This is a genomic window from Candidatus Methylopumilus planktonicus (genome assembly GCF_006364715.1).
Lineage (GTDB): Bacteria > Pseudomonadota > Gammaproteobacteria > Burkholderiales > Methylophilaceae > Methylopumilus > Methylopumilus planktonicus_A.
The window spans coordinates 1,153,433-1,211,103 of the sequence record NZ_CP040984.1; the positions used below are offsets into that span (position 1 = coordinate 1,153,433).

A 57,671-nucleotide genomic window follows, 5' to 3' on the forward strand; every position below is an offset into this window, starting at 1 on the left:
AATGGTTTCCCGCTCTTCACCAATCGCTGCAGCTAAATTATCAATACCTACGGGACCACCATTAAATTTTTCTAGAATCGCTTGGAGGAGTTTTCGGTCCATGACGTCTAGCCCTAATAAATCCACATCCAACATTTTTAGTGCGTCATCTGCAATTGACGCGGTAATTTTTCCATTTGATTTTACTTGTGCGTAATCACGTACACGTCTTAATAAACGGTTTGCAATGCGAGGCGTGCCTCGTGAACGTTTTGCAATTTCTAATGAGCCTGAAGGATCAATATCAGCTTCTAAAAGACTGGATGATCGATCCACAATTTTTGCTAATTCGATTTCGCTATAAAATTCTAATCGGGAGACAATGCCAAAACGATCACGGAGTGGATTGGTGAGCATACCTGCTCGTGTGGTAGCACCCACTAATGTAAAAGGTGGCAAATCAAGTCGTACTGATCTAGCCGATGGACCTTCACCAATCATAATATCAAGACGGTAATCTTCCATCGCGGGATATAAGATTTCTTCGATGACAGGTGATAATCGATGAATCTCGTCAATAAATAAAACGTCATTAGGTTCTAAATTAGTAAGAAGTGCTGCGAGGTCACCTGCTTTTTCTAAAACAGGGCCTGATGTTTGGCGAAGATTGACGCCCATCTCTTTTGCAATGATGTGAGCTAAAGTCGTTTTGCCTAAACCAGGTGGGCCAAAAAGTAATACATGGTCTAAGGCTTCGTTTCTATTTTTAGCCGCTGAAATAAAAATCTCTAATTGGCTTCTGACTTTTTCTTGACCGACATATTCTTGAAGTTCTTTGGGGCGAAGTGCGCGTTCAATAGATTCCTCAACAGGCTCATTCACGGTACTTGCTACAAAACGATCAGATTCAATCATGCGTTTTCATTAGCCTTTGGATAAATATTTTAAAGCTTGTTTAATACCATCATTCACAGTGAGATTTATATCTAAACTTTTTATAGCATTTAAGGATTCGCGTTCATTGTAGCCTAATGCAATGAGGGCATTGAGTACATCTTGGCTGATCGATGTGATACCAGAACCCTTAATGCTTAAGGCTGAATCAAGCGTGAATTTATCTTTAAGTTCTAGAAGCAATCGTTCGGCTGTTTTTTTGCCGATACCGGGTACACGGGTTAAGAGTCCTGCTTCTTGCAATGACACTGCTTGAATCAATTCATCAATCGATAAGCCGCTTAAAATCGCGAGTGCGGACTTAGCTCCAATACCGTTTACTTTCAAAAGCTGTCGAAACATTAAACGTTCGGGGTTAGTGCCAAAACCAAATAGAAGCTGTACATCTTCACGCACCACAAAGTGCGTGAGCAAAGTGACTTTATCTCCCACCTGAGGAAGTAAATAAAAAGTACTCATAGGGACTTCGCATTCATAGCCCACTCCATTGCAATCAATTAAAGCCAAGGGTGGCGTTTTATCTAAAAGAATGCCGGAAATTTTTCCTATCATACAAGCCTACCTTTTTTCATACGGTAACTTAAAGCATCCATGCTTTGTAATTGGTTATAAGCATGCGCGTGACACATCGCACATGCAAGCGCATCTGCAGAATCGGCTTGCGGTAATTCGGGTAATTTTAAAAAACGTTTGATCATTTCTTGCACCTGCTCTTTTTTGGCATGGCCTGAACCTACCACTGATTTTTTAACTTGTAAGGCTGTATATTCATACACAGGTAATTTTTTGATTACAGCAGCGCTGATGGCAGCTCCTCTTGCTTGACCTAATAAAAGAGTGGATTGTGGATTCACATTCACAAAGACTTTCTCAATAGCAACTTGTTTTGGCTTATATTGATCGATCACTTCAAAGAGTCCTTCTAAAATAATTTGAATGCGCTCAGGCAAACTATCACGCGCCTCTTGTTTAGCGCTGACAGTTTTTATTACGCCACTTCCAAGATAAAGAATCTTATCACCACTTTTTTCCACGATACCGAACCCAGTCATTCTTAAACCAGGATCAATACCAAGGATGATAATAGGATCACTCAATGATGAATTTAATCTTCAATCACTGCGGTGGTATAAACTTCCTGAACATCATCTAGGTCATCAAGCGTATCTAGAATTTTTTGCATTCTAATACCATCATCTCCACTCAAAGCATTTTCTAATATAGGACGCATCGCGACTTCTGCTAATTCTATTTTTAAACCTGCATTTAAAAGCGCTTCTTTAATTTGAATAAATTCTTGAGCGGGGGTGATCACTTCAATACTGCCATCTTCGTCATTGATGATATCTTCAGCACCTGCCTCTAAAGCCAGTTCCATCACTTTATTTTCATCTGTGCCGGGAGCAAAAAAGATGCGTCCACAATGTTTAAATAAAAAAGCGACGGATCCATCGGTACCTAAATTGCCGCCATTTTTAGTGAGCGCATGCCTTACGTCAGCGACAGCTCTTTGTTTATTATCCGTTAAGCAATCAATAATAATGGCAGCCCCACCAATGCCGTAACCTTCATATCTAACTTCCTCGTAACTCACACCCTCTAATTCTCCCGTACCTTTTTTAATTGCACGCGTGATATTGTCTTGTGGCATATTTTCTTCTTTTGCCAGCGCCACAGCAGCTCTCAATCTCGGATTGAAGTTGACTTCTCCGCCACCGAGTCTTGCTGAAACCGTAATTTCTTTAATGATTTTTGTGAATACTTTTCCGCGCTTAGCGTCTTGGCGACCTTTGCGGTGTTGGATATTTGCCCATTTGGAATGTCCTGCCATGCTTAGCCCTTTCTAGACTTTCATTTTATCATGGGTTCTTTTCTAAGCCACGGCTGGACAAGCTCTTCTTTGTGTTTTTTAATGCGGTCGTAAGAAATCATCAGGAGAGAGATTCCAATGAAAGACATACCTACAAATTCAAAAGGTTTAATTAGCTCATGAAGTTCAATCGACGATGCAATGACTGCTATCACAGGACAAACCGTTGTGGTCATGGTAGCTATGCCTGCCGATAAATGTCTTAATGCATAAAGCCATAATAGCCATGCAATGGCATTCCCAAAGACTGCGTTATAAATGAGCGCTCCTATAAAATAACTATCCCACTCAATTGAGGCCGTATGTGTCATGAAAGCCAAAACCACAATAGGTATTGAGCCAAAAAGCATTTGCCATGCGGTTAAGGAAATCAAATCAAGATTAGGTGAACGAGCTTGAAGTTTTTTAGCTAAAATCACAGCCAACGCCCATGAAATGCCAGACACAATGGCTAATATCATGCTGAATACATCGGTGCCCAAATGAAGGGGATCCAAAATAAATAAAATGCCCATCAATGAAAAAAAAGCTGCGGGCCATTGCCATCCGCGCAATTTTTCCCCTAAAAGTGGCCAAGCCAAAAGCATGGTCCAAAAAGGCATGGTGTAGGTAAGTACCGCTGTTTTACCAGCACCACCTTCAACCAAGGCCCATACTAAAAGCCCTGTAAAGCCAGAAGTTTGAAGAAGACCTAAAGCGATCAGACTTGGAATTTCTTTGATGCTAAAAGGTTTTTTTAAGATAAGCATCACAATGAATAAACAAAGTGTCCCTAAGACGGTTCTAAGGGCTGCAAAATCAAAAGGACCTGAGAAATGAAGGGCATTTTTCATAACGACCCAGTTGTAACCCCAAATCAGACATAAAAGCATAAGGGCTAAAAAAGCCATCAGGCTTTGATTTTTTTTAAGGAGCATTTTTATACTTGTTTAATGTAGAGTCATTATTATAAAGTGTATATTTAGATTCTAAGATTTCAAAAAAGGTACCTTATGAAAACAGCTGCTCAACTTATTGCTGATAAAAAGCATAAAGAAGTAATTACTATTGCCCCAAACCGTCCCGTGATTGATGCGCTCATTATCTTAGCCGAATATAAAATTGGCGCGCTCATTGTGATGGACAAAGACAAAATGGTCGGTATTTTTTCTGAGCGCGATTACGCGCGTGAAGTTGTTCTAAAAGGTAAGTCATCTAAAGTCACTTTAATTGAGGAAGTGATGACTAAAAATGTACTAGTGGGCCACGGTAAAGATACTTTTGAAAAAGCAATGACGCTTATGACCGAAAAACATATTCGTCACTTACCCATTATTGATGGCACCAAAGTCATTGGTATGTTGTCTTTAGGTGATGTGGCTAAAGAAATGATTGTGTATCAAAGAAACCTAATCAAAGAGCTAGAAGCTTACGTTAAGCAATAACTGCCAAATTAATGATTGTAATGACGGTTACTCCTAAAAAACAAAGTCACGCAGCGCCTGATTCAAAAAAAAATTATTTTTCAATTTTTAATTCTTTAACTTTTCGGGTTAAAGTATTTCTTCCTAATCCCAACATCTCAGCTGCCTCAATTCGCCTTCCTTTAGTAAACTGAAGTGCTTCCTCAATTAAAATCTTTTCAAATGTTTGATTGAGATCGGTCAAAATATCTTTTTGATTTTTGTTCAATGCTAATTGCACTTCTTGCTTTAATCCATCTTTCCAATTGGCTGATACTTCTTTATGCATATCATGATTTTTCAATTCAGGTGGTAAATCTTTAATGTCGATATTTTGACCTGGTGCCATGACGGTTAACCAATGACACACATTTTCAAGTTGGCGCACATTGCCACTCCAATTAAGGTGCGATAAATAACTTAAGGTATCTTCAGATAGAATTTTTGTTTCAACACCTAATTGCTGTGCACTTTGTTGCAAGAAGTAGCGTGCTAAATCTGGAACATCCTCTGCACGCTCTCTTAAGGCTGGTAAGCGCAAACGAATGACATTTAAACGATGAAATAAATCTTCACGGAAGAGTCCTGATTTAACTCGCTCTTCTATGTCTTGGTGAGTCGCTGCAATGACTCGTACATTTACTTTAATAGGGTTATGGCCACCGACGCGATAGAACTGACCGTCACTTAAGACACGTAAAAGTCTTGTTTGAAGATCCGCTGGCATGTCACCAATCTCATCTAAAAAAAGTGTGCCACCATCCGCTTGTTCGAAACGACCTTTTCGCAGAGCTTGCGCTCCAGTAAAAGCACCTCGCTCATGACCAAAGAGTTCGGACTCCAATAAATCTTTTGGAATCGCGGCAGTATTTATTGCAATAAAAGGTTTATCTGCGCGAGGTGAATGTTTATGAAGCGCACTTGCAACCAACTCTTTACCACTGCCCGATTCACCATTAATAAGAACCGTGGCATGAGAGCGGCTAAGACGTCCGATGGCACGAAAGACTTCTTGCATGGAAGGTGCATGACCAATCATCTCGGTCGAATTTTCAAAAGAAACTTCTTGATTGTTTTGTTTCAATGACTCATCAATAGCACGATGAATAATTTCAATCGCTTGATCCACATCGAAGGGTTTTGCCAAGTATTCAAAAGCCCCTCCTTGGAATGCAGCGACTGCACTTTCTAAATCAGAATAAGCCGTCATGATGATGACAGGAATATGTGCATATTTTTCTTTGATGACTTGAAGGAGTTCTAAGCCTGAACCTTGCGGCATTCTAATGTCACTCACAATCACTTGTGGCTCTTCATCTTTGATCGCTGCAAATGCATCTTTAATCGAACTAAACGTTTTAAAATTTAAGTCAGTTCGTGTAAGTGCTTTTTCAAATACCCATCGAATAGATTTGTCATCATCGATAATCCAAATTGCTTTCATAGTGAAGATCCTTGTGATTCTTTATTGGGAGTAGAAATTTCTTTTGTATCTAAAACTTTAATAGGCAATAGAATTGTGAATGTGGTATGCCCTGGCTCACTCTTACATTCAATCATGCCCTGATGTTGACTTATATAGGTTTGCGCTAAAGATAAGCCTAGCCCTGAGCCACCTTCACGGCCTGAGACCAGCGGATAAAATATTTTGTCGCGAATGCCTGGAGGGATGCCAGGTCCATTATCAATGATGTCGAGTTTGATACCCACACGGTAACGTTTTTTAGCGAGCATGATTTGTCGTTCAGCTCTCGTTTTAAAAATGATTAAACCTTGTTGTTGTTTTTCATGCATCGCTTGAACGGCATTACGCGCAATATTAAGTACCGCTTGAATCAGTTTTTCCCGATCGCCAATAATATCAGGCAGGCTTGTATCGTAATCGCGTTGAATTTTTATTTCATCAGGCGATTCGGCAAGCAATAAACTTCGAACGCGCTCCAACACTTCATGAATATTGGTTGGTTCATATTTAGGTTTTTGGTGGGGGACAAGTAATCGATCCATGAGCGATTGCAGGCGATCTGCTTCTTTAATAATGACTTGTGTATATTCTTTTAATGAAACGTCAGGCAATTCATGCTCTAAAAGTTGCGCAGCCCCTCTTAAGCCTCCTAATGGGTTTCTAATTTCATGTGCTAAATTTCGAATCAATTCTGAGTTCGCTTGTTGCTGGATCAACATACGCTCTTCTTTTGCGATTCGTAATTGCTGATCCATTTGCTGGAACTCAAGAATATATCGAATCATTTTGCTTTGAATGGGTGTGATGGTGCATGTCACAGAATAGGACTGATGTTTTAAAGTGGTAATTAAAAACTCATGCTCACGATAAGGTGTATCGCTATTTAAAGCTTGGCTGATGGCTATTTTTAAAATGTCAGAATGAGGAAATGCTTCATCCAAGGTCATCATGTAAATATGTTTAGCACTGAGCCCAAATAAAATTTCCGCCGATGGATTCATATACAAAATATGGCCTTCAATATCGCATAGCAATACTGCACTTGCTAAGTGTTCAATCCCTTTAAGTTCTGGACTTAAGGATGGTATAGTGTTTTTATTCATGAATTTTCCATTTTCATTTATATAGCAAGCAAAACTTGAGCCAACTTTGACAGATGGTCTTAAGGCCTATTTATTAGGATGTGTTGGGATATTGTAAGGAATATTAAGCGGTAATGCACTAAAATAGTGCATATATGGATTTAGCCCAAAATGAAGGCATAAAAAAGACGGCTATCAAAGCCGTCTTTTTAATTTTTTCAAAAGAATTAGCAGCTGTAATACATGCCGAATTCGATTGGATGCGGCGTCATACGCATCTTAGTGACTTCTTCCATCTTAAGATCGATATAACTATTGATCCAGTCATCGGTAAATACACCACCGCGTGTTAAGAACTCGCGATCTTTATCTAAATACTCAAGCGCTTGTTCGAGAGATGAACATACCGTTGGTACTTGTGCATCCTCTTCAGGTGTTAAATGGTACAAGTCTTTTGTAGCGGGTTCACCTGGGTGAATCTTATTTTGAATACCATCTAAACCTGCCATCATCAATGCGCTGAATGCAAGATATGGGTTCGCTATCGGGTCTGGGAATCGCGCTTCGATACGACGCGCTTTGTCCCCTTCGACGAATGGAATACGAATCGACGCTGAGCGGTTCTTCGCAGAGTAGGCTAATTTCACTGGAGCCTCATAGCCTGGCACTAAACGTTTATATGAGTTTGTACCCGGATTAGTAATCGCATTGAGTGCGCGTGCGTGTTTAATCACACCACCAATGTAGAACAACGCGAGTTCACTTAAACCAGCGTAGCCAGAACCAGCAAATAAATTTTTACCATCTTTCCAAATAGATTGATGCACATGCATACCTGAGCCATTATCACCTAGGATTGGTTTTGGCATGAATGTCGCTGTTTTGCCATAGTTATGCGCGGTGTTTAAAACCACGTATTTAAGAAGTTGTGTCCAATCAGCGCGCTGTGTGAGCGTACTAAATTTAGTACCGATTTCACATTGACCTGCAGTGGCGACTTCATGGTGATGCACTTCAACAGGCACCCCCATCGCTTCTAATGTAATCGACATTGCTGAACGCACATCTTGAAGTGAGTCAACGGGTGGCACTGGAAAGTAACCGCCCTTAACCCCTGGACGGTGTCCCGTATTGCCACCTTCGTGTTGTGTTGCAGAATCCCACGCACCTTCTTCTGAATTAATTTTAACGTGACATCCATCCATACCCTGAGACCAAGTGATGGAATCAAAAATAAAGAATTCTGGCTCTGGGCCAAAGTAAGCTGTGTCACCTATGCCTGTTGATTTTAAATAAGCCTCTGCACGGCGCGCTAAGCTTCGTGGACAACGCTCATAACCCTTCCCGTCTGTTGGGTCTACGACATCGCATGTCAGAATAAGAGTTGGCTCTTCCATGAATGGATCGATATTAGCTGTATCTGGATCTGGCATTAGCAACATGTCGGATGCTTGAATGCCTTTCCAACCTGCAATCGATGAACCATCGAATGCGTGACCTTGTTTAAATTTATCTTCATCAAAAGCTGAGACAGGCACGCTGACGTGCTGTTCTTTGCCTCGCGTATCCGTGAATCTAAAGTCCACGAACTTAACGTTGTTATCCTTAATCTTTTTCATTACATCAGCGATTGCCATTTCATTCTCCTAAAAGCGTCAATTGTGATTCAATCTGTTGTTCATTAATGCATTTCAACATATTAATAGTAAGCACAAATTGTGCCAATCGAATAATGCTATAAGGCTCTGTTATTGCTTGAGATTTAAAAGGGAAATGCCAAAAAATGCACCAAAAAAATGCATATATGAGTTTTATGCACTTTATAAGTGCATAAATGAGTTTGATGGCAGTTTTTACAAAAACACTTATACTCGAAACCTTAATCAAATCGATGTGATAGCGCACCATGACTGAACTTAAAAAACATTTTGCCGTGATTGGTAATCCAATTCATCACAGCCTATCTCCTCAAATTCATAGTGCATTTGCTAAAGAAGCTGGACTCCATATTGATTACAAAGCTTTGCTCTCGCCTCTCGATGAATTTAAAAATACAATTCATCAACTCATCGCACAAAAATTAAGCGGGGCTAATGTCACCTTACCTTTTAAAAAAGAGGCTTATGAATTAGCGAGCCAGCATTCCAGTCACTCTAGAATCGCTGAGGCTGTGAACACGCTCGAATTTAAAGGTGATCAAATCATTGGGCACAATACAGACGGCATAGGGTTAGTAAGAGACCTCGAACAAAACTTAAATGTAGATTTAAAGCGTAAGAAAATTTTACTCATCGGTGCGGGCGGTGCTGCCGAAGGCGTGATTTATTCCATCTTAGAAAAAGAACCATCTGAATTAACACTCACCAATCGCACGATTGAAAAATCACACGTGATTCGAAATAAAATGGATGTGCATGCAAAAAGTTTTAATGTGAATTTAAATGTGATTGAAATGGCAAAATTGCCAGATCAATATTTTGACATCATTATCAATGCAACCTCAGCCGGTTTAAATAATGCTGAATTTGATTTGAATCATAAAGTTTTTCATGAAGGATCTTTAGCTTATGACATGATGTATGGCAAAGAAACATCCTTTATTAGAGAAGCTCAATCACAAGGGTCTAAAACATCAGATGGTCTGGGCATGTTAGTTGAACAAGCCGCAGAAGCTTTTTTTATTTGGCATCACATTAAACCAAAAACAAAATCTGTGATCGAATCATTAAGAGCGCTTTAATTGCAAGCACGATTAAAAAATCTATTTTGGAATAATCGATCCTTCAAAGGAAAAGTTTTATCTGTTTCGTTTCTTTTTTTCTTTTTCTATCAGCTCTGGATTTTACTTCACATTATTTTATGGACGGTTGTCAATCCAGGTGAAAGTGCTTTCATGGAAACGAGACTCGAGCACCTTCAAGAAAAAGATGAAAAAGCAACGCTGCGTCATCAATGGGTCAATTACAACCAAATCTCGATCAATATTAAACAAGCCGTCATTGCAGCCGAGGATGCCAAGTTTATTGACCATGAAGGTTTTGACTGGGAGGGCATTGAAAAAGCTTATGAAAAAAATAAGCGACGTAAAAAAATTGTAGCGGGAGGGTCCACTATTAGCCAGCAGCTTGCTAAAAATTTGTTCTTATCCAATCAAAGAACGCCTTGGCGAAAAGCAGAAGAAACCATTATCACCCTAATGCTTGAAACAATTTTAAGTAAACAAAGAATCTTAGAAATTTATTTGAATGTAATCGAGTGGGGAAATAATGTCTATGGGATTGAAGCTGCATCCCTTCGTTATTTTTCATTCCATGCAAGAGATTTAAATAGTTTTCAGTCGGCTAAGTTAGCCTCCATGATTCCTAACCCTAAATATTATGAGCACCATCAAGATGCTTCAGGATTGATTGAGCGAAGTGGAATCATCCTATCTCGAATGAATTCGGCTCAAGTGCCATAATTTATTTGAGGTAAGTTTTTAGATATTTCCCCGTGTAACTCTTCTTGTTGTTGGCCACTTCTTCAGGTGTGCCTTCTGCAATAATTTCACCACCACCATCACCACCTTCAGGGCCTAAATCAATCACCCAATCTGCCGTTTTAATCACATCTAAATTGTGTTCAATGATAACAATGGTATTTCCTGCATCACGAAGCTTATGGATGACGTCGAGTAATAGTTGAATATCTGCAAAATGAAGTCCAGTGGTTGGTTCATCTAAAATATAAAGTGTTGTACCTGTATCACGTTTTGAAAGCTCTAACGCTAATTTAACGCGCTGCGCTTCACCACCTGAAAGTGTCGTCGCATTTTGACCTAAAGTGATATAACCTAAACCCACTTCAATGAGCGTACGTAATTTTTTTTCAACTGCAGGAATAGCATTAAAAAATTGATGGGCTTGTTCAACCGTCATCGATAAAACTTCATGAATATTTTTACCCTTAAATTGAATCTCTAAAGTTTCACGGTTATAACGTTTCCCTTGGCAAATATCACAAGGGACATAGACGTCAGGTAAGAAATGCATTTCAACTTTTATCACACCATCTCCCTCACAAGCTTCGCATCGGCCGCCTTTGACGTTAAATGAGAAACGGCCTGGGCCATAACCTCGATTTCGGCTTTCATTAAGTTGTGCAAAAAGTTCTCGTGTGGGTGTAAAGAGTCCTGTATATGTTGCAGGATTGGATCGAGGTGTTCTTCCAATTGGGCTTTGGTCCACGTCAACAACCTTATCAAAAAAATCTAAGCCTTTAATTGATACATGCTCAGCAGGTTCGGCATGGCTTCCATATAAATGATGTGCGACGGCACGATAAAGGGTGTCGTTAATAAGGGATGACTTACCACTGCCTGACACACCTGTGACACAAGTGAGGAGCCCAATCGGTAATTTAAGATGCACATCTTTTAAATTGTTTCCCTTAGCACCTTTCAACTCTAACCATTTCAAAGTGCGTGGCAATACTCGCTTATTTTTATATTTGATTTCTTTAAGGCCGCTGATGTATTGACCCGTGAGTGATTTCGGATGTTTGGCAATCATTTTAGGTGTGCCTTCAGCAACGATATAACCACCATGCTCACCCGCACCTGGACCAATATCGACCACATGATCAGCTGAAAGAATCGCATCTTGATCGTGCTCAACAACGATCACGGTATTCCCCAGATCGCGCAACCTTTTTAAGGTTTCAAGTAAACGGTCATTGTCACGTTGATGAAGACCAATGGATGGTTCATCGAGCACATACATGACGCCTGTTAAGCCACTACCAATTTGTGAAGCTAGACGAATGCGTTGTGCCTCACCACCTGATAAGGTTTCGGCTGAACGAGAGAGGGATAAATAATCTAACCCGACATTGACTAAAAATTTTAAGCGGCTCGTAATTTCATAAATGATTTTCTCAGCGATGGTTTTTTTAGCGCCCTTAAGTTTTAGCGACTCAAAAAAATGTACGGTTTCTTTTAAAGGGGTATTGCATATTTCATGGATATTTTTTTTACCTACTTTGACATGTCTAGCTTCACTCCTTAAGCGAGCACCCTCACATGAAGGACAGGTTTGCATATTCAAATATTTTGCGAGTTCATCTCGCACAGTCCCTGAATCGGTCTCGTGATAACGACGTTTTAAATTATTTAAGATACCTTCAAAGCTATGCATCTTTTTATTAATTTGACCGCGTTCATTCATATATGAAAAACTAATCTGCTCACTCCCGCTGCCATTCAAAATCACATTTTGAATTTTTTCAGGGATGTCTTCAAACACAGTTTCTAAATCAAATTTGTAATGCTCACTCAATGATTGAAGAAGTTGGAAATAAAATTGATTGCGCTTGTCCCAGCCTTTAATAGCACCTGATGCAAGAGATAAATGTGGAAAAGCCACCACGCGTTTTGGGTCGAAGAAATTTATATTACCAAGTCCATCGCACTCAGGGCAGGCTCCCATTGGATTATTAAATGAGAAAATACGCGGCTCTAATTCTTCCAAAGAATAATCGCAAAGTGGACATGCAAATTTTGCTGAGAAAAGATGGGATTTATTGATATCCATTTCGATCGCAATCATCTTGCCATCGGCCAGCCTTAATGCAGTTTCGGTCGACTCTGTAATACGCTGTTTAATTTCTGGGTTAATTTTAATGCGATCGACCACCACATCCACCTGATGCTTTTTAGTTTTGGTGAGTTTTGGTAGAGCATCAATTTCATAAATCTCACCATCAATGCGCAAACGAATAAAGCCTTGCGCTTTTAAATCTTCAAATAAATCTTGTTGCTCACCCTTTCTGCTATTAACAATGGGAGCTAACAACATAATTTTTGTGTCAATAGGGAGGGCTAATAATGTATCCACCATTTCGGATACTGTTTGAGATTCTAACGTGTGAGCGTGCGTGGGGCATTCAGGCTCACCCGCTCTTGCATAAAGAAGTCTTAAGTAATCATGGATTTCAGTGACCGTGCCGACTGTGGAGCGAGGATTATGTGAAGTCGATTTTTGTTCAATCGAAATCGCAGGGGATAAGCCTTCGATTAAATCGACATCCGGTTTATTCATACGCTCTAAAAATTGACGTGCATAAGCCGATAAAGACTCCACATATCGACGCTGTCCTTCAGCATATAGCGTATCAAAAGCCAAGGATGATTTGCCGGAACCGGATAGGCCTGTAATCACAATCAATTTATTACGTGGTAAATCGAGTGAAATATTTTTTAAATTATGGGTTCTAGCCCCGCGAATCTTAATCGTATCCATGCAACTTAAGCTTTTTAAAGGTAACCTGCTAATATACGAAATTATTCGAAAATAAGAAATATCTAATTCAAGTTTATGAAGATAGAACAAGGCATGACCCCGCTCGAAATTCGATCCAGCTTAAGTTTGGCATCGATCTACGGCTTAAGAATGTTAGGCATGTTTTTAATCCTGCCTATTTTTGCTATTTACGCGGAAGGTTTGCCCGGAAGCCCCTCGGCTTTTCAAGTGGGACTTGCATTAGGGGCTTACGGCCTCACTCAGGCTTTATTTCAATTGCCTTTTGGCATGCTCTCCGACCGTTATGGACGCAAAAAGATTATCTATATTGGCCTTCTTTTATTTGCCCTAGGCTCATTTGTTTCAGGGTACTCAGACGATATTAATATCATTATTTTGGGCCGTGCCATACAAGGGGCGGGGGCGATTTCGGCCGCGATCACAGCGCTTGTAGCAGATTTAACAAGGGATGAGCATCGTACCAAAGCAATGGCTATGATTGGAGCCACGATTGGCATTACTTTTGCCTTGTCTTTGATGGGCGCTCCGCTATTAAATCGCCTCATAGGCGTGCCTGGTATTTTTATGCTGACAGGTTTTTTATCATTGTCAGCTATTTTAGTCGTGCGTTTTGTGGTGCCCACCCCCTTAAATATAAATACTTCTAAAACATTAAAAGAACCAGCACCTTCCTTTCAATCTATTCTAAAAAATAAAGAGCTCTCGCGTTTGAATTTTGGGATTTTTGCGCTTCATGCGGCTCAAATGGCCATGTTTATTGTGGTCCCCATAGCGCTTGCTACTTCAGGTGGTATGGATGTGAACCAACATTGGAAAGTTTATCTGCCTGTGCTCCTAAGTTCTTTTGTCTTTATGGTACCTATCATCATCATCAGCGAAAAATTTAATAAATCTAAATTCGTATTTATTAGCTCTATTTTTCTAATGCTCATTGCTCAACTAATGTTTGGTATTTTAATTAATATTTTTTGGGGTCTAGTGGCATCCCTTTTTGTCTACTTTGTAGCTTTCAATGTTTTAGAGGCAAGTCTGCCCAGTTTGATAAGCAAAATTGCCCCGCCAAGCGCTAAAGGTACGGCGATTGGGGTGTATAATACCTGTCAGTCATTAGGTGTCTTTTTTGGTAGTTTGTTAGGTGGTTTTTTAGCGGATTTTGGTGGCAGTTTTTCAGTATTTTCGTTTTGTGCCATTTTGATGACGTTGTGGGTAGGCTTTGCATTTTCAATGAAAGCACCACCCGCAATTAAAACCTTAATGTTTATGATTCAAAATAAATCATTACTCAAAAGCCCGAAACAATTAGCATCAGTGCAACAACAATTAAAAAAAATAAAAGGCGTGCGTGACGTCATGATCTTGCTTGAAGAAGGCAAGGTGATGCTCAAAGTCAATAAACACGAAACGATTCATGAAGCATCAATTATTAGGTTACTAGGAGGTAAACATGGCGTCAGTTAATAAAGTGATTTTGATGGGTAATTTAGGCAAAGATCCTGAAGTGCGATTTATGCCGAACGGAGACGCGGTATGCAATTTTAGTATTGCAACGACAGACAACTGGAAAGATAAGAACGGTGAAAAGCAAGAGCGCACCGAATGGCATAACATTGTCATGTATCGAAAGTTAGCTGAGATCGCAGGCGAATATTTAAAAAAAGGTCGTCCTGTATTTATTGAGGGCAGACTTCAAACACGCAAATGGCAAACGAAAGAAGGACAAGATCGCTACACTACGGAAATCATCGCAGATAGTATGCAAATGTTAGGCGGTCGGGATAGTGGCGGAGGAAGCTCTTCAAGTGCCTCATCCAGCGCACCAAGTCAAACAGCATCACAAGGTAATGATGAGTTTAATCAAGCCCCTCAAAGAACAAGTGGCGCACCTCAGGCAGCAGCTGCGACAAACTTTGATGATTTTGAAGACGACATTCCTTTTTAATATATGCCTATTTTTGATTTCACATGTGAAGCTTGCGGATGCTCGAAAGAATTGCTCCGTAAAATTTCAGATCCGATTTTGATGGAATGTCCTGAGTGTAAGAAAGGGACTTTTAAAAAACAAGTCTCGGCACCAAGCTTTCAACTGACAGGCTCTGGATGGTATGTCACAGATTTTAAAAATAAAACAAAAGAGAGTTCAGCAAAAGCTGATACAAAAACTGAAACCAAAAAAGATGCGAGCGCATCTCCAACCTCGAGTTAATTTTACATATGTTTAAACGTTATTTTTTAACAGGCTTACTTGTTCTTGTACCCCTAGCGATTACGATATGGGTGCTTACTTCACTTATTCATTTCCTAGACCAAACACTTATTTGGTTACCCTACGATTACCAACCAAAAAATCTTTTTGGATTTGATATTCCAGGCTTAGGTGTTCTTTTAACAGTCGGTGTGATTCTAGGAATCGGACTATTGGCGTCTAATTTATTTGGCCGTCAATTTTTAAAGCTATGGGAATTATTGTTATCAAGACTTCCATTTGTGAATTCTATTTACTCAAGTATCAAGCAAGTATCCGATACTTTATTTTCAGAATCAGGTCGTGCATTTAACAAAGCGGTGCTCATTTATTATCCTAATCGTGATACTCGGACGATTGCATTTTTAACAGGTGAGCCTAGTCCTGATATTGCAAAACATTTAAAAGGCAAACATGTGAGTGTGTATGTGCCTACTACACCCAATCCCACCTCAGGATTTTTCCTGATGGTCGCTAAAAAAGATATTGTGGAACTTGATATCAGTGTGGATCAAGCATTGAAATATGTCATTTCCATGGGCGTTGTTCCTCCTAAGCAAAAAAACAAAAAAATTAATTAACAATTTACTAAAGAGACTTTAAGAATGATGCGCACGCATTACTGTGGTGATTTAAATAAAACACATATTGGAGAGATCGTCACCGTATGTGGCTGGGCTCATCGTCGACGTGATCATGGAGGAGTCATTTTTATTGATCTTCGCGACCGTGAAGGAATTGCACAAATTGTGATCGATCCTGATACAAAAGAAACATTTGCCACTGCAGAGTCAATTCGTAATGAATTCGTATTAAAAGTCATATGTAAAGTAAGAGCTCGCCCAGAAGGCACGGTTAATTTAAATATCCCAACAGGTGAAGTTGAATTGCTAGCTTCCAATATTGAAATTTTAAATCCTTCATTAACGCCTCCATTTATGCTCGATGACGACTCCATTTCAGAAATGATACGTCTTGAGTATCGCTTTATGGATTTACGTCGTCCAATGATGCAAAATAATTTACGTCTTCGTTATAGGGTCACTAAAGTATTGCGGGACTTCTTAGATGAAAATGGATTTATGGAAATTGAAACACCAATGTTGACTCGCAGCACACCTGAGGGCGCTCGTGATTATTTAGTCCCTTCCCGTGTTCATGCAGGTGAATTTTTTGCCCTCCCTCAGTCTCCTCAGCTGTTTAAACAACTTCTTATGGTGTCAGGTTTTGATCGCTATTTCCAAATCACCAAATGTTTTCGCGATGAGGATTTAAGAGCAGATCGTCAACCAGAATTCACGCAAGTTGATATTGAAACTTCATTCATGAATGAAGAAGACATCATGACGATTGTAGAAACGATGATTCGTGAGATGTATAAAAAAGTTGCATCGATCGATTTGCCATCAAAATTTCAACGTATGACTTATCAAGAAGCGATGCATAAATATGGCTCCGATAAACCTGATATGCGAGTGGCACTAGAAATTACTGAATTGACTGACGTCATGCAGGATGTTGATTTTAAAGTCTTCTCATCAGCAGCTACTATGAAAGGTGGCCGTGTCGCAGCATTAAGAGTGCCCAATGGTTCCGCGATTACACGTTCTGAAATTGATGCTTATACCGAGTTTGTCAAAATCTATGGCGCTAAAGGTTTGGCGTATATTAAGATCAATGATGTTAATGAATTGAATGAGACAGGCCTTCAAAGCCCTATTGTTAAAAATATTCATGCAAATGCATTAAAAGCGATGATTGAAAAAACGAGAGCTACAAATGGCGACATTGTTTTCTTTGGTGCTGATAAAGAAAAAGTTGTAAATGAAGCACTTGGTGCATTACGTCTCAAAATTGGTCACGAAAAAAATCATGTCGACGGCAGAGCATGGGCACCTTTATGGATAGTTGATTTCCCTATGTTTGAGCACGATGAAGAAACAGATCGTTGGGTTGCCATTCATCACCCCTTTACGGCTCCTAAAGAAGGTCATGAAGAATTATTAGGAGCAGATCCTGGGAAGTGCTTATCTAAAGCTTACGATATGGTGATTAATGGCTGGGAAGTTGGCGGTGGATCAATTCGTATTCATGAAGAAAAAGTTCAGTCCAAAGTATTCGACGCATTAAAAATTTCAAAAGAAGAGGCTAAAGAAAAATTTGGATTCCTTCTTGATGCGCTTCAATATGGAGCACCTCCTCATGGAGGCCTAGCCTTTGGCCTTGATCGATTGGTCACTCTGTTAGCAGGGGCTGAATCGATTCGCGATGTGATTGCTTTTCCAAAGACACAACGCGCGCAATGTTTACTCACTAAAGCACCTAATGCAGTTGACGAAAAACAATTGCGTGAGCTTCATATTCGTTTACGCACACCTCAACCCACAACTTAAAAAACAAGTACATGATTTTATCCATCAATCACATTCAGCTTGTTGCAGAAAAAGATATGGTGTTGAAATTAAGAGATTTTTATTGTGATGTGGTAGGCCTAAGCGAAGGTTTTAGGCCAGCGTTCGAACGCTTTGGATTTTGGTTATATATAGGAGATAAAGATGTCCTCCATATCATCACACCCAAAGAAGGTGACGGTCGCTCACGGCAAAAATCATCTTTTGATCACGTTGCATTTAAAACCGCTAACTACCAGGCTGTTTTAAAAAAACTTGAATCACTCAATATCACTTTCGAAGAAAAGCCTATTCCAGGAATGACTGCCCATCAAATCTTTTTACGTGATCCAGCAGGAAACCGCGTTGAACTAAATTTTGATGGTGATTAATATTAATTAAATTTTGTAAGGATATCTTCATATGAAAAACTATCGTAAAGAACTTTGGTTTAATGCACCAGCTAGAATGCATTTTACAAACATCACACCTGATGTTAGAGAATGCTTAGCAGAAAGCGGCATTAAAGAGGGTCTTGTATTGGTCAATGCCATGCATATTACAGCCAGTGTATTTATTAACGATGACGAATCAGGCTTACATCATGACTACAAGGAATGGCTAGAGGCTATTGCACCTCATGAGCCTGTGAGTAGCTATCGCCATAACGATACAGGTGAAAATAATGCAGATGCTCATATAAAGCGTCAGATTATGGGTCGCGAAGTAGTTGTGGCCGTGACTTCCGGGAAGCTTGATTTTGGTCCTTGGGAACAAATTTTTTATGGTGAATTTGATGGGCGCCGCAAAAAAAGAGTGCTCGTCAAGATTATTGGGGAATGAAGTTAACGATCAATCTTCCTCAAAGAAAAAATAATAATCCCATCGTCATATTTCATTTTATCGTCCTCATCCAAAAAAGATTCTATCTGCTCAATTTCAAGCCCCAATTTTTTAAAATTTAAATGAAATAATTTAATTGCCCCCTCAAAGCCATCGCAAATAGATTTACCATACCTCTGATTTCCTTTGAAAAATGCATTTTGAATTATTACCTTAGGATAACTGTTTGAAGGATGAAATAAATTAATGATATTTTTTGAAATAGTCTCGATATCTTCTAATATATACCACAAAATATTAGATAAAATTACGGCGGACGGAGTTGCAAAAGATTTTTTTTCTATAGAAATATCATGGACAATAAACTGATTATTAGGGAAAAGAGATTTTGCTTTTTCGATTGCTGTCTCAGAAATATCTAATCCAATAACATTTATATCGAGATTGGTTGAGATTAAATTAACTACATAGCCTAAGCCACATCCTATTTCTATCATAGGCTGGGCTTTGTTAATGATAGGTTTAATTAATTTTAATCTTTTCAGCAAATTAGATCTTGATCTAATATAAAATTCATCCATTTGTTTATCATCGGATAAACTCGATTGACCCCAGGGGTCACCAACTGATTTATAAAAACCTTCGAAATCGCCTATAAATTTAAATTCGCCATCGATCTCATCAAAAATAAATTTGTCACTCATTTTTGGAGAATTACGACCATATTTCCAGCTTCCCTTTGGCCAATTAAATAAGATGCAATTGAATCAAATATTAAAGGGTTTTCAAGAAGTGCCTGCTGATAATTAATAAAATTACTTAACTGCTCATTTATCTGATTTTTACTTACTATTAAATCGATCTCTTTCTTCACATAAGTTAAATCCAGGGATGCATTTAAAGTTAACACATCTAGAACATTAAATTTATGTCTCGTTGCGAGCAGTTTAATATTATCTTTGTTGTATAAATTTACATGGCCTGGCGGTAATAATTGAATATGTTCTTTATTCATTATATTCCACTCATAACTTGCGGTATTGGGAGTGCTAAAAATAAAAAAACCATTAGGCTTTAGTAAATTTAAAATCTTTTCTAAAAGCTCTTTTGGAGAAACTATATGTTCAAATGTATCCCATAAAGTAATAATTTCAAATTTTTTTGTTTCTTCTATTTTAAGGACGTCGCTATGAATAACTTTAATATCTTTATATTTTTGTTTTAATTTTTCACAAGACTCTATATTTAAATCACACGCTGTTATTTCTAGCTTTGTATGATTTCTCTTAAGCCCCTCTATGAATATGCCAATAGACGAGCCAACATCAAGAATAGCGCCTTCACCTAATAGCTTATTTATGATTTCTATTCTTTTCGTAAAAATAGGTATTCTTTTTTCGAAAGAATCCTCAAAGAATTTATTTTCAAATTTCTTCAAATCGCTATTGTAATAAAAATTTAGCGCATCTTCAGATGGAAATGGATTTGTAAAAATGTGATTACAATCATTACATCTGTCCATATTAAAGCCAAATTTGTTAACATAAAAATTGATCTTTTTTGATAAACAAACTGGGCAAGTATGAACTTTTTCTGGCAGGCTGTATTTTTTATGAATAAGCTCAGCTACCTCATTCATTTTAACCTTTAGTAATTCCTGCTTTTCCTTTGTGTGCACCTGGTCATAGGTAATATCTTTATTCATTTATTTGATACTCATCCATTTTTCTACATGATTAAAACCATGAAACGTACCGTCTGTATTGCAATCCTTGCATGGGGAATCTGATCGATCGCCTTGAATTAATTTGTTTCTCAGCTTAGTAATTCTTGGGCTTTCCCAGACATCCAACAAGTTGTCTTGGCTTGCATTACCTAATTTAATTTTTTTTTGCCAGTCTTGAACGCAAAGAACCATGTCTCCATTCCAATCGATTGCTAATGAATATGCGAGGTAAAAACATGGCTTCTTAACACCGGTAATAACTTTTTCACCAAAATTAATTGTACCCCCTCTATTGGTAAGCTTTAATCCAAACTGATCTTCCTCTGTATGCCAACGATCTCTTAAAATATACTGATCATTATTTAAGCCAGCGCCATTCATCATGTCAGTAAAGTATTTAACCTGATGAGGTCCATCATACATACTGACGCATAAGAAGCTTAAGCCCCTATCAAATAAATCGAGAATTAGATCTACCGAAAGCTTGTCACCATTTGTAACTATCTCTGTCCGTATCTCATTTCCAAAGATACTAATTATCTCTTTAATTTGTGGGTGAAGAAGCGGCTCTCCATAACCACAAAATACAACTCCACCCCGATACTTTAAATTCACCAATTCTTCATTAATTTTATCTAGCAGTCCTAAGCTCATATGTAAATTCTGGTTTGGATACACATTTGAATCGATTCGCGGACAGAAAACGCATAATCGATTACATAGCTCCGTTAGACTAATATCAATCCAGCTAAAAAGTGGCGTACCTTTATTCGTAATTTGAACATCATCAACAAAATCAGATTTTCTGATAATATTCATTTTGGTTTGTTCAGTAATTTTCACGGAGTCTATTTTTGTTTTTTCAATTTTCATTTTAAACAATCTCGAATATTAAATATCGATGGAAATATTAACCCATTCCTATTAATAAAAATTTTATTTTTTATTAATAATTCTGGGGCAGTAACATCTACTTTATTCCTGAAGCCTCTTGAGGTTAAATCCTCATTTGTTGAGGGCTTCACATAATAAATTCTTGCAAATCCACTGTTAGCTTTTATTTCACTTTCGCTATCAATCAGAATATCTCGCAAATACGCTACAAGATCAGTTAAATTTTCCTTAATCTTAGAGTAGTCAAGGCTCTTCAGTCTTATAAGATTTAATTTTAAAGCATTTAATTGAATCGGTGATGCAGCAAACGTTCCTCCCCAGAAAAAATCTTTTTCAGAGAGCCTTTGTTCAATTTCTTCGTTAAATGCCACTACGCCACAAGGAAATCCTCCGGCAATGACCTTTCCGAAAACTATAATATCTGGAATAATTTCTCTAGAAGGCAAAGATGCTCCATATTGAGATCTAAATCCTGTAATGACTTCATCTGCAATTAATATTATATTTTTTTCTTTTAATTGAGACCTTAATTCGCTTGTGACTTTAATGGTTTGTATTGAAGGATCTGACCCTTGGTAAGGCTCAAATATTAAAGCTGCAAATTCCGAATGAGATTGACTTAAAAAATCATCTATTGAATTAAACCAAACTATTTCAGCTTGAGATGATAAAGGAATACCTAAAGATATTTGCTTTTTTTCAGGCCCACTAAATAGGAAGCTATCGTCTGATCCATGCCAAAAATGAGAAAAAACAGCAATCTTTTTTTTCTTTGTAATTGCTCTTGCTATCCTACAAGCTCTATGAATTGCGGCAGAGCCACTTGTTTGAAAGCCAAATCCGCCTGGATTAAAAGGACATGCCTCAGATAATAAATTGATTATCTCCTCTAAATGTTGAGGGCCTTCTGGAAGCAAGGTTGTGTGATGAGGAGATAGATTTAAGGGTTCATGTCCGAAAATTAATGTGCCAGAACCTAACCAGCAATCAAAAAATTGATTCTCTTTTACGTCTATGAGCCAAGGACCATTGGCATCTTTAAATGTTGGATTTAATGAAAGATTTGAATTAAGTAACTTCATAAAATTTTTCTAGCCTCTCACAATCCTAAAGCCAGATATATATAATATATCTAACGTTGTATTAACTAAAAAATTAAGTGCATCTAGTGCGCTCTCAACAATGGGCTCTCCTGGTCCATTGAATGAAGTATTCAATACAATAGGCACCCCTGTTAATTTATCAAAAGTTTTTAATAAATTATAAAAGTCTCCGCAAGACTCATTTACACTTTGAATGCGGGCTGAGCCATCAATATGTGTGATAGCAGGCACTTCTTGCGAAGTGACATGTCCAGTAAATAACATATAAGGGGAGGTTTGAGGGCAGCCTAGAAACCATTTATGTAATTCTGATTCCAAGCATGCTGGGGCAAAAGGGCGCCAATGTTCTCTTTTTTTTACATCATTCACTTTTTTCCAGTTATCTTTTTGTCTTGCATCGGCCAATATAGATCGATGTCCTAATGCTCGAGGTCCCGCTTCACTTCTTCCTTCAAACCATCCAATAATTTTATTATTCGCTAAATCTGTTGCAGCACTCTCGCTTGCGTTATAAATTTTTTTATATTTAATATTATGAGTTTGACTAAATTTATTAATGACTCCTTCGATACTTTCTTTTGAATACTTTGCCCCATAATAAGGCTTCACAAGTTTTCCTTGAGGCGACTCTACTAAGGGATTATCTAAAATATTATGATAGAGATAAAAAGCAGCTCCAACTGCAAGTCCTGAATCATCACAATTAGGCTCTATCACAATCTTCTCAAAAGGACTTTCTCTGTGTAATCTTGAGTTTGCTGGGCAATTTAAAGCTACACCGCCTGCAAAACATAAATTTTTTGTATTCACTCCAACGCCAAACATTAGTCGGTGAAGACTTTGAGAGGCAAGCACTATGGTCTCTTCAAATACTTTTTGAGTGCTTGCTGCAATGTCGGCATTTATGGGATCGGTAATTTTATCCAATTGGCTCAAAGATGAGAAATTATAGTTCATCATTTTAGCCATCTGGAGACAGTGATCAATCCATGCTTGAGCTGTTGAATCGCCTAAATTATTTTTTAAAAGATTGTACGAGTTACCTACAAATTTTTTATCAAAAAATCTAGGCTTGCCGTAGGGTGCCAATCCCATCAATTTGCCAGCAGCTCCAAAGAGGTCAAACCCTAAAAAACTTCCAACTTGATCATAAAAATCACCCACAGCTAAGTGGTGGGGTGTAATTGGATAAATTTTATGATGGTCGCCATAAAAGTACATCCCATTATTATGACCAAATCTATAAAAAGCCCCATCGTGCGTCATGATAGCTGCATTATTTAATTCAGATAAATAATAAACAGAAGCAGCATGACACGCATGATGCTGAATCATAAAACCTGCAATTTTATGGTCTCTAAAATTTAAAGTTATTGGATAGTGAAATCCATGGCGAGCCTGTTCATTGTTTTTAAAGAATTCATAATTAGTTTGACCCATTTCCTCTAAAGTTTTACGGACTCCCCAAATACCAGGAAAATCTATATAGTCTGAAAGATATGGGAGAGAATTAAAATCATTTATTTTTTTGCCTTGAGATTCTGGAAATAGTTTTCTATGATAGTCAGATTCACTATTAAATACAGCACTTAAGAAAGAGGATCCATTGCATAATTTTTCTATTGTCTCATTATTTTTTTCCAAAAGATCTCTTAAGCTACAGGGTATGTTTGTGACTGATTTATTCCCATACGCAACCGAAAAACTACTAGGCTCATTAGTAATAATTTCATAGCATTGGGTTGAAGTAATAGCTGCATAATCAATATTATTAATTTCTAATCCTGCTTCATTTAGAGCTTGATCTACTAAATTTATATCTAATGTTGCAGCATGCTTAACTCTATTATGACGCTCTCTATATAAATTAATTAACAATTGTCCATCTTGAATAATTGAGACACTTGCATCGTGACCAAAATGAAGTCCTAGTATTATCATACTAATTCTCTAACCTGACTGTAAAATTTTTAAGACGCTTATTTAAATAAATTATCACCTCTTTCCAGTCATTAATTTTTTTACTTCTAATTAATTCTATAGATGGATAAAGAGAATTAAACTTATGTTTCATTCCCCATCTAAAATCGGCAACTTTTGGAAGTAAAATAAAAGATCTCTTATTAATCGCGCCGGCCAAATGAGCGGTAATATTATCTATTGTTACGACATAATCGCATACATGCATCAATGATATTAATTTATCAATTTCATGAAACTTATCAATTTCACTAAAATCTAAAAAAGTAATATTATTAAATTTGGTAAGAGTGAATATTTCATCTTTTGTTAATTCACCATACTGTAAATTTATTATCGTTACATTTATACCCTCAAATATTTCTAAAAAATTTTCAAGTTTAAGGCTCGATCTTTCACCCATCGTAATACTTTTACTTCTCCAGGAAATTCCAATTACAGGTGAAGATTTAAATGGTTGACTAATTACAATCTCATCACTCACAATTAAATTCGTAGGTTTAATTTCATTTAAATTAATCTCATTTTTAAGATTAATTTTTGCTAATGAAGCCAGAGGAATAAAATAATCAAACTCATTATCTATATGATCCGGATTTGAATTTATAAATTCAATTTTTTTATCTTTATATGTTCTTTTAAAGATTGGAATCAATCTTTCATCTATGCAAATAGTCAATTTTGATGCAATTTTTAAAATATAATCTATATATCTACTATAATAAATCTGATCTGCAATGCCCTGCTCTTTCAATATCTTAATTGATGAGTTTGGTTTAATATTTATCCAACTATTTGGATCTAAATTATAAATATTTAGTATGCTGGTTTTTATGTTTAATCTGGATTCATAAAAATCAAAGCCTTGCAGATAATTTCCTTTTCTTATTAAGCTTGATGCTAACGCAAGGCGATGGTTGTTTTTATCCTCAGATTTATACCTAGTGTTTTTTTCTTGATTTAAGTTTAATTTATCAATGTTTATAGCCCTCCAAAAATGAGTTGTTGCTTTTTCAAAATGGCCTTGCGCGTCATACATAATACCCAACATATAAATTGGATTCGAGTAGAATTGATTTAATTTATTGCTCAAGTGGAAATATTTTTTTGCCTCTTCGAATTTACCTAAATGGTAATATGCTCTGCCAAATGAACATTGTACTGCAGGCAAATTTGGAGTCAGATCGTTAATCTCATTTAAGAGAATTATTGATTCAAAATACTTGCCTTCATTAAGATAAAGATTAGCTAAATTCAGATAAGCACTCTCATGACTTTTATCTAAATCTATAATTTTTTTATAAATCTCTTTTTGTTCATTTTTTTTATTCTGAAACTCGTATATGTTTGCTAAATGTTCATAAGCCTCAAGATATTCAGGATTAATTTTTATTGCTTCCTTGCAATGAAAAATTGCATCTTCAAGCTGATCTAGTTCAGCTAAGGCAATTGCGCATCGATAATGTATAAGATAGTTTTCGGGATCTTGCAGAAGTAACTTTTTTAAAAATACAACGGACTCAGATTTTTTATTTTGTGCAAACAATATTGTTGCAATATTACTTAATGCATCAGGATGATTAGGATAATTGTCTAAAATAGATTTTAATATTTTTTCCGATCCGTCAAAATCCCCTACAGAAAAGAAATTCTCTGCTTCTTTAAATAATAGGTCTAAATTTATTTGATTCAATTTTAAATCACTCACATTAAAAAAAACGGCATCTTTAAAAGATGCCGTTTTAGTTATTTAAACTACTAGGAAATTAATCTTAGAAGAATAAAATCGCACCTAAAGAACCAGTGTAAGACTTGTTCTCAGCACCAGCATGGCTTTCAGATGTGATGTGGTTATACTCAGCTACTAAATTTAAATGTTTAGTGAGTGGGTGATAAGCACCAAGTGTCACTCTGTCATTAGTTTTTAGGAGAGTATTAACATCATTACCTGCCATGTCAAGTCTAGAGGTACCATATGCAAGTCCCAACTTCGTTTTAACTGGGAGTACATACGTTACCTGAGCATAGCCACCATTTGAGTCTCTTCTTGCACCGTCAGCACTGATTGCGGCTGCGCCGACAAGAGTTGTACCTACGCCTCGACCATCATAGTAGTAACCTGTTAAGCCAAATCCTGCAACATTCAAGTTAGCACCAATATCAAATACACTTGCTGTGTATTCATATGCAGGAACTGCAGCTACACCAGCACGAACTTCAGTAGTGATAGCTGAACCGGTACCTAATGCTGCATAGAGTGTTTCAACCGCATCAACTGCATTAGTGTTAACTTTATTTGAAAGACCTGAAACCCAGATCTTACCTGTCATATCGTTTGCTGCAAATGAGTAAGAAGCCTTACCTTCAAAGCCAAAACGATCTTGGCTAGTAGTTAAACCGCCCATATTTGGGTTAGTTAAACCAACTGTTGCTTGGAAACCATTCATATTTGGCGTTGTGTAAGCAACTTGACCTTTCCATGCAGCGTAAAGGTAACCGGTACCGATACCACCGTTAGTTGTGTTTGCTGACGAGCCTGAAAGACCAGCACCAGAACCCACACCTAATAATGTCATATCATTCAAGATTGCGTCTTGAGCAAAAATACCAATATCTTTACCTAGCTTGAAAGAACCCCATGACTTATCACCAAATGATACGTATGTTTGACGATTAAGCATTTTAGAGCCGTTTGATGCTGTTGTGCCATCAACGAAAGCACCGTCACCAGAGATATCGTTTGCTGAAACACCTGGTTGCAAGCTGATTGTAAATTCAACATCTAAATCGTTTTGACGTGTTTTACCAGTAAAACCAATCCATGCTGGTAATAGACCTGTGTTAATGCCTTTTACTGTGCTGCTTCCAGTTGCTTCTTCTGTTCGTGCAAGGGCAACACCTCCAGTTATGTCATTATTATCTTTACCTTTAGTAAAGTTCATGAAAGCGTTCACGTTACCGTTGATGTCCAATGTCCATTCACCTGCTGGAATGATAATACCAGCATTAGCTGCTGTTGCTGACATTGCTAAAACAGCACCAGCCACTGCTAATTTAATATTCTTGTTCATATATTTCTCCTATTGTTTTTAAAACCTCATCAATTGCTTGATGAGAAAGTTCGCGAACTTTCCCAATGAATAAAAGCTTCATCAAGAAGGTAGATGAAGTATGAACCATCAAATGAGTGCGTCGCAAGTATTTTTAGTGTTTTTTACGACATTTGTGAAGTTTTGTAGGCTTTTGTTGCAAATTTACAACAAAATTATTTTAAGTTATTGATTTATAATAACTTTTCATACTCACGAATTGCATAGCGATCCGTCATACCCGCAATATAGTCCGCAATAACCCGCGGTTTTTCCTCTTTGCCGATAGATTGGTAATCAGAAGGGATTAAGTTTAAGTCGTCCATATATACCTTAAATAAACCCTCAATGGTCTTTACTGCCTTGTCCGTCATCTCGGTCACTTTAGGGTGAAGGTATAAAGACTTTCTTAGGAACTGTTTTAGCTCAAGCTGTTTTTCTGCCATATCGGTCGAAAAATCGATCATGGGACCATTGAGCCTTACCTCGTCCACAGTTTTGGGTTTTGATACCTTTATATATGAGAGGCTGGTTCGACATAAATCATCGACTAAATGATGGATCATGCGTCGAATGGTTTCATGGACAAGTCTTTTTTGAGATAAATCGGGATAAAGTGCTTTTACTTTTAAGGCGTGCTCTTTAAAAAGAGAAACCTCAATCAATTGATCGATCGTTAAAAGTCCTGAACGGATGCCATCATCAATATCGTGATTGTTGTAAGCAATCTCATCCGCAAAATTTGCAATCTGCCCCTCAAGCGTCGTTTCTGTTTTATCTAAAAACCTTTGACCTACATCGCCTAATTTTTCAGCATTTTTAATAGAACAGTGTTTTAGGATGCCTTCCCTTGTTTCAAAGGTAAGATTTAGTCCATCAAATTCTGCATATCGCTGTTCTAAAAGATCAACGACACGAAGTGACTGAAGATTGTGTTCGAAGCCACCATATTCTTTCATGCAACGATTTAAGGCATCTTGTCCTGCATGTCCAAAAGGTGTGTGACCTAAATCGTGCGCTAAGGCTATGGCTTCTGCTAAGTCTTCATGAAGATTTAAGGTTCTGGCAATACTTCTAGCAATTTGGGCGACTTCTAAGCTATGCGTTAAGCGCGTTCTAAATAAATCACCTTCATGATTGACAAACACTTGAGTTTTATATTCAAGCCGCCTAAAGGCAGTCGAGTGGATGACGCGGTCTCGATCGCGCTGGAAATCATTTCTTATAGTTGAGATTTCTTCTTTAAAACGCCGGCCGCGAGATTGTTCTGGATGCGCGGCGTATGCTGCCAACTTCATCATGCTGAAAAATTTGACGTTTGAAGTGTGGTCTTTAAATGTTTCGTATCGTAATCACTTGTGATCACAGCGTCGCCAATACCTTTTTGTAACACCAATCTAATTTTTCCATCCACGACTTTCTTATCCATACTCATGAGTTCCATATATTGATCCTCACTTATCTTTGGGGGATCAGTTGGAAGCTTGGCTTCTTTTAAAAGTTTAATGATGCGAGTAAATTCTTCACCCTTTACCCATCCCATGAGTTTTGATAAATGAGCTGCCATCACAATACCGGTTGCTACCGCTTCACCGTGAAGCCACACACCATAGCCCATGGCATTTTCAATGGCATGCCCAAAAGTATGCCCCAGATTTAATGTGGCTCGTATACCCGATTCATGTTCGTCTATTTCCACCACATCGGCTTTGTTTTGGCATGAGCGCTCTATAGCTTCAATCAAAAGTGATGGATTTAATTTCATGAGGCCATCAATATTTTTTTCAAGCCAAGTAAAAAATGTTTCATCGCGAATCAATCCGTACTTAATCACTTCTGCCATGCCTGCTGAAAATTCTCTTTGAGCTAATGTTTTTAAAGTGTCAATATCTGCAATCACACATTGCGGCTGATAAAAAGCACCAATCATATTTTTACCCATGGGGTGATTGATACCCGTTTTGCCACCGACGGATGAATCTACTTGTGATAAAAGTGTGGTGGGGATTTGTATAAAAGGAATGCCTCTTAAATAAGTCGCAGCAGCATATCCTGTCATGTCACCTATAACACCGCCCCCTAATGCAATGAGCGTCACAGTGCGTTCACATTTTTCTTTTAAAAGTGCGTCGTAAATAAGATTTAAGGTTTCTTGATTCTTATAAGATTCTCCATCGGGCAAGATAATCGGAAACGCTTTAATGTCATGCTTTTTTAAAAGAGATAGCAATGGATCAAGATATAAAGGTGCAATTGTTGTATTGGTCACAACCGCAACATGTTTTTGTTTTAAGTGAGATTCGATGAGTTTAATTTGAGACAGCAAGCCCTCTCCAATGTAAATGGGATAGGATCGATTCTCTAGTTGAATATGAAGTGTTTGCATGTACTTAACTTAATAATGACTCAATTTTATTAATGATCGTTTGGGTTTTTTGCTGTCCAGTATCGACGACAAATGACGCCACATTTAAATACAAAGGATGTCTATCTTTATATAACTGATTTAAGGTCTCTAACATATTACCCTGCTGTAAAAGTGGGCGATCCTTATCGTAAGCCATGCGCTTTGCTAAGTGTTGAGGTTTGGCATTTAGATAGATGACCTTACCTCTTTCTTTTAAAAGCACTCGATTTTCTTCACTTAATATTGCACCCCCGCCTGTAGCTAAAATAATATCTTTTTTACTCGAAAGTTCATCAATCATTTGCGTTTCTCTTTTGCGAAAGCCTTCTTCGCCCTCGAGTTCAAAAATCACAGAAACTTTAACACCTAATTTTTTTTCAATTTCATGATCAGTATCGTAAAAAGTTTTTTTAAGTTTTTTGGCTAACAATTTACCTATGGTCGTTTTACCTGCGCCCATAAGTCCCACAAAAAAAATATTGTCATTAATCGTTGCCATGACGAACTAGCTTTATATTCAAGAATACTGATTATTTTAAGGGATTAATGAAGTTCTGGTTCGAATTGCCTACAAATAATCTTCAACACCTTTTATAATAAGGTCCATTCATCCATCTTAAATCTCATATAAAAAGACTTATGGCAAAACCTACTCTCATTAAACGTCTCATGATGTGGTTTTTCATAAGCTTGGCAGCCATGGGAGCATTGATTGCCTTAACTATTGCTTTAGTCATGCCCTCATTACCTTCCCTCGAATCGCTGACAGAATACCGTCCTAAACTACCTTTAAGAGTCTATAGCTCAGACGGATTTCTGATGGCTGAATTTGGTGAAGAGCGTCGTGCCTTTATTAAGATTCGTAATGTGCCAAAAAAAATGAAGAATGCCATTTTGGCAATTGAAGACCGTCGTTTCTATCAACACAAAGGGGTTGATGCCGTTGGAGTTGGACGGGCGATTGTCAAAAATCTAGCAGGTGCCTCTCATGAAGGAGCGAGCACGATTACGATGCAAGTTGCGCGCAATTTTTTTCTATCATCCGATAGAACATTACGTCGTAAGATCAGTGAAGTTTTTCTTTCCTACAAGATAGAAAAAAATCTGAACAAAGATCAAATCTTAGAGCTTTATATTAATCAAATTTATTTGGGTCAGCGTGCCTACGGTTTTGGCGCAGCAGCTCTCGTCTATTATGGCAAGCCTTTAGAAAAATTATCCTTGGCTGAATGTGCTCTTTTAGCCGGCCTTCCTAAAGCACCTTCAAACTACAACCCATTTACCAATCCAAAACGCGCCATTCAACGTCAACGTGAAGTCTTAAAAAATATGTTGCGTTATGAATTTATTGATCCAAAAGCTTTTGAAGAAGCGATGAATCAAACGCTTCATTTCAAGGAGTCACGACAATCTAGAGATTTAATGGCTGACCATGCATCCGAAATGGTAAGACAAGTACTTTACGATCAATATAAAGATGATATCTATACAAGCGGTATTAAGGTTTACACCACCATCAAGAAAGCCAACCAAGAGGCGGCTAATGAAGCGGTATTAAGAGGCATCTTGGATTACGATCGTCGCCATGAATATCGAGGCCCTGAAAAAACGATTGATTTGGAAGGAAAAAAATTCGAAGATCAAAAAAATAAGATAGTCGATACACTTGATAGCATAGAAGAATACAACGGATTTATTCCAGCCGTGGTTATTAAAGCTGAATCTAAATATATTCAAGCTTTCACTAAAAAAGGTGACATGGTTGATATTAAAAATGATGGCTTAGCGCTTATTCAAAAAACTTTAATCGACAAAGACCCTAAAAATAGAAAAGTTAAACCAGGCTCTATTATTCGTGTGATTCAAAAAAATAAACATTGGGAGGTGGTGCAACTTCCTAAAGTGGAAGCCTCATTAGTCTCAATGGATCCTCAAACGGGTGCCATTTCAGCACTCGTTGGCGGCTTTGATTTTAATCGGAATAAATATAACCATGTCACTCAAGCGAAACGCCAGCCTGGCTCAACTTTCAAGCCTTTTATTTATTCTGCAGCCTTGGAAAAAGGTATTACACCTGCCACCATTGTGAATGATGCGCCACTTCATTTCTCAGCAGCTGAAACAGGAAGCGGTATGGATTGGGATCCACAAAATTATGATAATGATTTTGATGGGTATATCAGACTTCGTAATGGTTTAGCAAAATCTAAAAACTTAGTCGCCATTCGTATACTCAAATCAATTGGCGCTCCCTATGCGCAAGACTATGCATCACGCTTTGGTTTTGATCCTGCAAATCATCCTGCGTACTTATCTATGGGGTTAGGTGTTGGCTCTGCCACGCTTATCGAAATGGTAACTGCATATGGTGTATTTGCAAATGGAGGTTATCTTAAAAAACCTTATCTTATTGAAAAGATGGTTGATAGTCAGGGTCAAGTCATCGATCAAACCAATACGATGTTTCAAAATGAAGAAACGCCGCGTGTCATTGATCCTAGAAATGCATTTATCATGACGACCCTTTTACAAGATGTGGTCAATAAAGGAACCGCTCAAAAAGCTAAGGCATTAGGTCGATCAGATATTGCAGGCAAAACAGGTACCACAAATAATCAAGTAGATGCCTGGTTCGCAGGTTACACGCCTTCACAAGTTGCCATTGCATGGATTGGATTTGATCAGCCTAAATCATTAGGTAGGGATGAAACAGGCTCTCAAGCTGCACTCCCTATATGGATTAAATATATGCAGACTGCTCTCAAAGATGTTCCTGTACAAAATTATGCGATGCCTGATGGCGTCATGATTCGCAAAATTAAATCAGATACTGGTACCCCGGCTAACGAAAATGAAGAAGGTGTGAATGAATATTTCTATTCAGAATTTCCACCACATAACGAGATACATCTCCTCAATTAATTTTTAAAAAAGTGTTTTATATGGCAAGGCAAAGTAAACACATTCGATTCCAAGTTGCACATAAAGCCGCTCAAATGATGGCCGAAGAAGGGATCAGCGATTACGCATTCGCAAAACGTAAAGCAGCTAAATTTTTTGGGCTTATGGATGGGGACGCTTTGCCTTCAAACGATGAAATCAATGACGCTATCAAAGAGCATCAGGCCATTTTTTTTGATGAAGAACATGAGGAGCGTCTTAAAGTATTAAGACTTGAAGCATTAAGTTTGATGAAAAGATTAAGTGCTTTTAATCCGCATTTAACAGGCGGCACTTTAGATGGCACGGCAGGCCGATATCCTACTATTCATATCCAGATCTATGCGGACTCAATGAAGGAAGTAGAGTTTTTTTTACTCAATCACAATATCGCATACGAAACACGAGACCGAAAATCTCGCACCAAAGATCCGATGCAAGATAAAAAAATTATTCCGATATTAAAACTTGAAGGCTCCATGGGGCCTATTGAACTGCTTATTTATCACGTCGATGATTTAAAAATAAATAAATTAAAAGCATCGATTGAAGAAACCAAGATGTTACTTAAGCTTTAAGCCAGCGTGCAACTTCCATCGCATAGTAACTTAAAATACCATCAGCCCCTGCGCGTTTAAAAGCCAAGAGGGATTCCATCACAACGGCTTTTTCATCTAACCAACCATTTTGTGAAGCTGCTTTAAGCATCGCATATTCACCACTTACTTGGTAAGCGTAAGTTGGAACACCAAAGGCAGTTTTCACACGATACACAATATCAAGATAAGGCAGTCCCGGTTTCACCATCACCATGTCGGCACCTTCATTGATATCAAGCTCGACTTCGCTTAAAGCTTCATCGGTATTTGCTGGATCCATTTGATAACTATTCTTGTCACTCTTACCTAAATTTTTTGATGACCCTACCGCATCTCTAAACGGACCGTAGAATGAGGACGCATATTTAGCGGAATACGCTAAAATTTTTGTGTGAACAAACCCTTCTCTTTCTAATGCCTCGCGAATTTTGCCAATGCGGCCATCCATCATGTCAGATGGTGCCACAATATCAGCCCCTGCTTTTGCATGACTTAAAGCTTGCTTGATAAGGACTGCTACTGTTTCGTCATTCAGCACATAACCTGATGCGTCAATTAAACCATCTTGACCATGGCTTGTATAAGGATCGAGCGCTACATCTGTAATGACACCAAGCTGAGGTACATGTTGTTTTAATAAAGCTACCACTCTTGGAATAAGACCTTCCGGGTTATAAGCTTCTTTTGCATCTTCTGTTTTTAATTTTGCATCAATAACTGGAAATAATGCAATCGCAGGGATGCCCAATTTAAAACATTCTTTTGCGGTGTCAATAATAAGATCAATACTTTGACGTTTAATGCCTGGCATGGATGGAATCGCCTCTTCTTTTTGATGTCCTTCCATGACAAACACAGGATAAATTAAATCATCCGTACGCAAATAATATTCGCGCATCAATCGACGAGAGAACTCATCCTTGCGCATTCGTCTCGGCCTATTGTTTAATATAGTCTTCATTTTGAAATTGGTTTTACTACAAGCCAGAAAGATCCTTTTTTCGATTCTAAATGTAAAAGATCAAAATATTTAATAAATTTAGCCAGCCACCAAGAATTAGGTTTTTGGATTAAATGTGCGTTTCGCCCATCAGAAAGAATTTTCATAGCAGGCATTGTATCAACAGTAAAAAATCCAAATTCTGTTGTAATTTCTGATAATTGCTCTATAACATTATCAATTAGCTCTGGCTCTATATGTTCCAAAACATCTATACAACAAACAAGATCAGCAACTTTAGGCTCACCGTATTCTTCAAAGGCTGGATCATAAGGATAGTAATCGTCTAAAGTTATGCCTTCTTTAGTCAAGCCTTTAAATAAATTTTTCTTGCCTGCACCATAATCAGATAAAGATTTGATATTTAACGCTCTAATTAAGTTGGCAACTATAGGAGCATAATGCAGGGAAGCTACTCCGTAATCCGGATTTAAATGCAATTCTTTTTGTAATTCTCTATAATTTTTACTAATAACTTCCATATCTCAACTTTAATTACAAAAATTTAAATAGAGTTTTTAACGATTGTCCTGGATCAAATTCTCTCATAAAAACCTCTCCAATTAGAAAAGTATTAACATCATGGTCTTGCATCAAGCTCACATCTTTTTTGGTAAAAATACCAGATTCAGTGACAATAATTTTATCTGAACTTATATTTCTTATTAAATCAAAGGTTGTTTGCAAAGAAACATCAAATGTTTTTAAATTACGATTGTTAATGCCTAGAAGACTAGTCTTTAGTTGCAATGCTAAATCGAGCTCTTCCTGATTATGCACTTCAACTAATACATTCATACCTAGGCTATGTGTAATTTCTTCGAGCTCTTGCATCAAATCTAAAGGTAAAGCTGCAACAATAAGCAGAATGCAATCAGCGCCCATCGCGCGTGCTTCATAAATTTGATATGGGTCCACCATAAAATCTTTGCGCAATACGGGAAGGCTGCATGCAGCTCTCGCTTCTTTTAAATAATTAGCATGGCCTTGAAAATATTTTTGATCAGTAAGTACTGATAAACAAGTAGCACCGCCTTTTTCATAAGAGATGGCGATCTCTTTTGGATTAAAATTTTCTCTGATGACGCCTTTAGAAGGACTCGCTTTTTTAATTTCAGCAATGACAGCCGCTTTATTTTTTAAGAGTTGCGTTTCAATTGCCTTAATAAAACCTCTAGGTTGAGAAGCGCTTTTCACTTCATCTTGTAATTGATGAAGTGATTTAATTTTTTGCGAGTCTTTAATTTCTTCGAATTTAGTGGCAATGATCGTATCAAGAATATTAGCCATGGGATGCCACCTTCAGTGCTTCTAATTTTTTCAAAGCTAACCCTTGGTCAATCACTGACGCAGCTTTTTCAATACCTTCATTTAAAGTTGAAGTAATGCCGCTGACATAAATGGCTGCGCCTGCATTAAGAGTGGTGATATTGCGATGGGCACCATGACTACCATTTAACACATCGATCATCATAGCCTTTGATGCATCTGCATTTTCTACCTGAATCGTTTTAAGATCTGCTAAATCTAATCCAAAATCAGTTGGCTTGATGGTATAGGTTGTAATCGTTTTATTTTTTAACTCTGTTACAGTGGTGGGGCTTGCGATAGAAATTTCATCCATACCATCTTCGCCATGCACTACCATGACATGTTCACTTCCTAATTTTGACAACACCTCTGCCATGGTTTGCGTGAGCGACTTATCGTAAACACCCAATACTTGTCGCGTTGCGAATGCTGGATTAGCTAAAGGGCCTAAAACATTAAAAATCGTTCTAATGCCTAATTTTTTTCGAACGGGTGCTGCATATCGCATCGCTGGATGAAAATTCGGTGCAAACATAAAGGCAATGCCAATCTCGCTCACAAGGGAAGCCACTTTCTCAGCCGTTAAATTCACTTTAACACCTAATGCTTCTAATACATCAGCACTGCCGCATTTAGATGAGACTGAACGGCCCCCATGTTTGGCTACTTTCACACCCGCACTTGCTGCAACAATTGCACTTAAGGTTGACACATTAAAAGTTTGTATGCCATCGCCACCTGTGCCACAGGTATCTACTAAATATGTTTTATCCTTAATCACCACTTGCTTTGAAAATTGACGCATCACGGTTGCTGCATCAAAAATATTTTCTGCGGTCACTCCTTTTTCATTAAGAGCCAATACATAAGATTCAATAATGTCATCACTTAATACGCCTGACATTAAAGAATGCATAAAATCTTTCACAGATAATTCTTTTGAGTCTATGTTAGCCATATGCTTTTAAAAAATTATTTAATAGATCGTGGCCATGTTCGGTAAGGACTGATTCTGGATGAAACTGAACACCTTCGATCGGTAATGTTTTATGACGGACACCCATAATTTCTTCATCATCGGTCCATGCCGTCACTTCTAAACAGCTAGGAAGTGTTGCGCGATCAATCACAAGGGAATGATAACGTGTCGCTGTAAACGGATTTTTTAGGTCTTTAAAAACGCCTTGATTTGTATGGTGAATTTGTGAAGTTTTACCATGCATTAATGTTTTGGCATGAATAATTTTTCCACCAAATGCTTGGCCAATTGTTTGATGACCTAAGCAAACCCCTAATATTGGAATCTCGCCTTTAAATGTATTCACCACTTCCAAGGAAATGCCTGCCTCATTCGGTGTGCAGGGCCCTGGGGACAATACAATATACTGAGGATTCTTTTTTTTAATCTCGTCAATCGTGATCTCATCATTACGATACACTTCAACCTCTTGTTTTAGCTCAGCCAAATACTGAACAAGGTTATAAGTAAATGAATCGTAATTATCAATCATGAGTAACATAATTTATTTTCCTGATTGCACAATTTCTGCAGCACGTAATACGGCTTTCGCTTTGTTTTGTGTTTCAACCCATTCGTTATTGGCAATAGAATCCGCCACAATACCTGCACCCGCTTGTACATAAAGCGTTTTATTTTTAATCACGCCTGTTCTAATAGCGATGGCTACATCCATATCGCCATCAAAACCTAAATAACCTACAGCGCCGGCATAAATACCTCGCTTACTAGGCTCTAGTTCATGAATAATTTCCATAGCACGCACCTTCGGTGCGCCACTGACTGTGCCTGCTGGAAAAGTTGCTTTTAAAACATCCATAGCATGCATGTTTGGTTTTAATATGCCTTCTACATTAGACACAATATGCATCACATGTGAATAACGTTCAATCGTCATATTGTCCGTCACTTTTACAGAGCCTGATTGTGAGACTCGTCCAATATCATTTCGACCTAAATCCATGAGTTGCACATGCTCTGCACATTCTTTAGGGTCAGCCAATAATTCTTCTTCTAACTTGAGATCTTCTTCTTCAGTTTTACCTCGAGGACGCGTGCCTGCAATGGGTCTGACTGTGACAGTTTCATCTTCGAGTCTCACTAAAATTTCAGGGGACGCACCCACCACATGATGATCATCCATATGGTAATAAAACATATAAGGGGAAGGATTTAACATGCGAAGCGATTCGTAAAGCGCTAATGGGGGAGAATCAAATCTTTGCGACATCCTTTGAGATAAAACAACTTGCATAATGTCGCCTTCAAAAATATAAGACTTTGCTTTTTCAACGGCTTTTTTAAATGCATCTTCACCAAACTCTGAATGCGCCTCTGTGAGATTTGATGTTTGAAGTGACTGTGTCTTCATTGATTCATGTAGTTGATCATAAAGCTTATCTAATCTTGCAACACCTAGAGCATAAGCATCAGTCATAAATGGATCTGCATAGCTCACAATAAAAATCTTTTTTGCTACATTGTCGACCACAATCAGCTCATCAGATAGCATCAATAAAATATCAGGCACGCCCAGAGTATCTTTTGTTTTTTTATGTTTTAAACGAGATTCAATATATTGAATCGTCTCATATCCAAAATAACCAGCTAACCCACCTGCAAACCGAGGCAATTCTAAATCGTGAGGTACTTTAAATTGGCTTAAATAATTTTGAATAAAATCGAGTGGATTTTGTGTGTCTTCTTTTTTAATAACTTTATTTTGATCAATCACTTCAATCACATCACCACGAATGACAATTCTTTTTTTAGAGGGTAGTCCAATAATCGAATAACGACCGAAACGCTCACCACCTTCAACGGACTCTAAAAGATATGAAAAGGGAAGATTAGCTAGCTTCTGATAAATCGATAAAGGTGTTTCATGTCCCACATCAAAAGATTTGACTAAAGGAATAAAGTTAAAGCCTTCAGCCTTGTAGGTGTTAAATTTGTCTGATGTAATTAAAGTGGTCATGATAGAAACGCACAAACATTTGTGAGTGCGTTTTTAAATTAAACAGCTGCAAGTGATGCGCGTAATGATTTCACCACGGTATCATAACGATTAGGGTCGGTATCTTTACCTGCACCAAAAATAGCGGAGCCTGCAACAAAGGTATCTGCACCCGCTTTTGCAATTTCTGCAATATTATTAGTGTTCACTCCTCCATCAACTTCTAGCCAAATTTGACGGCCGGTTTTTTCATAATAAGCATCAATTTTTTGACGAGCAATTCTAAGTTTATTAAGTGTTTCAGGAATGAATTTTTGGCCACCAAACCCTGGATTCACTGACATTAAAAGTATCATATCGATTTTATCCATGACGTGATCAAGATAATCAAGTGGGGTCGCAGGATTAAACACCAAGCCTGATTTACAGCCTGAGTCACGCACCAATGAAAGACTCCGATCAATATGGTCTGAACCTTCAGGATGGAAAGTAATGATATTGGCACCTGCTTTTGCAAAGTCAGGAATAATCCGGTCCACTGGCTTTACCATCAAATGCACATCAATAATGGCATCTGTGACTGGACGAATTGCTTCGCAGACTAAAGGGCCAATCGTTAAATTAGGGACGTAATGATTATCCATCACATCAAAGTGAACGATATCGGTTCCTGACTTAATGACGTCGGCAATTTCTTGACCAAGTTTTGCGAAATTCGCTGAAAGAATACTGGGGGCAATTCTAAATGTTTTATCCATATTTCTAGTGATCCCAAATGAAAGTTGAGTGAGATATTGTAAAATAGCTATTTTAACTCTTAAATGACGCGAAGCTAAAGCGTCGGATTAAGAATATTCACATGCAGCTTTATACCGTAGGCATTAACCACACCACTGCCCCCATCGCGATCCGCGAAAAAGTCGCTTTTGATCCTGATCGTTTAAGTCAAGCCTTACTTGACCTCATGGAGCATAAAGTGAGCGAAGCGGCGATTTTATCAACCTGTAACCGCAGTGAAGTCTACGCCAAAGCGCGGGACCCGAAAATCATCATCGATTGGCTTTGTAAATATCACGGTATCAAATTAAAAACCATTGAATCCCATCTTTATGTCTATGAAAACCAAGAAGCTATTCAACATGCATTTCGTGTAGCTTCAGGTTTAGATAGCATGGTGTTAGGTGAACCACAAATTTTAGGCCAAATGAAACAGGCCATTAAAACTGCTGAAAATACTGGAACGTTAGGCGCTCTCCTCAATAAGCTTTTTCAAAAGACATTCTCTGTGGCCAAAGAAGTCCGAACCAAAACAGATATAGGTATGAGCTCAATTTCGATGGCAGCAGCTTCAATTAAGCTGGCCGAAAGTATTTTTGGAGATTTAAAAACTTCGAAAGTACTTCTGATTGGTGCAGGTGAAATGATTGAACTTTGCGCTGAACATATTAAAAATAGACGTCCTAAATCCATGACGGTCGCTAATCGGTCTCTCGATCGGGGCTTGGCTTTAGCTAAAAAAATTAAGGGGGATGCCTGTCTTATTTCAGAACTCTCTGATCGTCTTCATGAGTTCGATATTGTTTTAAGCTCTACTGCAAGCCAATTACCTATTGTAGGCTTAGGCATGGTGGAGCGTGCACTCAAAACAAGACGAAATCGCCCTATGTTTATGGTTGATCTTGCGGTGCCCCGAGATATTGAACCTGAGGTAGGGGAACTCAGTGATGTGTATCTTTATACCGTCGATGATTTATCTCACCTCATTGAAGAGGGCTTAACCAACCGCCAGTCTGCAGCTATTGAAGCCCAAAAAATCATTGATCATCACGTAAAAGACTTCGCGCAGTGGTTGAAAACGCGTACTATCGTGCCTACAATTAAAGCGCTTCGCAACCATGCTGAGAGCTATCGCGTCACTGAACTTAAAAAAGCACAAAAACTTCTAAATCAAGGCATGAAGCCAGAAGAAGTTTTGGAAGTGTTAAGTAAGGCTTTAGCTAATAAGTTTGTCCATCATCCAAGCCAAGCACTCAATGAAGCTAAAGATGAAGAACATGAACTGCTCACCAAAACATTAAAGAAAATTTACCCACTTAAAGATTAAATGCCATGAAGCCTTCCATGCAAAAAAAATTAGCAGGATTAAGTGATCGCATTCAGGAGCTTAATACCTTACTGAGCACTGAAACGATTACCAATGACATGGACCAGTATCGCAAAATTACTAAAGAACATTCAGATATCACGCCTATTGTGGATGAATATCACGCCTACAAAAAAAATGAAGCCAATTTAAACGAAGCGCAAAGTATGCTTTCTGACCCTGAGATGAAAGAATTTGCGCAAGAAGAAATTGAGCAATGCAAATTAAAACTTGTCACGATTGAAGATAATTTACAAAAATTATTACTACCAAAAGATCCAAGTGATGAAAAAAATATTTTTCTAGAAATTCGTGCTGGCACCGGTGGTGATGAATCAGCTTTATTCGCAGGCGATTTATTTAGGATGTATTCTAGATATACGGAACGCCAAGGCTGGAAGATGGAAATTGTGTCATCAAGCGAATCTGAAGTCGGTGGCTACAAAGAAATCATTATGAAAATAATTGGGCATGGGGCTTACTCCAAGTTGAAATTTGAGTCAGGTGGCCATCGTGTGCAGCGAGTACCTGATACAGAAACACAAGGCCGTATCCACACCTCGGCTTGCACGGTTGCAGTATTACCTGAAGCCGATGAAATTAGTGATGTCATTATTAACCCAGCCGAAATTAGACTTGATACCTACCGCGCATCAGGTGCAGGTGGTCAGCATATTAATAAAACCGATTCGGCTGTCCGCATTACACACCTACCGACAGGCATTGTGGTGGAATGCCAAGACGATAGATCACAGCATCGCAATAAAGCGCAAGCCATGAGCGTCCTAGCAGCGCGTATTCGTGATGCACAAATTCGCGAACAACAATCTAAATTAGCATCAGATCGTAGATCTCTCATCGGAAGTGGTGATAGAAGCGAACGTATTCGCACCTACAATTACCCTCAGGGTCGCATTACCGATCATCGAATTAATTTAACGCTTTATAAAATAGAAGCCATTACAGATGGTGATATGGAAGAACTCATTAATGCATTATCGAATGAGCATCAAGCTGATCTTCTTGCAGGCTTTGCAGAGGATTAAAATGTGGCGACAATTCGTGACACATTAAAAAATATTCAAAATAAACTTTATCTAAGCATAAGCTATTCGTCAGATGAGGCAAAACTTGAAGCCCGTTTTATTCTAGAGCACGTCTTAAAGATTAATCAAAAAGAAATCATCCAAAAAAGCGATGAAAATATCCATACAGATAACCAAACTCAGATTGAATACATCACAGAAAAAAGAATGGGTGGCACGCCTCTTCCCTATCTTCTGGGTGAATGGGCTTTTTATGGAAGAATCTTTAAAGTAAATCCTCATGTACTTATTCCAAGAGCCGACACAGAAACTCTCATTGAAAGAGCGCTCTCAAAAATAAACCCGCGGGATCATTACGACATCCTAGATCTTGGATGCGGTACAGGGATTATCGGCGTCACCATAGCTCTTGAAAGACCGCTTTCAAAAGTGACACTCATTGATCAATCTGCAGATGCCATACAAAATACAAAAGAAAATCAATCGCTTCATCATGTCACTAACACCACGATTCAAAAAAGTGATTGGTTTAGTGCATTAGATCAAAAAAGATTTGATGTGATCTTAAGTAACCCTCCTTATTTGGAAGAAAATGATCCTCACTTATTACAAGGCTTAGAGGATGAGCCCCTTGATGCTTTAGTCTCAGGACCTTTTGGAACAGAAGCCATACATCATATTATTGAAAATGCTAAAAATTATATCAAACCTTCAGGTTGGCTTTTCATTGAGCATGGTTACAATCAAGCAAAAATATTAAAAGATTTATTCGAAAAAAATGGCTATCGGCATATTGAAAATGCCAAAGATATTCATGGTGTTCATCGTGTTACTTTCGCGCAATATTCAATAGTATAATCATCAACATGAGCGAAAAAAATTCAGTGGGTCTTGTTAAAGCAAAGCTAGTAAAAATTACAAAACCCCTTAAATTAACGAGCGGTAAAAAATTACCGAGCTATGAGCTCGCCTATGAAACCTACGGCAAATTAAATGCTAAAAAAAATAATGCAGTACTTGTATGTCATGCATTATCAGGAAATCATCATGTAGCAGGACGTTATAAAAAAGATGATAAATACCCTGGTTGGTGGGATAACCTCATTGGTCCTGGCAGGCCACTTGATACCGACCGCTTCTTTGTCATCGGAGTAAATAATTTAGGTGGCTGCCACGGCACGAGTGGATCTATGAGTATTAATCCAAAAACAAAAAAACTATGGGGTTCTGATTTTCCGATTGTGACTGTGGAAGACTGGGTGAACACACAAGCAGCTCTCATAGATCAATTAGGGATCGAAAGTTTAGCAGCTGTCATTGGTGGAAGTATAGGCGGCATGCAAGCTATGCAATGGGCACTTTCGTACCCTAAGCGTGTTCGTCACGCCATTGTGATTGCCGCAGCTCCAAATCTCACGGCACAAAATGTCGCTTTTAATGAAGTCGCGAGACAAGCGATTATCACTGACCCTGATTTTTATGATGGAGATTATTATCGTTTTAAAAAGAAACCTAAACGTGGACTCCGTGTTGCAAGAATGTTAGGTCATATTACTTATCTATCAGATGACGCCATGGATTTGAAATTTGGTCGTAAACTTAAAAATAAAAATATTGAATACTCTTTTGATGTCAATTTTGAAATGGAATCTTATTTACATCATCAAGGTGATAAATTTGCTGAAGAATTTGATGCAAATACTTATTTGAGAATGACGCGTGCATTAGATTACTTTGATCCTGCAATAGAGTATCAAGGTAATTTATCTAAAGCTTTCAAAAAAGTGGAGGCTGACTTTTTAGTGGTTTCATTTACGAGCGATTGGCGATTTTCTCCTCAGCGCTCAAAAGAAATTGTCAAAGCGCTTTTAGATAATGAATTGACTGTGAGCTATGCTGAAGTTACAGCACAGCATGGACATGATGCTTTTCTGATGTCTGACCCCCATTATCACGGCATACTCACGACTTATTTTAAAAAGATCGCAGATCAATTATGAGCGCACAATTTAGACAAGATTTTGCCGTCATTGCCAATTGGATTCCCTTCGGTGCCAAAGTCCTCGACTTAGGCTGTGCAGATGGGTCCCTTTTAAAGTTTTTAGAAGGCTCTTTAGAAGTAAAAGGATATGGTATTGAAAAAGATGATGCACATTGGCTTAACACTTTAAAATACGGTCTCAATGTCATTCAAATGGATCTGGAATCAGGCTTATCAGGTTTTGAATCTCAATCATTTGATGTCGTTGTTTTATCTCAAACGTTACAAGCCATCCATAACATCGAAAAAATTGTATATGAAATGCTACGTGTTGGAAAAGAAGTGATCGTGACGTTTCCTAATTTTGGTTATTGGCGACATCGTATACAACTCATTCAAGGTCAAATGCCTGTCTCTAAAGCCTTGCCTTATGAATGGTACAACACGCCCAATATCCACTTATGCACGATCAAAGATTTTGATGAGTTTTGTATTAAAAATAAAGTTGGTATTAAAGAGCGCCTCGTTCTGACTCATGGCAAACCGGTTCATTTCATGCCCAATCTCATGGGTGAGTTAGCGATGTATCGTCTCGTTTCAAAATAATTGCTGATGCAACTTAGGAATCGATTCTGGCAAGACATCCTTTCCAAAAAAATGTTGGTATGTATTTTTACTGGCTTTACTTCAGGGCTCCCTCTTTTTATTCTGATCAGCTTATTGCCTGCATGGTTGAGATCTAATCAATTAGATCTCAAAGCGATTGGTCTTTTTGCATTAATCCAACTGCCCTATACATGGAAATTTTTATGGGCGCCTTTCTTTGATCGCTTTAGTTGGCCAATGGGTCGCCGTCGTGGCTGGTTATTATTTTTTCAAGCGCTTCTTTTAATCAGTATTCCACTGTTAGGTTTTTATAACCCTCAGACTGATCTCACGATGATTGTAGTGATTGCCACGCTCATTGCATTTTTAAGCGCAAGTCAGGATATTGTCATTGATGCTTATCGTCGAGAATTGTTATTAGATAAAGAATTGGGTTTAGGTAATGCAGTTCATGTAAATGCTTATAAGATTGCGAGTCTTATTCCTGGCTCTTTATCCCTCATCTTAGCCGACCATTTTGATTGGCAAACTGTATTTATAGTCACAAGCCTTTTTATGCTGCCGGGTCTTGTTTTAACTTTTGTAATAAAAGAGCCTAAAGTGCCGCAAATGAAAAAGCGTGATTTAGCATCATCAATGCTGCTTCCTTTCCAAGAATTCATGCATCGACATGGTTTAAAAAGTGCTTTAACCATTCTTCTTTTTATCTTTTTTTACAAACTAGGTGACAGCATGGCGACTGCATTAGCTACGCCTTTTTATTTGGATCTGGGATTTAGTAAAACTGAAATTGGTTTAATTGCAAAAAATGCTGGCCTTTGGCCAAGTGTCATAGGTGGACTCGTGGGGGGTGTTTGGATGATGAAATTAGGTATCAACCGCGCCTTATGGATCTTTGGTTTTCTGCAGATGATCAGTATTTTAGGTTTCGCTTGGTTAGCTCATATCGGCTATAGCCCCGAATGGCTAGCCATTGTCGTAGGATTTGAGGCTTTCGGGGTAGGTTTAGGTACCACAGCTTTTGTGGCTTTTATTGCAAAAACGACTCATCCACTTTATACCGCCACACAATTCGCCCTTTTCACAAGCTTAGCAGCCGTGCCTCGAACACTTGTAAATGCTTCTACCGGCTACCTTCAAAGTCTTTTTGGCTGGGAGAATTTCTTTATTCTTTGTTTTCTTCTGGCTATTCCTGGCATGGCATTGCTTTATAAAATCGCACCGATTAAAAATTAAATCGTATAGTCAATGATCAATGGCGCGTGATCGCTAAATTTTTCTGACTTATAAATGGAAGCTTTAGCAATCTTATCTTTTATAGAAGGATGAGCAATTTGATAATCAAGACGCCATCCCACATTTTTAGCATACGCTTCCCCTCGATTGCTCCACCAAGTATAAGAAGCGTCAGTCGCATCAGGGTAAATTTTGCGATAAGTATCTATCCAACCGGCACCTTCAAATAAATCAGTCATCCATTGACGCTCTTCAGGTAAAAAACCTGAATTTTTTTTATTGCCTTTGTAATTTTTTAAATCAATTTCTTTATGTGCAATATTGATATCTCCACAAAGAATCATCGGCAAATTTTCTTCCATACGTTTTTTTAAATAAGGGAGTAAATAATCTAACACTTCAAATTTAAATGTTTGTCGTTCTTCACCGCTTGAACCTGAGGGTAAGTAGATTGAAATGACGCTTAAATTATCATACATAAGTTCGAGATAACGACCCTCGCTATCAAAAAGCGGGAGCCCTATCTCGCGAATAATTTTATTAGGTTTTCTTTTGGCATAAATACCTACCCCGCTATAGCCTTTTTTCTCTGCAAAACTAAAATAGCTCATATAATCACGATAGTTTTTCATGTCATGACTTAAATCACTCTCATGCGCTTTCACTTCTTGCACGCAAATGAAATCTGCTCCTTGAGAATCAAGCCAGGCGAAAGCACCTTTATTTGAGGCGGATCGAATTCCATTCATGTTTAGCGTTATAATTCTCATAATTCATCTCTACCGATTTATCTATGGATCATTCAAGTCAAGAGTTTATCGAATTTGCCCTAAAAAAACAGGTTTTACAGTTTGGTCAGTTTAAAACTAAGGCCGGTCGTCTAAGCCCTTATTTTTTTAATACAGGTCTCTTTAATGATGGTGAAAGCTTAATGAAGCTCGGTATGTTTTATGCTAAATCTATTGAGGCCTCAAAAATTCCGTTTGATATGCTTTATGGTCCAGCTTATAAAGGTATTCCGTTAGTTACGTCCATTGTCATTGCATTTGCCAGCCTTGGCCGCAACGTGCCTTTTGCATTCAACCGTAAAGAAAAAAAAGATCATGGTGAAGGGGGCGTTATTATTGGCACTCCTTTAAAAGGGCGTGTTCTGATTGTCGATGATGTAATCTCTGCAGGCACTTCTGTAAATGAGTCTGTAAATATTATTCTAGAAGAGGGCGCTAAATCTTCGGGCGTTGCGATTTCGATTGATCGAGAAGAAAAAGGTACAGGATTATTATCAGCGGTCGAAGAAATAAAAGAGACACATCATTTACCAATCTGCCATCTCACTTCTTTACAAGAAATTATGCGTTATATCGAGCATCACGAAACTTACGCATCTCATATGGGCGCCATGCGCGATTATCAAAAAGTATATGGTATTAAAGCTTAGCTTAATTTTTTCTTAAGCAAGTCATTCACCTGACCTGGGTTTGCCTTACCTTTAGATACTTTCATAATTTGCCCCACAAGCGCGTTAAAGGCTTTTTCTTTGCCTGATCGATATTCATCCACCATCGCTTGATTATTTTTTAAAACTTCATTGATCATCGTTTCAATAAGGCCGCTATCTGAAACTTGTTTTAATCCTTCTGACTCAATTAATGCATCAATTTGAAGATCAGGGCTCACCCATAACTTTTCAAAAAGTTGTTTAGCGCCGTTATTCGAAATCGTACCATCTTGAATACGTTTCAAAAGTAAACTCAATACTTCAGGCTTAATCGGTGAATGTTCAATCGATAAATTATATTCATTTAATTTGGAAAATAATTGCCCTAAGATCCAATTAGCAATTTGTTTGGGCTCAGCCCCTTTTTTTAAGGTCGCAAAGAAATAATCTGCGACATACTTAGCGCTTGTAATGGCAGCAGCATCATAGGATGACAACTGATAATCTTGTTCTAATCTGGCTTTCATGAGATGAGGGAGCTCAGTCATACCTGCTCTAATTTGACTAATTTTCTCATCGGAAATTTCTAATGGTAAAAGATCAGGATCTGGAAAATAGCGATAATCATTCGCTTCTTCTTTAGAGCGCATCGCTTTTGTTTCTCCTGTTTCAGGATTAAAAAGCACGGTGGCTTGTTGAATCGCTTTACCTTCTTCTAACATTTCAATTTGCCATTGCATTTCATAATGAATGGCTTGCTCAATAAATTTAAATGAATTCAAATTTTTAATTTCGCGACGTGTGCCTAATTTATCTGTGCCCTTTCGCTTTACGGAAACATTAATGTCGCATCGGAAACTTCCCTCCTGCATATTGCCATCACAAATACCTATCCATTGGACGAGCTCATGTAATTTTTTTGCATACGCCACAGCCTCTAATGCTGAAGACATATCAGGCTCAGACACAATTTCTAAAAGTGGTGTTCCTGCACGGTTTAAATCGATGCCTGTGCCATTTTCAACAGCGCCATGAGATGATTTGCCTGCGTCTTCCTCTAGATGCGCACGTGTAATGCGCACTGTTTTTTTAATCTCACCTACTTCAATTTCAAGCGACCCTTTGCCCACCACAGGTAATTCATATTGGCTAATTTGATAACCCTTAGGCAAATCTGGGTAAAAATAATTTTTACGCGCAAAAATAGATCTCGACGCTATGTCAGCATTAGTTGCCAATCCAAATTTAATAGCACATTGAACTGCCTCATAATTTAAGACGGGGAGTGTGCCTGGAAGTGCAATAGATAATACGCACGCTTGTGTATTAGGTTCTGCTCCAAATGCAGTCGATGCACCTGAAAAAATTTTAGTTTTGGTTTGAAGTTGCACATGCGTTTCAATACCAATCACGACATCCCAGCTCATGAAAGCGCTCCTTCGGGCATAGCTTTATGCCAATCAGTCGTTTTTTGAAATTGATGCGCCACATTAAACATACGCGCTTCATCAAAATAATTACCAATAATTTGCAAACCTACTGGGAGTTTATTAACGAACCCTGCAGGAATGCTCATGCCTGGTAGTCCTGCAAGATTAGTCGCAATGGTATAAATATCTTGCAGATACATTGTCACTGGATCATCAATTTTTTCATTTGCTTTAAAAGCAGTGGATGGTGCAGTAGGTCCCATGATCACATCGCATAATTGAAAGGCTTTTTTAAAGTCTTCTGAAATGAGATGGCGTATTTGTTGTGCCTTTAAATAATAAGCATCGTAATAACCAGCACTTAAGACATAAGTGCCAATTAAGATACGACGTTTCACTTCTTCCCCAAATCCTTCTTGGCGAGTTTTAGAGTACATATCCATAAGATCATCATATTGACTTGTTCGATGGCCATATCGCACACCATCGTATCGGGATAAATTGCTTGAGGCTTCAGCGGGTGCTAAAACATAATAAACAGGAATTGATAGATTGGTATTAGGTAAACTCACATCGACAATCGTGGCACCTAATTTTTTGTATTGATTAATCGCGGCATCAATCAATTTTGCAACGTCGCCGTCTAAACCTTCTGCAAAATATTCTTTAGGCAATCCAATTTTTAAGCCTTCAATCGGTCGATCAATATTTTTTGTGTAATCTTCTTTTTGATGATCAATCGATGTAGAGTCTTTGGGATCAAAGCCTGCCATCACATTCATCATCATGGCACAGTCTTCGGATGATTTTGCCATGGGTCCTGCTTGATCTAGGCTTGACGCAAAAGCAATCATGCCGTAGCGAGAGACTAATCCATAAGTTGGTTTTAAGCCTGTGAGTCCACATAAGGAAGCTGGCTGCCTAATAGAACCTCCTGTATCTGTCGCCGTAGCGCCAGGACACATGCGAGCCGCAATTGCTGCTGCACTGCCGCCCGAACTTCCTCCAGGCACGCATGTAAGATCCCAAGGGTTTTTAACAGCGCCAAAATAAGATGTTTCATTCGATGAACCCATAGCGAATTCATCCATATTCGTTTTGCCTAAATTGACAGCGCCCACTTCGTTAAATTTCTTAACAACCGTCGCATCGTAAGGCGCCACAAAATTATGAAGCATCTTGGAGCCGCAAGTGGTGAGCCAATCTTCAGCACAAAAAATATCTTTTTGCGCTATAGGGACACCTGTGAGGACATCACCTTCGCCTTTTTGAATTCTTTGATCTGCAAGCTGAGCCTGGGCTATTGAGCGATCTTCATCAACTGTAATAAACGCATTAATCTCGGGGTTCTTTTTTTTGATGCTGGCAAGATAATCTGTCGTGATTTCGACACTTGATATTTTCTTTTCTCTCAAAAGACTTGAGAGTTCTTTAATGCTCCAGTCTTGCATGATTATTCAATCACCTGAGGCACGATATATAAGCCACCACTTACTTCTGGTGCTATTTTTTGTAATTTTTCTCTTTGATTTGCTTCTGTGACAATATCTTCACGGAGTCTTTGTGTGACCGATTGGCCATGGGACATAGGAGAAATATTGGTGGTATCTACCTTTTTCATATCCTCAATAAGATTTAATATGCCCGATAATTTTTTAATCGTCGCATCCGCTTCTTCTTCCGTAATTTTGATCCGAGCTAAATGGGCAATTTTTTTGATTTCGTCATGTGTAATCGACATACAAATAGAATTCCTGTTTTTCTAGAGAAAAGCTGTTAATTTATTGATCAATATCATGTATTATACCCTGATTCTATTGACCTTTCTTGGGTTTGAAGCGCCACTTTTTTAAAGAAATCCTAACGATTAACATGCTTAAAAAATTATTTAGTTTTGATCAATTTATGGCTAACGATATTGCCATCGATTTGGGCACTGCAAATACACTCATCTATATTCGAGGTAAAGGTATTGTCTTAGACGAGCCTTCTGTTGTAGCAATTCGTCATGAAGATGGTCCTAATGGTCCCTATAGCAAAAAATCTTTATTGGCGGTCGGCATCGAAGCTAAAACGATGCTAGGTCGATCACCTCAAAATATTCAAGCGATTCGTCCAATGAAAGACGGCGTGATTGCTGACTTCAATATCACTGAAGACATGATTAAGTTTTTTATTGCAAAAGTGCATGACACCAGATGGTTTGTGCCAAGCCCACGTATTATTATTTGCGTCCCTTACGGCGCCACTCAAGTGGAGCGAAGAGCTATTAGAGAGTCCGCTGAAAGAGCTGGTGCTAAGCAAGTATTTTTAATTGAAGAGCCTATGGCAGCTGCGATTGGTGCAGGACTTCCAATCAGCGAAGCTACAGGATCCATGGTGATTGACGTAGGTGGTGGCACGACTGAAGTCGGTATTATTTCTTTAGGCGGTATTGTATATGCCAAATCTGAACGTGTGGGTGGCGACAAAATTGATCAGGCCATTATTGATTACTTAAGACGAAACTATGGCACATTGATTTCTGATCCTACGGCTGAAATGATTAAGAAAAAAATTGGTACTGCATTCCCAATGTCTGAAATTTTAGAACTCGAAGTGACGGGCCGAAATCTTGCTGAAGGACTCCCTCGTCGACTTAAAATTAATAGCAATGAAATTCTAGAAGCTCTGCAAGAGCCTTTAAATCAAATTGTTAGTGCTGTGAAATCTGCACTCGAACAAACGCCGCCTGAATTGGGTGCTGATATTGCCGATAATGGTATGGTATTGACCGGTGGTGGTGCCCTACTAAGAAATCTCGATCGCTTACTTATGGAGGAAACCGGCATTCCTGTTGTGACTGCAGATGACCCCCTTACTTGTGTTGCGCGAGGCTGCGGTAAGGCACTTGAATCTCTCGATCAATTCTCGACCGTATTTGCTCACGAATAAATTCTTTTTTTGCTACTTCATTAATAGTTAAAGCTTAATGATTAAATCTTATCAACGTTCATCTAAGCTTTTTAATAAAGGCCCCTCACTTTTATCCAAATTATTATTGCTCATATTCATATCGATTGTATTAATGGGTGCGGATTATCGTTTTCATTATTTAAAAAATATTAGGCAGGTTACGAATATATTCACCAAGCCTTTTCATACATTACTGAACTTGCCAAGTGATATATACAACTTCACAACAGAATACTTTTCTAATCAATCTCGTTTGATTGATGAAAATGAAGCATTAAAACTCAATATAGATAGGCTTCATGCTGATCTTCAACGCTTAGATTTTATAGACCAGGAAAATAATCAATTAAAAAATTTACTCGAAGTAAAAAATGCGTATAAATTCAAAACTGAGGCTGTCAGTATTATTTATTCGCGCTTTGATCCTTTTAATCAAAAAATTATTATTGATGGCGGTCAAAATAAAGACTTTCAAGCAGGACAGCCTGTCATTAACGCACTAGGTCTTGTAGGACAAATCAGCAGTGTTTTTCCAGAGACAAGTGAGGTGACACTTATTGTTGATAAAAAAATGTCTGTGCCTATTCAAATACAAAGAAACGGTTTAAGAGCAATTACAAATGGTAATGGCCAAAACGAAACGATTTCGCTCTCTCACTTACCCAATAGTATCGATGTAATCATTGGAGATGTTTTAAAAACATCAGGTATTGATACGATCTACCCAGAGGGCATTGCTGTTGCTGAAGTATTAGAGATTAACAATAATCCTAATCTGCCTTTTGCAAAAATTATTTGTAAACCTACCTCGGCGATTCGTAATCACACTCATGTCCTTGTGGTGACGCCCATTAACAAAATTGCAAATAATGTAGCACCTATAAAAAATGATCAAAAAAAATAAATTATTTATTATTTCTTTAATCATTGCTGCAATGATTAATCTGATTCACATTAATATTTTTAATACTGACATAATGCCTGATTTTATTTTGCTCACACTCATATTTTGGTTCTTTAAAAGTCCAAATGCAGTATCTATCTCAACATTTTGGCTTGTAGGCCTCATCACTGATATCTTTATAGGTGATCTTCTAGGACAACATGCCCTCACTTATGCTTCCTGTTATTTTATTGCTCAATATTTTATAAGTAAAATCATGCTTAACAATAAACATCAGAAATTACTTTATATATTTTTAATATTTTTAAGTGCTCAAATGATTATATTAATTATTAATTTGACACACGATCTTCACTATCCAGGTCTTGGCTATTTTCTTCAAAGTATTACAGCCGTTTTTATCTGGCATGCATTTTCTAAATTTAAATTTTTTAAATTAGATCGCTAAAGACTTTAGGCCATCTTAAGATGTCTTATACTAAAAATAATCAAAATATTTATAAGTCGCGCTTTTTCTTTAAGCAAAGATTAGCGCTCCTTACTGCCTTAATATCCATTGCTTTTTTAGTCATCATTGGACGTTTTTTTTACCTTCAAATTTTTAAATACGATTTTTATAAAGGCTTATCCGAAAATAATCGTATCGCTGTGATTCCAAACGTCCCAAATCGAGGGCACATTTTGGATCGCAATGGCATCATCATGGCAGATAACTATTTTGTTTATAGTTTAGAAATTACGCCTTCAAAAGTCGCTAATCTCAACAAAACTATTGACGACTTAAAACCTATTGTCGAATTTAGTCCTGGCGATTTAAAGCAATTTAGAAAAATTTTAAATGAAAGCTCTTCCCTGGATAGCATTCCTATCAAAACAAATTTGTCAGAAATTGAAGCGGCGAGATTTGCAGCAAATAAATTACGATTTGACGGGGTAGAAATTAAATCCAGATTACTTAGGCGCTATCCTAAAGGTGCGTTTGCTTCGCATCTTATAGGCCATATTAATCGTATTAATGAAGAGGATAAAGAGGCCATTAAAAAATTAGGCTGGCAACAAAACTATAAAGGCACTGACTCTATAGGTAAGCTAGGTATTGAAAAATACTATGAGGCTAAGCTTCATGGTACCACTGGATTTCAAGAAGTAGAGATTGATGCTAATGGTAATTCAGTTCGTATTTTAAATAGCACCCCTTCTATTGAAGGTGATGCCATTTCATTATCTATCGATTCAAACCTGCAGGAAATTGCTGAAAATGCTTTCAACAAATATCGAGGTGCGCTCGTCGCTTTAAATCCAAAAAATGGAGAAGTGCTTGCTTTTGTAAGTCGGCCTAATTTTGATCCCAATCAATTTATTGGTGGCATTGATGTAGATGAATGGAAAGTGCTGAATGAGTCACTGGATAAGCCTATGCTTAATCGTGCCATAAATGGCTTATATCCTCCGGGTTCTACCATCAAACCTTTTGTGGCATTAGCTGCACTTGAAAACGATATTCGAAAACCGCCTTTTAATATTAAAGACCCTGGTTTTTTTACGCTACCCAACTCTGGCCACACTTATAAAGACTGGAAACCCTATGGGCATGGTGTTGTAGATATGGTGATGGCGATTACTATTTCATGCGATACATTTTTTTATGGGCTCGGTGTCGAATTAGGTATTAAGAAGTTATCTGAATTTTTATCCCAGTTTGGTTTTGGTGAAGCTACCCATATTGATATGTTTGGTGAAACCCCAGGCTTATTGCCTTCGCCTGAATGGAAACAAAAAAGATTTAAACAGCCTTGGTATTTAGGAGAAACTGTTATTACAAGTATTGGTCAAGGCTATATGCTCGTCACGCCAATTCAGCTTGCCCAAGCAGTGGCAACAATCGCTAACGGAGGATTAACGATCCAGCCTAGACTTATCCAATCGATTAAAAATAATCAGACTGGTAAAGTAGAAACATTTAAAAGTAAGCCTGTTCGAGAGCTACATTTCAAATCTGAAAATCTAGCACTCGTCAAAGAAGGCATGATGAATGTCACGCAACCTGGCGGAACTGCAGCAAGCGTGGGCGCTGGGGCCCCATATAAAATTGCTGCTAAAACAGGTACTGCCCAGGTTGTTGAGATGAAGCGAAATCAAAAATATGACCCTAATCGAATGAATGAAAGACATCGGGACCATGCACTTTTCATCGCATATGCGCCTGCAGAAGACCCTACTATTGCTATTGCAATCATTGTTGAAAATGGTGGCCATGGTGGATCGACGGCGGGGCCCATTGCAAGAAAATTGATGGATTATCATTTGCTTAAAAAAATAACCTTAAGCAAAGAAAATAATAAGGGAGGCTCTCTTGAATCTGAATATCGTGATTAAAATACAATCATTATGTTAGAACGTTTATTTCTTCGCCTACAAAAAAATATTGATTCTACTTTAATGGTCTTTATTAGCTCGGCATTAGTGGTTGGTCTTTTTACTCTTTATAGCGCTTCGGGGCGAAATATTATTTTGGTGCTTAATCAGCTTTTTTATATTGGGCTGGGTTTTATTTTGCTTTGGATCACAGCGAAAATTCATCCTAAATATTATGAGAAATTAGCGCTGCCTATTTATATCCTAGGTTTGTTGCTTCTTCTTGGCGTCATGTTTTTTGGGCAATCGAGTCATGGGGCTAAACGCTGGTTAAATCTAGGTTTATTTAAAATGCAGCCTTCTGAAATTATGCGTATTGCTGTGCCTATTGCTATGGCTTGGTATCTTTCTAAACGAGAAAGTAACCGTCACGCGATCGATTATGTTGTCGCCTCCCTCTTTTTTATTTTGCCCGTCATCCTGATTATCAATCAGCCTGATTTAGGAACGGGACTCTTAATTGCCGCATCAGGTTTTTATATTCTTTTTTTAGCAGGCTTAAATTGGAAATTTATTGTAGGGGGTAGCATCGGTCTTTTTTCCTTAGCGCCCATCATTTGGTCGCATTTACATGATTACCAAAAAAATCGAGTGCTCATTTTATTAGATCCAAGCCAAGACCCATTAGGCTCAGGCTATCACACGATTCAATCTTCTATTGCAATGGGATCAGGCGGGCTTATTGGTAAAGGCTGGCTTAATGGCTCACAAGGCCAGCTTGATTTCTTACCTGAACGAACCACTGATTTTATTTTTGCAGTCTTTAGTGAGGAGTTTGGTCTTTTAGGCAATTTATTACTGTTAGGACTTTTTGCGCTCATTATTGCTCGAAGCCTTATGATTGCTTCACAAGCCAAAAATACATTTACACGCCTTCTAGCCGCTAATATTGGGCTTACATTCTTTACCTATATCTTTATTAATATTGCGATGGTAAGTGGCATCATGCCTGTAGTTGGCGTGCCTTTACCTCTCATTAGTTTTGGTGGCACATCGATGACGATTATTTTAATTAGCTTTGGTATATTAATGAGTGTACATACACATAAAGAACTTGTAGGGTCATCTTAATGTTTAGAGTCAGTTTTCTTGGTTTTCTGCTCCTTTCTGTCTTAACAGGTTGTGCAAGCGGCCCTTCTTTCAAAAATGATAGTGTATCTTCGACTGCAAAAAAAGGTGGGGGCTATTACCTCGATGACGGTCCAGGCGATCATCCTCCTGGAGATATGGATGCAATTCCCGATGCAATACCTAAAGTAGAGCCCTTTCATTCACGCGCGAATCAGTCTTATATTGCACTCGATACCAAGTATGTCCCGATGACTTCTTTTTATCCTTATAAAGAGCAAGGTGTCGCTTCGTGGTATGGCAAGCGCTATCACGGAAAAAAAACATCGATCGGTGAAGTCTATGACATGTATAGCATGACGGGCGCTCACACTACACTTCCTATTCCCTGTTATGTACGAGTGACAAACACTGAAAATAATAAAAGTGTTATTGTCAGAATTAATGATCGCGGTCCATTTAAAAAAAACCGTATCATCGATTTATCATATGCTGCAGCTTACAAATTAAGATTATCTGATAAGGGAAGTGGTCCAGTAGAAGTGGAGCTTATTGACCCAAGACAATTTAGTGCGCTTAAAAAAACAGCTGATGTCATTAGTGAAAAAATAAAAGAAAAAGATGAGTTACCAACTCAAGCGAAGCTAGCTGAAGTCGTAATATCAAACGAGCCTCTTTATATTCAAGCAGGGGCTTTTAAAAATGAAAAGAATGCAGACCTTTTATTAAAACAACTGTCAGACATGGGGCTAGAAAATTCGCCGCCATTTAAAAAACAATTTTCAGAAGATTTATTCCATGTGGTGATTGGCCCTTTTAATTCGAAAGATGAAGCAAATAACATCGCAAATCTTATTAAATCAAAAATAAAAATTAGTATTTTTGTAGTCACTAAAGAAAAAAATTAAATGCCCGATCATAATACGCCTCCAGAAACCCTGATTGAGTTTCCATGTCATTTTCCGATTAAAGTGATGGGCGAAGTCCATGATGAATTTACATCTACCGTTATTGAAATCATTAAACATAAAAACGATAGTTTTGATCCGAGTACAATCGAGATGAAAGGAAGTCGTGAGGGTCGTTATATCAGTCTTACATGCTTTGTTTATGTCACAAGTAAGCCAGAATTAGATGATATCTACCGATCCCTTTCAACGCACCCGATGATTAAAGTCGTTCTATAAATTTATGTCAATCGATGTGAAATATCTCGGCATCACCCCTTACGAATCTACATGGAATAAAATGAAAGTTTTTACTTCCAATAGAGCTGCCTCTACGCAAGATGAAATATGGATTACAGAACATGAGGCTATTTATACAGTAGGTTTAAATCGAAAAGATTTTAACAAACCCTTAAGAACTGATATTGCAGTTCTCCCTGTTGATCGAGGCGGAAAAATTACTTATCACGGCCGAGGTCAGCTCATCATCTACCCCCTTATCGATCTTGAACGCTATCAACTCACCATTAGATCTTTTGTGACTTTAATCGAAAAAAGTATTGTGAGTTTTTTATCCCGTCGCGATATCAAAGCCAGTGCTAGAATAGAAGCTCCTGGAGTCTATATTGAAAATAAAAAAATTGCTTCATTGGGATTGCGTATCAAAAATCATGCTTCATATCATGGTTTAAGCATGAATATTGATATGGATTTGTCGCCTTTTGAAGCGATTGATCCTTGTGGTTTTAAAAACTTACAAATGACACAATTAAAAACATTTACAAATGATGTATCGGTTGAAGCGATAGGTTTCGAAATTGCGAACGATATTAAACATCAGCTACTCAATTTAAAATGATAAAACCTCATACTTCAAAACCTATAGGTGTCAAAGAAATTAATTTTGAGAAA

The 57,671-nt window shown here is 38.0% G+C and carries 58 protein-coding genes (2 of these 58 running past the window's edge); 28 read left to right on the plus strand and 30 right to left on the minus strand.

The features are described 5' to 3' along the window. The 5 genes in view from ruvB to FIT63_RS06075 are tightly spaced (at most 53 nt apart) and all read right to left on the minus strand, a layout consistent with a single transcriptional unit that may run on beyond the window. Nucleotides 1-894, minus strand: partial view of a Holliday junction branch migration DNA helicase RuvB gene (ruvB, locus tag FIT63_RS06055; protein WP_140007000.1) — the 5' portion only. 144 nt of this gene lie to the left of the window's left edge; 894 of the gene's 1,038 nt are visible here — the first part of the coding sequence; its start codon is at nucleotides 892-894; its stop codon lies beyond the left edge, outside the window. Between the two features lie 9 nt (nucleotides 895-903). Next, nucleotides 904-1,485, minus strand: coding sequence for a Holliday junction branch migration protein RuvA (gene ruvA, locus FIT63_RS06060; RefSeq protein WP_140007001.1), 582 nt, complete (start codon nucleotides 1,483-1,485; stop codon nucleotides 904-906). Then, nucleotides 1,482-1,985: a crossover junction endodeoxyribonuclease RuvC gene (gene ruvC, locus FIT63_RS06065; RefSeq protein ID WP_420886452.1), complete on the minus strand. Its 504-nt coding sequence runs from the start codon at nucleotides 1,983-1,985 to the stop codon at nucleotides 1,482-1,484. Before ruvC ends, ruvA begins: the two co-directional genes overlap by 4 nt. Nucleotides 1,986-2,038: 53 nt before the next feature. Then, nucleotides 2,039-2,764 carry a YebC/PmpR family DNA-binding transcriptional regulator gene (locus FIT63_RS06070; protein WP_140007002.1) on the minus strand — a complete coding sequence of 242 codons (726 nt, stop codon included), beginning with the start codon at nucleotides 2,762-2,764 and terminating at the stop codon, nucleotides 2,039-2,041. A gap of 20 nt (nucleotides 2,765-2,784) precedes the next feature. Beyond that, nucleotides 2,785-3,720, minus strand: coding sequence for a DMT family transporter (locus FIT63_RS06075; protein ID WP_140007003.1), 936 nt, complete (start codon nucleotides 3,718-3,720; stop codon nucleotides 2,785-2,787). A 75-nt stretch (nucleotides 3,721-3,795) separates the two neighbouring features. Between FIT63_RS06075 and FIT63_RS06080 the strand changes: the two genes are divergently transcribed. Continuing rightward, nucleotides 3,796-4,227 carry a CBS domain-containing protein gene (locus tag FIT63_RS06080; RefSeq protein ID WP_140005732.1) on the plus strand — a complete coding sequence of 144 codons (432 nt, stop codon included), beginning with the start codon at nucleotides 3,796-3,798 and terminating at the stop codon, nucleotides 4,225-4,227. Nucleotides 4,228-4,300: 73 nt separating this feature from the next. On the opposite strand, the gene ntrC is transcribed toward FIT63_RS06080, so the two are convergent. The 3 genes from ntrC to glnA form a co-directional block, all read right to left on the minus strand. Beyond that, nucleotides 4,301-5,689: a nitrogen regulation protein NR(I) gene (gene ntrC, locus FIT63_RS06085; protein WP_140007004.1), complete on the minus strand. Its 1,389-nt coding sequence runs from the start codon at nucleotides 5,687-5,689 to the stop codon at nucleotides 4,301-4,303. Continuing rightward, nucleotides 5,686-6,813: a nitrogen regulation protein NR(II) gene (gene glnL / locus FIT63_RS06090; RefSeq protein ID WP_140007005.1), complete on the minus strand. Its 1,128-nt coding sequence runs from the start codon at nucleotides 6,811-6,813 to the stop codon at nucleotides 5,686-5,688. The genes ntrC and glnL overlap by 4 nt, the downstream gene beginning before the upstream one ends. Before the next feature lie 206 nt (nucleotides 6,814-7,019). Then, a complete protein-coding gene (glnA, locus tag FIT63_RS06095; RefSeq protein WP_140007006.1) occupies nucleotides 7,020-8,429 on the minus strand; it encodes a type I glutamate--ammonia ligase in 1,410 nt (469 codons plus the stop codon). A 269-nt stretch (nucleotides 8,430-8,698) separates the two neighbouring features. Between glnA and aroE the strand changes: the two genes are divergently transcribed. Together aroE and mtgA are read left to right on the plus strand one after the other, a co-directional pair. Continuing rightward, complete coding sequence (gene aroE / locus FIT63_RS06100) at nucleotides 8,699-9,532, plus strand: shikimate dehydrogenase (RefSeq protein ID WP_140007007.1); 834 nt, start codon at nucleotides 8,699-8,701, stop codon at nucleotides 9,530-9,532. Continuing rightward, nucleotides 9,533-10,252, plus strand: a complete 720-nt coding sequence (gene mtgA, locus FIT63_RS06105) for a monofunctional biosynthetic peptidoglycan transglycosylase (protein ID WP_140007008.1) — start codon at nucleotides 9,533-9,535, stop codon at nucleotides 10,250-10,252. It begins immediately after the preceding gene. Nucleotide 10,253: 1 nt separating this feature from the next. Here the strand turns inward: mtgA and uvrA are convergent, their stop codons facing one another. Next, nucleotides 10,254-13,070: an excinuclease ABC subunit UvrA gene (gene uvrA / locus FIT63_RS06110; protein WP_140007009.1), complete on the minus strand. Its 2,817-nt coding sequence runs from the start codon at nucleotides 13,068-13,070 to the stop codon at nucleotides 10,254-10,256. A gap of 75 nt (nucleotides 13,071-13,145) precedes the next feature. Between uvrA and FIT63_RS06115 the strand changes: the two genes are divergently transcribed. From FIT63_RS06115 to FIT63_RS06145, 7 genes are read left to right on the plus strand one after another with little or no spacing between them, the layout of a single operon-like run. Continuing rightward, nucleotides 13,146-14,549 carry an MFS transporter gene (locus FIT63_RS06115; RefSeq protein ID WP_223259904.1) on the plus strand — a complete coding sequence of 468 codons (1,404 nt, stop codon included), beginning with the start codon at nucleotides 13,146-13,148 and terminating at the stop codon, nucleotides 14,547-14,549. Next, entirely contained in the window at nucleotides 14,536-15,030 is a 495-nt protein-coding gene (ssb, locus tag FIT63_RS06120) for a single-stranded DNA-binding protein (protein ID WP_140007010.1), read from the plus strand. The genes FIT63_RS06115 and ssb overlap by 14 nt, the downstream gene beginning before the upstream one ends. A 3-nt stretch (nucleotides 15,031-15,033) precedes the next feature. Beyond that, the gene (locus tag FIT63_RS06125; RefSeq protein WP_140007011.1) at nucleotides 15,034-15,294 is read left to right on the plus strand and encodes an FmdB family zinc ribbon protein; all 261 of its coding nucleotides are present in this window, start codon (nucleotides 15,034-15,036) and stop codon (nucleotides 15,292-15,294) included. A gap of 8 nt (nucleotides 15,295-15,302) precedes the next feature. Further along, the gene (locus tag FIT63_RS06130) at nucleotides 15,303-15,914 is read left to right on the plus strand and encodes a DUF502 domain-containing protein (protein ID WP_140007012.1); all 612 of its coding nucleotides are present in this window, start codon (nucleotides 15,303-15,305) and stop codon (nucleotides 15,912-15,914) included. Nucleotides 15,915-15,938: 24 nt separating this feature from the next. Further along, entirely contained in the window at nucleotides 15,939-17,726 is a 1,788-nt protein-coding gene (gene aspS, locus FIT63_RS06135; protein WP_140007013.1) for an aspartate--tRNA ligase, read from the plus strand. A gap of 11 nt (nucleotides 17,727-17,737) precedes the next feature. Next, complete coding sequence (locus tag FIT63_RS06140) at nucleotides 17,738-18,115, plus strand: VOC family protein (RefSeq protein WP_140007014.1); 378 nt, start codon at nucleotides 17,738-17,740, stop codon at nucleotides 18,113-18,115. A 31-nt stretch (nucleotides 18,116-18,146) separates the two neighbouring features. Next, nucleotides 18,147-18,566, plus strand: a complete 420-nt coding sequence (locus FIT63_RS06145) for a secondary thiamine-phosphate synthase enzyme YjbQ (protein ID WP_140007015.1) — start codon at nucleotides 18,147-18,149, stop codon at nucleotides 18,564-18,566. 2 nt (nucleotides 18,567-18,568) lie between these two features. On the opposite strand, the gene FIT63_RS06150 is transcribed toward FIT63_RS06145, so the two are convergent. The 10 genes from FIT63_RS06150 to FIT63_RS06195 form a co-directional block, all read right to left on the minus strand. After that, nucleotides 18,569-19,270 carry a class I SAM-dependent methyltransferase gene (locus FIT63_RS06150; protein WP_140007016.1) on the minus strand — a complete coding sequence of 234 codons (702 nt, stop codon included), beginning with the start codon at nucleotides 19,268-19,270 and terminating at the stop codon, nucleotides 18,569-18,571. Next, a complete protein-coding gene (locus FIT63_RS06155; protein WP_140007017.1) occupies nucleotides 19,267-20,271 on the minus strand; it encodes a class I SAM-dependent methyltransferase in 1,005 nt (334 codons plus the stop codon). Before FIT63_RS06155 ends, FIT63_RS06150 begins: the two co-directional genes overlap by 4 nt. Continuing rightward, nucleotides 20,272-21,165 carry a radical SAM/SPASM domain-containing protein gene (locus tag FIT63_RS06160; protein WP_140007018.1) on the minus strand — a complete coding sequence of 298 codons (894 nt, stop codon included), beginning with the start codon at nucleotides 21,163-21,165 and terminating at the stop codon, nucleotides 20,272-20,274. Next, nucleotides 21,162-22,268, minus strand: a complete 1,107-nt coding sequence (locus FIT63_RS06165; RefSeq protein ID WP_140007019.1) for an aminotransferase class III-fold pyridoxal phosphate-dependent enzyme — start codon at nucleotides 22,266-22,268, stop codon at nucleotides 21,162-21,164. Before FIT63_RS06165 ends, FIT63_RS06160 begins: the two co-directional genes overlap by 4 nt. A 9-nt stretch (nucleotides 22,269-22,277) precedes the next feature. Beyond that, nucleotides 22,278-24,230: a carbamoyltransferase C-terminal domain-containing protein gene (locus FIT63_RS06170; protein ID WP_140007020.1), complete on the minus strand. Its 1,953-nt coding sequence runs from the start codon at nucleotides 24,228-24,230 to the stop codon at nucleotides 22,278-22,280. A gap of 1 nt (nucleotide 24,231) precedes the next feature. Continuing rightward, nucleotides 24,232-25,977, minus strand: coding sequence for a tetratricopeptide repeat protein (locus FIT63_RS06175; RefSeq protein WP_140007021.1), 1,746 nt, complete (start codon nucleotides 25,975-25,977; stop codon nucleotides 24,232-24,234). 64 nt (nucleotides 25,978-26,041) lie between these two features. Then, nucleotides 26,042-27,340, minus strand: coding sequence for a porin (locus tag FIT63_RS06180; protein ID WP_140007022.1), 1,299 nt, complete (start codon nucleotides 27,338-27,340; stop codon nucleotides 26,042-26,044). Between the two features lie 212 nt (nucleotides 27,341-27,552). Further along, nucleotides 27,553-28,659, minus strand: a complete 1,107-nt coding sequence (locus FIT63_RS06185; RefSeq protein ID WP_140007023.1) for a deoxyguanosinetriphosphate triphosphohydrolase — start codon at nucleotides 28,657-28,659, stop codon at nucleotides 27,553-27,555. After that, the gene (gene aroB, locus FIT63_RS06190; RefSeq protein WP_140007024.1) at nucleotides 28,656-29,744 is read right to left on the minus strand and encodes a 3-dehydroquinate synthase; all 1,089 of its coding nucleotides are present in this window, start codon (nucleotides 29,742-29,744) and stop codon (nucleotides 28,656-28,658) included. The genes FIT63_RS06185 and aroB overlap by 4 nt, the downstream gene beginning before the upstream one ends. Nucleotides 29,745-29,748: 4 nt before the next feature. Further along, complete coding sequence (locus tag FIT63_RS06195; protein WP_140007025.1) at nucleotides 29,749-30,264, minus strand: shikimate kinase; 516 nt, start codon at nucleotides 30,262-30,264, stop codon at nucleotides 29,749-29,751. Nucleotides 30,265-30,404: 140 nt separating this feature from the next. Between FIT63_RS06195 and FIT63_RS06200 the strand changes: the two genes are divergently transcribed. Both FIT63_RS06200 and FIT63_RS06205 read left to right on the plus strand, forming a co-directional pair. Next, nucleotides 30,405-32,687, plus strand: a complete 2,283-nt coding sequence (locus tag FIT63_RS06200) for a penicillin-binding protein 1A (protein ID WP_140007026.1) — start codon at nucleotides 30,405-30,407, stop codon at nucleotides 32,685-32,687. Between the two features lie 20 nt (nucleotides 32,688-32,707). Then, the gene (locus FIT63_RS06205; RefSeq protein WP_140007027.1) at nucleotides 32,708-33,283 is read left to right on the plus strand and encodes a hypothetical protein; all 576 of its coding nucleotides are present in this window, start codon (nucleotides 32,708-32,710) and stop codon (nucleotides 33,281-33,283) included. On the opposite strand, the gene hemB is transcribed toward FIT63_RS06205, so the two are convergent. Genes hemB through rpe form a run of 7 tightly spaced genes read right to left on the minus strand, consistent with a single transcriptional unit; the run spans nucleotide 33,273 to nucleotide 39,348 of the window. Next, nucleotides 33,273-34,265: a porphobilinogen synthase gene (gene hemB, locus FIT63_RS06210; RefSeq protein WP_140007028.1), complete on the minus strand. Its 993-nt coding sequence runs from the start codon at nucleotides 34,263-34,265 to the stop codon at nucleotides 33,273-33,275. The genes FIT63_RS06205 and hemB overlap by 11 nt on opposite strands. Then, complete coding sequence (locus tag FIT63_RS06215) at nucleotides 34,262-34,786, minus strand: hypothetical protein (RefSeq protein WP_140007029.1); 525 nt, start codon at nucleotides 34,784-34,786, stop codon at nucleotides 34,262-34,264. Before FIT63_RS06215 ends, hemB begins: the two co-directional genes overlap by 4 nt. A 13-nt stretch (nucleotides 34,787-34,799) precedes the next feature. Further along, nucleotides 34,800-35,594: an indole-3-glycerol phosphate synthase TrpC gene (trpC, locus tag FIT63_RS06220; RefSeq protein WP_140007030.1), complete on the minus strand. Its 795-nt coding sequence runs from the start codon at nucleotides 35,592-35,594 to the stop codon at nucleotides 34,800-34,802. Beyond that, complete coding sequence (gene trpD, locus FIT63_RS06225) at nucleotides 35,587-36,573, minus strand: anthranilate phosphoribosyltransferase (protein ID WP_140007031.1); 987 nt, start codon at nucleotides 36,571-36,573, stop codon at nucleotides 35,587-35,589. Before trpD ends, trpC begins: the two co-directional genes overlap by 8 nt. Next, on the minus strand, nucleotides 36,566-37,135 hold the full coding sequence (locus tag FIT63_RS06230; protein WP_140007032.1) for an anthranilate synthase component II: 570 nt from the start codon (nucleotides 37,133-37,135) through the stop codon (nucleotides 36,566-36,568). The genes trpD and FIT63_RS06230 overlap by 8 nt, the downstream gene beginning before the upstream one ends. Nucleotides 37,136-37,138: 3 nt before the next feature. After that, the gene (trpE, locus tag FIT63_RS06235; RefSeq protein WP_140007033.1) at nucleotides 37,139-38,611 is read right to left on the minus strand and encodes an anthranilate synthase component I; all 1,473 of its coding nucleotides are present in this window, start codon (nucleotides 38,609-38,611) and stop codon (nucleotides 37,139-37,141) included. 38 nt (nucleotides 38,612-38,649) lie between these two features. Next, nucleotides 38,650-39,348: a ribulose-phosphate 3-epimerase gene (gene rpe, locus FIT63_RS06240; RefSeq protein ID WP_140007034.1), complete on the minus strand. Its 699-nt coding sequence runs from the start codon at nucleotides 39,346-39,348 to the stop codon at nucleotides 38,650-38,652. A gap of 101 nt (nucleotides 39,349-39,449) precedes the next feature. On the opposite strand from rpe, the gene hemA reads away from it, so the two are divergent. From hemA to FIT63_RS06270, 6 genes are read left to right on the plus strand one after another with little or no spacing between them, the layout of a single operon-like run. After that, nucleotides 39,450-40,694, plus strand: a complete 1,245-nt coding sequence (hemA, locus tag FIT63_RS06245) for a glutamyl-tRNA reductase (RefSeq protein WP_140007035.1) — start codon at nucleotides 39,450-39,452, stop codon at nucleotides 40,692-40,694. Nucleotides 40,695-40,699: 5 nt separating this feature from the next. Continuing rightward, nucleotides 40,700-41,779 (plus strand): peptide chain release factor 1, encoded by a 1,080-nt coding sequence (prfA, locus tag FIT63_RS06250; RefSeq protein ID WP_140007036.1) that lies wholly within the window; start codon nucleotides 40,700-40,702, stop codon nucleotides 41,777-41,779. 3 nt (nucleotides 41,780-41,782) lie between these two features. Next, nucleotides 41,783-42,637, plus strand: a complete 855-nt coding sequence (gene prmC / locus FIT63_RS06255) for a peptide chain release factor N(5)-glutamine methyltransferase (RefSeq protein ID WP_140007037.1) — start codon at nucleotides 41,783-41,785, stop codon at nucleotides 42,635-42,637. An 8-nt stretch (nucleotides 42,638-42,645) separates the two neighbouring features. Beyond that, nucleotides 42,646-43,779 (plus strand): homoserine O-succinyltransferase MetX, encoded by a 1,134-nt coding sequence (gene metX, locus FIT63_RS06260; protein ID WP_140007038.1) that lies wholly within the window; start codon nucleotides 42,646-42,648, stop codon nucleotides 43,777-43,779. After that, nucleotides 43,776-44,366: a methionine biosynthesis protein MetW gene (metW, locus tag FIT63_RS06265; RefSeq protein ID WP_140007039.1), complete on the plus strand. Its 591-nt coding sequence runs from the start codon at nucleotides 43,776-43,778 to the stop codon at nucleotides 44,364-44,366. The genes metX and metW overlap by 4 nt, the downstream gene beginning before the upstream one ends. Before the next feature lie 6 nt (nucleotides 44,367-44,372). Continuing rightward, nucleotides 44,373-45,602, plus strand: a complete 1,230-nt coding sequence (locus tag FIT63_RS06270; RefSeq protein WP_140007040.1) for an AmpG family muropeptide MFS transporter — start codon at nucleotides 44,373-44,375, stop codon at nucleotides 45,600-45,602. Here the strand turns inward: FIT63_RS06270 and FIT63_RS06275 are convergent. Beyond that, nucleotides 45,599-46,372 carry an exodeoxyribonuclease III gene (locus FIT63_RS06275; RefSeq protein WP_140007041.1) on the minus strand — a complete coding sequence of 258 codons (774 nt, stop codon included), beginning with the start codon at nucleotides 46,370-46,372 and terminating at the stop codon, nucleotides 45,599-45,601. The genes FIT63_RS06270 and FIT63_RS06275 overlap by 4 nt on opposite strands. 23 nt (nucleotides 46,373-46,395) lie before the next feature. Between FIT63_RS06275 and pyrE the strand changes: the two genes are divergently transcribed. Further along, nucleotides 46,396-47,040, plus strand: a complete 645-nt coding sequence (gene pyrE / locus FIT63_RS06280; protein WP_140007042.1) for an orotate phosphoribosyltransferase — start codon at nucleotides 46,396-46,398, stop codon at nucleotides 47,038-47,040. Here pyrE and gatB read toward each other — a convergent pair. The 3 genes from gatB to gatC are packed head-to-tail and all read right to left on the minus strand — an operon-like array spanning nucleotide 47,037 to nucleotide 50,211. Further along, nucleotides 47,037-48,467 (minus strand): Asp-tRNA(Asn)/Glu-tRNA(Gln) amidotransferase subunit GatB, encoded by a 1,431-nt coding sequence (gatB, locus tag FIT63_RS06285; RefSeq protein ID WP_140007043.1) that lies wholly within the window; start codon nucleotides 48,465-48,467, stop codon nucleotides 47,037-47,039. The genes pyrE and gatB overlap by 4 nt on opposite strands. Further along, nucleotides 48,464-49,921: an Asp-tRNA(Asn)/Glu-tRNA(Gln) amidotransferase subunit GatA gene (gene gatA / locus FIT63_RS06290; protein WP_140007044.1), complete on the minus strand. Its 1,458-nt coding sequence runs from the start codon at nucleotides 49,919-49,921 to the stop codon at nucleotides 48,464-48,466. Before gatA ends, gatB begins: the two co-directional genes overlap by 4 nt. Nucleotides 49,922-49,923: 2 nt before the next feature. Next, nucleotides 49,924-50,211 carry an Asp-tRNA(Asn)/Glu-tRNA(Gln) amidotransferase subunit GatC gene (gene gatC / locus FIT63_RS06295; protein ID WP_140007045.1) on the minus strand — a complete coding sequence of 96 codons (288 nt, stop codon included), beginning with the start codon at nucleotides 50,209-50,211 and terminating at the stop codon, nucleotides 49,924-49,926. Nucleotides 50,212-50,342: 131 nt separating this feature from the next. On the opposite strand from gatC, the gene FIT63_RS06300 reads away from it, so the two are divergent. The 9 genes in view from FIT63_RS06300 to lipA are tightly spaced (at most 37 nt apart) and all read left to right on the plus strand, a layout consistent with a single transcriptional unit that may run on beyond the window. Next, nucleotides 50,343-51,404: a rod shape-determining protein gene (locus FIT63_RS06300; protein ID WP_140007046.1), complete on the plus strand. Its 1,062-nt coding sequence runs from the start codon at nucleotides 50,343-50,345 to the stop codon at nucleotides 51,402-51,404. A 37-nt stretch (nucleotides 51,405-51,441) separates the two neighbouring features. Continuing rightward, nucleotides 51,442-52,329, plus strand: coding sequence for a rod shape-determining protein MreC (gene mreC, locus FIT63_RS06305; protein ID WP_140007047.1), 888 nt, complete (start codon nucleotides 51,442-51,444; stop codon nucleotides 52,327-52,329). Beyond that, on the plus strand, nucleotides 52,313-52,777 hold the full coding sequence (gene mreD, locus FIT63_RS06310; protein ID WP_140007048.1) for a rod shape-determining protein MreD: 465 nt from the start codon (nucleotides 52,313-52,315) through the stop codon (nucleotides 52,775-52,777). The genes mreC and mreD overlap by 17 nt, the downstream gene beginning before the upstream one ends. Nucleotides 52,778-52,797: 20 nt before the next feature. After that, nucleotides 52,798-54,705: a penicillin-binding protein 2 gene (gene mrdA / locus FIT63_RS06315; protein ID WP_140007049.1), complete on the plus strand. Its 1,908-nt coding sequence runs from the start codon at nucleotides 52,798-52,800 to the stop codon at nucleotides 54,703-54,705. 12 nt (nucleotides 54,706-54,717) lie between these two features. Next, nucleotides 54,718-55,815: a rod shape-determining protein RodA gene (rodA, locus tag FIT63_RS06320; protein WP_140007050.1), complete on the plus strand. Its 1,098-nt coding sequence runs from the start codon at nucleotides 54,718-54,720 to the stop codon at nucleotides 55,813-55,815. Then, nucleotides 55,815-56,720: a septal ring lytic transglycosylase RlpA family protein gene (locus FIT63_RS06325; RefSeq protein WP_140007051.1), complete on the plus strand. Its 906-nt coding sequence runs from the start codon at nucleotides 55,815-55,817 to the stop codon at nucleotides 56,718-56,720. Before rodA ends, FIT63_RS06325 begins: the two co-directional genes overlap by 1 nt. Beyond that, entirely contained in the window at nucleotides 56,721-56,999 is a 279-nt protein-coding gene (locus FIT63_RS06330) for an HP0495 family protein (RefSeq protein WP_140007052.1), read from the plus strand. 4 nt (nucleotides 57,000-57,003) lie between these two features. Continuing rightward, nucleotides 57,004-57,618: a lipoyl(octanoyl) transferase LipB gene (lipB, locus tag FIT63_RS06335; protein WP_140007053.1), complete on the plus strand. Its 615-nt coding sequence runs from the start codon at nucleotides 57,004-57,006 to the stop codon at nucleotides 57,616-57,618. Then, nucleotides 57,615-57,671, plus strand: the beginning of a protein-coding gene (gene lipA, locus FIT63_RS06340; RefSeq protein WP_140007054.1) for a lipoyl synthase. It continues 897 nt past the right edge of the window; 57 of the gene's 954 nt are visible here — the first part of the coding sequence; it begins with the start codon at nucleotides 57,615-57,617; the stop codon falls past the right edge of the window. Before lipB ends, lipA begins: the two co-directional genes overlap by 4 nt.

Bases quoted from the DNA above. Each gene is read 5' to 3' on its own strand.
- pyrE (WP_140007042.1), top strand. From the start codon at position 46,396: ATGGATCATTCAAGTCAAGAGTTTATCGAATTTGCCCTAAAAAAACAG.
- FIT63_RS06140 (WP_140007014.1), top strand. From the start codon at position 17,738: ATGATTTTATCCATCAATCACATTCAGCTTGTTGCAGAAAAAGATATG.
- aroB (WP_140007024.1), bottom strand. From the start codon at position 29,744: ATGCAAACACTTCATATTCAACTAGAGAATCGATCCTATCCCATTTAC.
- aroE (WP_140007007.1), top strand. From the start codon at position 8,699: ATGACTGAACTTAAAAAACATTTTGCCGTGATTGGTAATCCAATTCAT.
- FIT63_RS06160 (WP_140007018.1), bottom strand. From the start codon at position 21,165: ATGAAAATTGAAAAAACAAAAATAGACTCCGTGAAAATTACTGAACAA.
- mreD (WP_140007048.1), top strand. From the start codon at position 52,313: ATGATCAAAAAAAATAAATTATTTATTATTTCTTTAATCATTGCTGCA.
- FIT63_RS06080 (WP_140005732.1), top strand. From the start codon at position 3,796: ATGAAAACAGCTGCTCAACTTATTGCTGATAAAAAGCATAAAGAAGTA.
- FIT63_RS06270 (WP_140007040.1), top strand. From the start codon at position 44,373: ATGCAACTTAGGAATCGATTCTGGCAAGACATCCTTTCCAAAAAAATG.
- metW (WP_140007039.1), top strand. From the start codon at position 43,776: ATGAGCGCACAATTTAGACAAGATTTTGCCGTCATTGCCAATTGGATT.
- FIT63_RS06205 (WP_140007027.1), top strand. From the start codon at position 32,708: ATGGCAAGGCAAAGTAAACACATTCGATTCCAAGTTGCACATAAAGCC.
- FIT63_RS06125 (WP_140007011.1), top strand. From the start codon at position 15,034: ATGCCTATTTTTGATTTCACATGTGAAGCTTGCGGATGCTCGAAAGAA.
- uvrA (WP_140007009.1), bottom strand. From the start codon at position 13,070: ATGGATACGATTAAGATTCGCGGGGCTAGAACCCATAATTTAAAAAAT.
- aspS (WP_140007013.1), top strand. From the start codon at position 15,939: ATGATGCGCACGCATTACTGTGGTGATTTAAATAAAACACATATTGGA.
- FIT63_RS06145 (WP_140007015.1), top strand. From the start codon at position 18,147: ATGAAAAACTATCGTAAAGAACTTTGGTTTAATGCACCAGCTAGAATG.
- FIT63_RS06185 (WP_140007023.1), bottom strand. From the start codon at position 28,659: ATGATGAAGTTGGCAGCATACGCCGCGCATCCAGAACAATCTCGCGGC.
- FIT63_RS06300 (WP_140007046.1), top strand. From the start codon at position 50,343: ATGCTTAAAAAATTATTTAGTTTTGATCAATTTATGGCTAACGATATT.
- mreC (WP_140007047.1), top strand. From the start codon at position 51,442: ATGATTAAATCTTATCAACGTTCATCTAAGCTTTTTAATAAAGGCCCC.
- FIT63_RS06170 (WP_140007020.1), bottom strand. From the start codon at position 24,230: ATGATAATACTAGGACTTCATTTTGGTCACGATGCAAGTGTCTCAATT.
- FIT63_RS06075 (WP_140007003.1), bottom strand. From the start codon at position 3,720: ATGCTCCTTAAAAAAAATCAAAGCCTGATGGCTTTTTTAGCCCTTATG.
- rpe (WP_140007034.1), bottom strand. From the start codon at position 39,348: ATGGATAAAACATTTAGAATTGCCCCCAGTATTCTTTCAGCGAATTTC.
- prfA (WP_140007036.1), top strand. From the start codon at position 40,700: ATGAAGCCTTCCATGCAAAAAAAATTAGCAGGATTAAGTGATCGCATT.
- rodA (WP_140007050.1), top strand. From the start codon at position 54,718: ATGTTAGAACGTTTATTTCTTCGCCTACAAAAAAATATTGATTCTACT.
- ntrC (WP_140007004.1), bottom strand. From the start codon at position 5,689: ATGAAAGCAATTTGGATTATCGATGATGACAAATCTATTCGATGGGTA.
- ruvA (WP_140007001.1), bottom strand. From the start codon at position 1,485: ATGATAGGAAAAATTTCCGGCATTCTTTTAGATAAAACGCCACCCTTG.
- ssb (WP_140007010.1), top strand. From the start codon at position 14,536: ATGGCGTCAGTTAATAAAGTGATTTTGATGGGTAATTTAGGCAAAGAT.
- FIT63_RS06275 (WP_140007041.1), bottom strand. From the start codon at position 46,372: ATGAGAATTATAACGCTAAACATGAATGGAATTCGATCCGCCTCAAAT.
- FIT63_RS06195 (WP_140007025.1), bottom strand. From the start codon at position 30,264: ATGGCAACGATTAATGACAATATTTTTTTTGTGGGACTTATGGGCGCA.
- FIT63_RS06130 (WP_140007012.1), top strand. From the start codon at position 15,303: ATGTTTAAACGTTATTTTTTAACAGGCTTACTTGTTCTTGTACCCCTA.
- trpC (WP_140007030.1), bottom strand. From the start codon at position 35,594: ATGGCTAATATTCTTGATACGATCATTGCCACTAAATTCGAAGAAATT.
- FIT63_RS06115 (WP_223259904.1), top strand. From the start codon at position 13,146: ATGAAGATAGAACAAGGCATGACCCCGCTCGAAATTCGATCCAGCTTA.
- lipB (WP_140007053.1), top strand. From the start codon at position 57,004: ATGTCAATCGATGTGAAATATCTCGGCATCACCCCTTACGAATCTACA.
- FIT63_RS06150 (WP_140007016.1), bottom strand. From the start codon at position 19,270: ATGAGTGACAAATTTATTTTTGATGAGATCGATGGCGAATTTAAATTT.
- FIT63_RS06070 (WP_140007002.1), bottom strand. From the start codon at position 2,764: ATGGCAGGACATTCCAAATGGGCAAATATCCAACACCGCAAAGGTCGC.
- gatC (WP_140007045.1), bottom strand. From the start codon at position 50,211: ATGTCGATTACACATGACGAAATCAAAAAAATTGCCCATTTAGCTCGG.
- gatA (WP_140007044.1), bottom strand. From the start codon at position 49,921: ATGCAAGACTGGAGCATTAAAGAACTCTCAAGTCTTTTGAGAGAAAAG.
- FIT63_RS06325 (WP_140007051.1), top strand. From the start codon at position 55,815: ATGTTTAGAGTCAGTTTTCTTGGTTTTCTGCTCCTTTCTGTCTTAACA.
- FIT63_RS06200 (WP_140007026.1), top strand. From the start codon at position 30,405: ATGGCAAAACCTACTCTCATTAAACGTCTCATGATGTGGTTTTTCATA.
- glnL (WP_140007005.1), bottom strand. From the start codon at position 6,813: ATGAATAAAAACACTATACCATCCTTAAGTCCAGAACTTAAAGGGATT.
- FIT63_RS06230 (WP_140007032.1), bottom strand. From the start codon at position 37,135: ATGTTACTCATGATTGATAATTACGATTCATTTACTTATAACCTTGTT.
- mrdA (WP_140007049.1), top strand. From the start codon at position 52,798: ATGTCTTATACTAAAAATAATCAAAATATTTATAAGTCGCGCTTTTTC.
- hemB (WP_140007028.1), bottom strand. From the start codon at position 34,265: ATGAAGACTATATTAAACAATAGGCCGAGACGAATGCGCAAGGATGAG.
- FIT63_RS06330 (WP_140007052.1), top strand. From the start codon at position 56,721: ATGCCCGATCATAATACGCCTCCAGAAACCCTGATTGAGTTTCCATGT.
- FIT63_RS06155 (WP_140007017.1), bottom strand. From the start codon at position 20,271: ATGAATAAAGATATTACCTATGACCAGGTGCACACAAAGGAAAAGCAG.
- metX (WP_140007038.1), top strand. From the start codon at position 42,646: ATGAGCGAAAAAAATTCAGTGGGTCTTGTTAAAGCAAAGCTAGTAAAA.
- hemA (WP_140007035.1), top strand. From the start codon at position 39,450: ATGCAGCTTTATACCGTAGGCATTAACCACACCACTGCCCCCATCGCG.
- gatB (WP_140007043.1), bottom strand. From the start codon at position 48,467: ATGAGCTGGGATGTCGTGATTGGTATTGAAACGCATGTGCAACTTCAA.
- glnA (WP_140007006.1), bottom strand. From the start codon at position 8,429: ATGGCAATCGCTGATGTAATGAAAAAGATTAAGGATAACAACGTTAAG.
- ruvC (WP_420886452.1), bottom strand. From the start codon at position 1,985: ATGACTGGGTTCGGTATCGTGGAAAAAAGTGGTGATAAGATTCTTTAT.
- FIT63_RS06180 (WP_140007022.1), bottom strand. From the start codon at position 27,340: ATGAACAAGAATATTAAATTAGCAGTGGCTGGTGCTGTTTTAGCAATG.
- trpD (WP_140007031.1), bottom strand. From the start codon at position 36,573: ATGGCTAACATAGACTCAAAAGAATTATCTGTGAAAGATTTTATGCAT.
- FIT63_RS06215 (WP_140007029.1), bottom strand. From the start codon at position 34,786: ATGGAAGTTATTAGTAAAAATTATAGAGAATTACAAAAAGAATTGCAT.
- FIT63_RS06165 (WP_140007019.1), bottom strand. From the start codon at position 22,268: ATGAAGTTACTTAATTCAAATCTTTCATTAAATCCAACATTTAAAGAT.
- trpE (WP_140007033.1), bottom strand. From the start codon at position 38,611: ATGACCACTTTAATTACATCAGACAAATTTAACACCTACAAGGCTGAA.